Origin of the sequence: Mycoplana ramosa (assembly GCF_041930185.1) — a bacterium.
Taxonomy (GTDB): Bacteria; Pseudomonadota; Alphaproteobacteria; order Rhizobiales; family Rhizobiaceae; genus Mycoplana; species Mycoplana ramosa.
The window spans coordinates 57672-115196 of the sequence record NZ_JBHEEW010000011.1 but is presented as its reverse complement, the minus strand read 5'-3'; the positions used below and the strand labels follow the sequence as shown (position 1 = coordinate 115196).

At 64.6% G+C, this 57525-nt stretch carries 50 protein-coding genes (2 of these 50 running past the window's edge); 21 read left to right on the top strand and 29 right to left on the bottom strand.

The window, feature by feature from the left end:
• The 7 genes from gabD to JNC62_RS15215 all read right to left on the bottom strand — a co-directional run.
• A protein-coding gene (gabD, locus tag JNC62_RS15245; protein ID WP_374839866.1) for an NADP-dependent succinate-semialdehyde dehydrogenase crosses the window boundary here: on the bottom strand, positions 1 to 1173 show its 5' portion. The gene continues 282 nt to the left of window position 1, outside the view; the window shows 1173 of its 1455 coding nt (coding positions 1–1173); it begins with the start codon at positions 1171 to 1173; the stop codon falls past the left edge of the window.
• Positions 1174 to 1207: 34 nt separating this feature from the next.
• A complete protein-coding gene (locus JNC62_RS15240; RefSeq protein WP_374839865.1) occupies positions 1208 to 2614 on the bottom strand; it encodes a pyridoxal phosphate-dependent decarboxylase family protein in 1407 nt (468 codons plus the stop codon).
• Positions 2615 to 2882: 268 nt separating this feature from the next.
• Entirely contained in the window at positions 2883 to 5318 is a 2436-nt protein-coding gene (gene gyrB, locus JNC62_RS15235; RefSeq protein WP_374839864.1) for a DNA topoisomerase (ATP-hydrolyzing) subunit B, read from the bottom strand.
• Between the two features lie 138 nt (positions 5319 to 5456).
• Positions 5457 to 5831 (bottom strand): helix-turn-helix domain-containing protein, encoded by a 375-nt coding sequence (locus JNC62_RS15230; protein ID WP_374839863.1) that lies wholly within the window; start codon positions 5829 to 5831, stop codon positions 5457 to 5459.
• Entirely contained in the window at positions 5828 to 6397 is a 570-nt protein-coding gene (locus tag JNC62_RS15225) for a Smr/MutS family protein (protein WP_374839862.1), read from the bottom strand. Before JNC62_RS15225 ends, JNC62_RS15230 begins: the two co-directional genes overlap by 4 nt.
• Positions 6384 to 7499 (bottom strand): murein transglycosylase A, encoded by a 1116-nt coding sequence (gene mltA / locus JNC62_RS15220; protein ID WP_374839861.1) that lies wholly within the window; start codon positions 7497 to 7499, stop codon positions 6384 to 6386. The genes JNC62_RS15225 and mltA overlap by 14 nt, the downstream gene beginning before the upstream one ends.
• A gap of 8 nt (positions 7500 to 7507) precedes the next feature.
• Positions 7508 to 8206 carry a Tim44/TimA family putative adaptor protein gene (locus tag JNC62_RS15215; RefSeq protein WP_374839860.1) on the bottom strand — a complete coding sequence of 233 codons (699 nt, stop codon included), beginning with the start codon at positions 8204 to 8206 and terminating at the stop codon, positions 7508 to 7510.
• Positions 8207 to 8384: 178 nt separating this feature from the next.
• On the opposite strand from JNC62_RS15215, the gene JNC62_RS15210 reads away from it, so the two are divergent.
• Together JNC62_RS15210 and secB are read left to right on the top strand one after the other, a co-directional pair.
• Positions 8385 to 8843, top strand: coding sequence for an FxsA family protein (locus JNC62_RS15210; protein ID WP_374839859.1), 459 nt, complete (start codon positions 8385 to 8387; stop codon positions 8841 to 8843).
• A gap of 88 nt (positions 8844 to 8931) precedes the next feature.
• Complete coding sequence (secB, locus tag JNC62_RS15205; RefSeq protein WP_374839858.1) at positions 8932 to 9417, top strand: protein-export chaperone SecB; 486 nt, start codon at positions 8932 to 8934, stop codon at positions 9415 to 9417.
• A 145-nt stretch (positions 9418 to 9562) separates the two neighbouring features.
• Here secB and dnaQ read toward each other — a convergent pair whose 3' ends face one another.
• From dnaQ to JNC62_RS15180, 5 genes are read right to left on the bottom strand one after another with little or no spacing between them, the layout of a single operon-like run.
• On the bottom strand, positions 9563 to 10273 hold the full coding sequence (gene dnaQ / locus JNC62_RS15200; RefSeq protein ID WP_374839857.1) for a DNA polymerase III subunit epsilon: 711 nt from the start codon (positions 10271 to 10273) through the stop codon (positions 9563 to 9565).
• Positions 10266 to 10865: a dephospho-CoA kinase gene (gene coaE / locus JNC62_RS15195; RefSeq protein ID WP_374839856.1), complete on the bottom strand. Its 600-nt coding sequence runs from the start codon at positions 10863 to 10865 to the stop codon at positions 10266 to 10268. Before coaE ends, dnaQ begins: the two co-directional genes overlap by 8 nt.
• The gene (locus tag JNC62_RS15190) at positions 10862 to 11722 is read right to left on the bottom strand and encodes a shikimate dehydrogenase (RefSeq protein WP_374839855.1); all 861 of its coding nucleotides are present in this window, start codon (positions 11720 to 11722) and stop codon (positions 10862 to 10864) included. The genes coaE and JNC62_RS15190 overlap by 4 nt, the downstream gene beginning before the upstream one ends.
• Positions 11715 to 12314: a Maf-like protein gene (locus tag JNC62_RS15185; protein ID WP_374839916.1), complete on the bottom strand. Its 600-nt coding sequence runs from the start codon at positions 12312 to 12314 to the stop codon at positions 11715 to 11717. Before JNC62_RS15185 ends, JNC62_RS15190 begins: the two co-directional genes overlap by 8 nt.
• A 28-nt stretch (positions 12315 to 12342) precedes the next feature.
• Positions 12343 to 13164, bottom strand: coding sequence for a pyruvate, water dikinase regulatory protein (locus tag JNC62_RS15180; RefSeq protein ID WP_374839854.1), 822 nt, complete (start codon positions 13162 to 13164; stop codon positions 12343 to 12345).
• 403 nt (positions 13165 to 13567) lie between these two features.
• Between JNC62_RS15180 and hemE the strand changes: the two genes are divergently transcribed.
• The 8 genes from hemE to JNC62_RS15140 all read left to right on the top strand — a co-directional run bounded on the left by hemE (position 13568) and on the right by JNC62_RS15140 (position 22463).
• Positions 13568 to 14602, top strand: a complete 1035-nt coding sequence (gene hemE / locus JNC62_RS15175) for a uroporphyrinogen decarboxylase (protein ID WP_374839853.1) — start codon at positions 13568 to 13570, stop codon at positions 14600 to 14602.
• Positions 14599 to 15138: a protoporphyrinogen oxidase HemJ gene (gene hemJ, locus JNC62_RS15170; protein ID WP_374839852.1), complete on the top strand. Its 540-nt coding sequence runs from the start codon at positions 14599 to 14601 to the stop codon at positions 15136 to 15138. The genes hemE and hemJ overlap by 4 nt, the downstream gene beginning before the upstream one ends.
• A 198-nt stretch (positions 15139 to 15336) precedes the next feature.
• Positions 15337 to 16602 carry a transcription termination factor Rho gene (gene rho, locus JNC62_RS15165; protein WP_192249995.1) on the top strand — a complete coding sequence of 422 codons (1266 nt, stop codon included), beginning with the start codon at positions 15337 to 15339 and terminating at the stop codon, positions 16600 to 16602.
• A gap of 190 nt (positions 16603 to 16792) precedes the next feature.
• Positions 16793 to 18127, top strand: a complete 1335-nt coding sequence (gene mnmE, locus JNC62_RS15160) for a tRNA uridine-5-carboxymethylaminomethyl(34) synthesis GTPase MnmE (protein WP_374839915.1) — start codon at positions 16793 to 16795, stop codon at positions 18125 to 18127.
• Between the two features lie 95 nt (positions 18128 to 18222).
• Entirely contained in the window at positions 18223 to 20106 is a 1884-nt protein-coding gene (gene mnmG, locus JNC62_RS15155) for a tRNA uridine-5-carboxymethylaminomethyl(34) synthesis enzyme MnmG (protein WP_374839851.1), read from the top strand.
• Positions 20103 to 20738, top strand: a complete 636-nt coding sequence (gene rsmG / locus JNC62_RS15150; protein ID WP_374839850.1) for a 16S rRNA (guanine(527)-N(7))-methyltransferase RsmG — start codon at positions 20103 to 20105, stop codon at positions 20736 to 20738. Before mnmG ends, rsmG begins: the two co-directional genes overlap by 4 nt.
• Before the next feature lie 12 nt (positions 20739 to 20750).
• Positions 20751 to 21545 carry a ParA family protein gene (locus JNC62_RS15145; protein ID WP_374839849.1) on the top strand — a complete coding sequence of 265 codons (795 nt, stop codon included), beginning with the start codon at positions 20751 to 20753 and terminating at the stop codon, positions 21543 to 21545.
• A 21-nt stretch (positions 21546 to 21566) separates the two neighbouring features.
• Entirely contained in the window at positions 21567 to 22463 is an 897-nt protein-coding gene (locus JNC62_RS15140) for a ParB/RepB/Spo0J family partition protein (protein WP_374839848.1), read from the top strand.
• A gap of 9 nt (positions 22464 to 22472) precedes the next feature.
• Here the strand turns inward: JNC62_RS15140 and holA are convergent, their stop codons facing one another.
• Genes holA through leuS form a run of 3 tightly spaced genes read right to left on the bottom strand, consistent with a single transcriptional unit; the run spans position 22473 to position 26637 of the window.
• A complete protein-coding gene (holA, locus tag JNC62_RS15135) occupies positions 22473 to 23507 on the bottom strand; it encodes a DNA polymerase III subunit delta (RefSeq protein WP_374839847.1) in 1035 nt (344 codons plus the stop codon).
• A 6-nt stretch (positions 23508 to 23513) separates the two neighbouring features.
• Complete coding sequence (gene lptE, locus JNC62_RS15130) at positions 23514 to 24032, bottom strand: LPS assembly lipoprotein LptE (RefSeq protein ID WP_374839846.1); 519 nt, start codon at positions 24030 to 24032, stop codon at positions 23514 to 23516.
• Entirely contained in the window at positions 24019 to 26637 is a 2619-nt protein-coding gene (gene leuS / locus JNC62_RS15125; RefSeq protein WP_374839845.1) for a leucine--tRNA ligase, read from the bottom strand. The genes lptE and leuS overlap by 14 nt, the downstream gene beginning before the upstream one ends.
• A 193-nt stretch (positions 26638 to 26830) precedes the next feature.
• On the opposite strand from leuS, the gene JNC62_RS15120 reads away from it, so the two are divergent.
• Both JNC62_RS15120 and JNC62_RS15115 read left to right on the top strand, forming a co-directional pair.
• A complete protein-coding gene (locus tag JNC62_RS15120; RefSeq protein ID WP_374839844.1) occupies positions 26831 to 27487 on the top strand; it encodes a YggS family pyridoxal phosphate-dependent enzyme in 657 nt (218 codons plus the stop codon).
• A 190-nt stretch (positions 27488 to 27677) separates the two neighbouring features.
• Positions 27678 to 29585: a propionyl-CoA synthetase gene (locus tag JNC62_RS15115; RefSeq protein WP_374839843.1), complete on the top strand. Its 1908-nt coding sequence runs from the start codon at positions 27678 to 27680 to the stop codon at positions 29583 to 29585.
• A 102-nt stretch (positions 29586 to 29687) separates the two neighbouring features.
• Here the strand turns inward: JNC62_RS15115 and JNC62_RS15110 are convergent, their stop codons facing one another.
• Positions 29688 to 30389, bottom strand: a complete 702-nt coding sequence (locus JNC62_RS15110) for a DUF1013 domain-containing protein (protein WP_374839842.1) — start codon at positions 30387 to 30389, stop codon at positions 29688 to 29690.
• Between the two features lie 215 nt (positions 30390 to 30604).
• Between JNC62_RS15110 and acs the strand changes: the two genes are divergently transcribed.
• Positions 30605 to 32560 carry an acetate--CoA ligase gene (gene acs / locus JNC62_RS15105; protein WP_374839841.1) on the top strand — a complete coding sequence of 652 codons (1956 nt, stop codon included), beginning with the start codon at positions 30605 to 30607 and terminating at the stop codon, positions 32558 to 32560.
• A 126-nt stretch (positions 32561 to 32686) separates the two neighbouring features.
• On the opposite strand, the gene JNC62_RS15100 is transcribed toward acs, so the two are convergent.
• Positions 32687 to 33121, bottom strand: a complete 435-nt coding sequence (locus tag JNC62_RS15100; RefSeq protein ID WP_374839840.1) for a thermonuclease family protein — start codon at positions 33119 to 33121, stop codon at positions 32687 to 32689.
• 91 nt (positions 33122 to 33212) lie between these two features.
• Entirely contained in the window at positions 33213 to 33413 is a 201-nt protein-coding gene (locus tag JNC62_RS15095) for a DUF1674 domain-containing protein (RefSeq protein WP_374839839.1), read from the bottom strand.
• Between the two features lie 126 nt (positions 33414 to 33539).
• Here JNC62_RS15095 and htpX point away from each other — a divergent pair, with 126 nt between their 5' ends.
• The 4 genes from htpX to purH all read left to right on the top strand — a co-directional run bounded on the left by htpX (position 33540) and on the right by purH (position 39459).
• Positions 33540 to 34502, top strand: coding sequence for a zinc metalloprotease HtpX (gene htpX / locus JNC62_RS15090; RefSeq protein ID WP_374839838.1), 963 nt, complete (start codon positions 33540 to 33542; stop codon positions 34500 to 34502).
• Positions 34503 to 34564: 62 nt separating this feature from the next.
• Complete coding sequence (locus JNC62_RS15085) at positions 34565 to 35896, top strand: RsmB/NOP family class I SAM-dependent RNA methyltransferase (protein WP_374839837.1); 1332 nt, start codon at positions 34565 to 34567, stop codon at positions 35894 to 35896.
• A 160-nt stretch (positions 35897 to 36056) separates the two neighbouring features.
• Entirely contained in the window at positions 36057 to 37742 is a 1686-nt protein-coding gene (locus tag JNC62_RS15080; RefSeq protein ID WP_374839836.1) for a heparinase II/III family protein, read from the top strand.
• Between the two features lie 106 nt (positions 37743 to 37848).
• Entirely contained in the window at positions 37849 to 39459 is a 1611-nt protein-coding gene (gene purH, locus JNC62_RS15075) for a bifunctional phosphoribosylaminoimidazolecarboxamide formyltransferase/IMP cyclohydrolase (protein WP_374839835.1), read from the top strand.
• Positions 39460 to 39634: 175 nt separating this feature from the next.
• On the opposite strand, the gene abc-f is transcribed toward purH, so the two are convergent.
• The 7 genes from abc-f to JNC62_RS15040 form a co-directional block, all read right to left on the bottom strand.
• Positions 39635 to 41257: a ribosomal protection-like ABC-F family protein gene (gene abc-f / locus JNC62_RS15070; RefSeq protein WP_374839834.1), complete on the bottom strand. Its 1623-nt coding sequence runs from the start codon at positions 41255 to 41257 to the stop codon at positions 39635 to 39637.
• Positions 41258 to 41515: 258 nt separating this feature from the next.
• Positions 41516 to 42001, bottom strand: a complete 486-nt coding sequence (gene bfr / locus JNC62_RS15065) for a bacterioferritin (RefSeq protein WP_374839833.1) — start codon at positions 41999 to 42001, stop codon at positions 41516 to 41518.
• Positions 41967 to 42278 (bottom strand): (2Fe-2S)-binding protein, encoded by a 312-nt coding sequence (locus JNC62_RS15060; protein ID WP_374839914.1) that lies wholly within the window; start codon positions 42276 to 42278, stop codon positions 41967 to 41969. Before JNC62_RS15060 ends, bfr begins: the two co-directional genes overlap by 35 nt.
• 267 nt (positions 42279 to 42545) lie before the next feature.
• Positions 42546 to 45905 (bottom strand): error-prone DNA polymerase, encoded by a 3360-nt coding sequence (locus tag JNC62_RS15055; protein ID WP_374839832.1) that lies wholly within the window; start codon positions 45903 to 45905, stop codon positions 42546 to 42548.
• On the bottom strand, positions 45902 to 47422 hold the full coding sequence (locus tag JNC62_RS15050; RefSeq protein ID WP_374839913.1) for a Y-family DNA polymerase: 1521 nt from the start codon (positions 47420 to 47422) through the stop codon (positions 45902 to 45904). The genes JNC62_RS15055 and JNC62_RS15050 overlap by 4 nt, the downstream gene beginning before the upstream one ends.
• Positions 47373 to 48299 carry an ImuA family protein gene (locus JNC62_RS15045; RefSeq protein ID WP_374839831.1) on the bottom strand — a complete coding sequence of 309 codons (927 nt, stop codon included), beginning with the start codon at positions 48297 to 48299 and terminating at the stop codon, positions 47373 to 47375. Before JNC62_RS15045 ends, JNC62_RS15050 begins: the two co-directional genes overlap by 50 nt.
• A 193-nt stretch (positions 48300 to 48492) precedes the next feature.
• On the bottom strand, positions 48493 to 48960 hold the full coding sequence (locus JNC62_RS15040; protein ID WP_374839830.1) for an Lrp/AsnC family transcriptional regulator: 468 nt from the start codon (positions 48958 to 48960) through the stop codon (positions 48493 to 48495).
• Positions 48961 to 49087: 127 nt separating this feature from the next.
• Between JNC62_RS15040 and JNC62_RS15035 the strand changes: the two genes are divergently transcribed.
• From JNC62_RS15035 to JNC62_RS15020, 4 genes are all read left to right on the top strand, one after another.
• Positions 49088 to 51166: a transketolase C-terminal domain-containing protein gene (locus JNC62_RS15035; protein WP_374839829.1), complete on the top strand. Its 2079-nt coding sequence runs from the start codon at positions 49088 to 49090 to the stop codon at positions 51164 to 51166.
• Positions 51167 to 51168: 2 nt separating this feature from the next.
• Positions 51169 to 52392 (top strand): dihydrolipoamide acetyltransferase family protein, encoded by a 1224-nt coding sequence (locus tag JNC62_RS15030; protein WP_374839828.1) that lies wholly within the window; start codon positions 51169 to 51171, stop codon positions 52390 to 52392.
• A 156-nt stretch (positions 52393 to 52548) separates the two neighbouring features.
• On the top strand, positions 52549 to 54555 hold the full coding sequence (locus JNC62_RS15025; protein WP_374839827.1) for a copper amine oxidase: 2007 nt from the start codon (positions 52549 to 52551) through the stop codon (positions 54553 to 54555).
• Positions 54556 to 54780: 225 nt separating this feature from the next.
• Entirely contained in the window at positions 54781 to 55182 is a 402-nt protein-coding gene (locus JNC62_RS15020; protein ID WP_374839826.1) for a (R)-mandelonitrile lyase, read from the top strand.
• Between the two features lie 154 nt (positions 55183 to 55336).
• Here the strand turns inward: JNC62_RS15020 and JNC62_RS15015 are convergent, their stop codons facing one another.
• The 4 genes from JNC62_RS15015 to leuD all read right to left on the bottom strand — a co-directional run.
• Positions 55337 to 55771, bottom strand: a complete 435-nt coding sequence (locus JNC62_RS15015) for a metallopeptidase family protein (protein ID WP_374839825.1) — start codon at positions 55769 to 55771, stop codon at positions 55337 to 55339.
• 660 nt (positions 55772 to 56431) lie between these two features.
• On the bottom strand, positions 56432 to 56812 hold the full coding sequence (locus JNC62_RS15010) for a RidA family protein (protein WP_374839824.1): 381 nt from the start codon (positions 56810 to 56812) through the stop codon (positions 56432 to 56434).
• 1 nt (position 56813) lies between these two features.
• Positions 56814 to 57053: a DUF2798 domain-containing protein gene (locus tag JNC62_RS15005; protein WP_374839823.1), complete on the bottom strand. Its 240-nt coding sequence runs from the start codon at positions 57051 to 57053 to the stop codon at positions 56814 to 56816.
• 7 nt (positions 57054 to 57060) lie between these two features.
• Positions 57061 to 57525, bottom strand: partial view of a 3-isopropylmalate dehydratase small subunit gene (gene leuD / locus JNC62_RS15000; protein ID WP_374839822.1) — the 3' portion only. 141 nt of this gene lie beyond the right edge of the window; only the last 465 of its 606 coding nucleotides appear in the window; its start codon lies off the right edge, out of view; its stop codon occupies positions 57061 to 57063.

The window sequence follows — 57525 nt, the reverse complement described above, 5'->3', positions numbered from 1 at the left end:
CACCGGACCAAAGGTCTCCTCGCGGGCGACCGCCATGTCCGGCGTGACGTCGGCAATGACGGTCGCTTCGTAGAAGGTGCCGCCGAGCGCATGGCGCTTGCCGCCCTGGACGATCCGGCCGCCCTTGGAAACCGCATCGGAAACATGTTCCTCGACCTTGGAAAGCGCTGCCTCGTCGATCAGCGGCCCTAGGATCACACCCTCGTCGAAACCGTTGCCGGTCTTCAACTTGCCGACGGCCGCGGCCAGCTTCTCGGCAAACGCCTGGTAGATTCCGTCCTGCGCGTAGATGCGGTTGGCACAGACGCAGGTCTGGCCGTTGTTGCGGAACTTTGCGATCAGCGCCCCCTCCACGGCCGCATCGAGATCGGCGTCGTCGAAGACGATGAAGGGCGCATTGCCGCCAAGCTCGAGACCGAGCTTCTTGATGGTCGGGGCGCTCTGCCGGTAGAGTTCGGCGCCGATCTCGGTCGAGCCGGTGAAGGTGAGCTTGCGCACCGTCGGGTTGGCCGTCATCTCGGCGCCGATCGCCGCCGCCGAGCCGGTGATGACGCTGAACAGGCCGGCGGGCAGGCCGGCGCGCTCGGCGAGCAGCGCAATGGCGATCGCCGAGAACGGCGTCTGCGACGCCGGCTTCAACACCATGGCACAACCGGCGGCAAAGGCCGGGCCGGCCTTGCGCGTGATCATCGCGTTCGGGAAGTTCCATGGCGTGATCGCCGCGACGACACCGATCGGCTGCTTCATCACCAGGATGCGCTTGTCCTTCTGGTGCCCCGGCATGATGTCGCCATAGACCCGTCGCGCCTCCTCGGCGAACCACTCGACGAAGCTGGCGCCATAGGCGATCTCGCCCTTGGCTTCGGCCAGCGGCTTGCCCTGCTCCATCGTCAGGATCCGGCCGAGGTCGTCCTGGTTCGCCATCATCAGTTCGAACCACTTGCGCAGGATCGCCGCGCGCTCCTTGGCGGTGCGGGCCGCCCATTCCTTCTGGGCCTTTTCGGCCGCCGCGATCGCCTCCCTGGTCTCGGCGGCACCGAGCTTCGGCACGTAGCCGACGAGCTCGCCGGTTGCCGGGTTCTTCACGGCGATCGCCGATTTCGGGTCGGCGTCGATCCAACGGGTCCCGACCAGCGCCGCCTGGCGCAGAAGGGTGGGGTCTGTCAGGCTCATGAAGGGTCTCCTCGCTTGAATTGCTTTTGCGCGGTTATAGGCGCTTTCGCGCCGTTTCGACAATCACGTCGAAAGCGGTTTCCGCGTCCGCCTCGGTCATCTCGAACTGTCCCGCCTGGAACCGGATGACCAGGCGCTCGCCGACGCGCGTCTGTGTCAGGTAGATGCGGCCGTCATCGTTGATCGCGTTCAGCAGCGCCTGATTGTGCTGATTCGCGTCGCCATCCGTCCGGTGGCAAAAGGAGAAGAGCGACAGCACCGGCTCGGTGACGATCTCGAAATCCGGCTCCGCCGCAAGGCGCTGCGCCAGCCGCTGTGACCAGGCGACGTGATTTCGGATCATCGTCTTCAGTCCGGACAGGCCGTGATAGCGGATCAGGAACCAGAGTTTCAGCGCGCGAAAACGCCGGCCGAGCGGCACCGACCACTCCGAGTAGTTGATGATGCCGTCCTTGCCGTGCGTCTTCAGATATTCCGGCTGGATCGCCAGCGTCCGGACGAGGTCGTCCGGATTGCGCAGGAAATGGGCCGAGCAGTCGAACTGGGCGCCGAGCCATTTGTGCGGATTGAACACGACCGAATCGGCGCCTTCGACACCCTTCCAGAGCGCGCGGAATTCCTCGCAGATCATCGCCGCGCCCGCCCAGGCGGCATCGACATGGACATAGAGCCCGTAGCGTCTCGCAACAGCGACGACGGCGGCGATGTCATCGCACGCGCCCGTGCTGGTGCCACCCGTGCAGGCGACGATCCCGGCCGGTCGGTAGCCGGATTCGAGATCGACCTTGATCGCCGCCTCGAGCGCGGCGACATCCATTCCGCGCAGCGGACCCACCACCGGAATCCGGACGAGGTTGTCCTCGCCGATGCCGGAAACCCAGATCGCGCGGTCGATGGAGGTGTGAACCTGGTCGGAGGCATACACGCGCACGCGCGCCCCGCCCGGCAAGCCATTCTTGTTGCCTTTCCACTGCAACGCCCGTTCGCGCATCACAAGTACGGCGGCAAGCGTCGCCGAGGAGGCCGAATCCTGGATGACGCCGGCAAAGCTTTCGGGCAAACCGATCGCCTGCCGCAGCCAGTCGAGCACCTTCGTCTCCAGTTCGGTTGCCGCAGGCGAGGTCTGCCAGAGCATGCATTGTGCCGCCATGGCGCTGACGAGATACTCGGCGACCACGGAAACGGGGGCGGCATTGGCCGGAAAATAGGCAAAGAAGCGCGGATGCTGCCAATGGGTCATGCCCGGAACGATCTTTTCCTCGAAGTCGGCGAAGATCCGTTCCATCGGTTCGCCGACCTCAGGCGGCCTGGTCGGAATGCTGGCTCCGACTTCGCCGGGCGCCAAGGCCGGTCGCACCGGCCGCTGCCGGATGGTCTGCCTGTAGTCCGCGCCCCATTCGGCCGCCTTGGCCGACCACTGCCTGAATTCACCTGAGTCCATGTCGTTGCCGCTCCTCGCTCAATCCATCGACATAAATGCTTTTTCGATGGACCGATCAAGTCGGGCGTCGTGCAGGCGCGCTGCCCTCGCCATCGATCCGGAAGACATGGCGCCTTGCTCTTCCAGTCGACAGGGACCACCACGCGGCCCGCGGCCGGCCGGCATGCGCTCGATGCCGATGCGTCAGCGCCATACAACAACAAAACGCCCCGACGAGGCGGGGCGTTTTGATCCGTTCAGTGCAAATCCATGCCGCCAAAGCCGCCGGTCAGATGTCCAGGTTGGCGACGTTAAGGGCATTCTCCTGGATGAATTCGCGGCGCGGCTCCACCTCGTCGCCCATCAGGCGCGAGAACAGCCCGTCGGCATCGGTGGCATCGGAAACACGGACTTGCAGCAGGGACCGAACGTTCGGATCAAGGGTCGTTTCCCAGAGCTGTTCGGCATTCATCTCGCCAAGGCCCTTGTAGCGCTGCAGGGCCAGACCCTTGCGACCGGCCGCGAAGATCGCGTCAAGAAGCATGCGTGGTCCGCTGATCTCGACTTCCGAATCCTTGCGCTTCAGCTTTGGGGGAATGGCGTAGATGTCCTTCAGCCGCAGCGACAGCTGGTCCAGGTGGCGCGCATCGGACGAGCCGATCAGGGCCATGTCGAGATGGGCAAATTCCCTCACCCCACGCACGGTGCGCTCGAACGCCAGCCCGCCATCGGCGGCGACGGATGCGCTCCAGCCCCGCTCGGTTTCCTCGGCAATCAGGTCCAGCCGGCGTGCCACCTGTTCGGCCATCTCGGCATAGTCTTCGCGGTTGTGGCTCAGTTCCAGGTTGAGCGCGCCGCAAATGGCCGCCTGCTCGACGATGGCGCGACTGTAGCGCGAATGCAGGCCGTCGAGCAGCGCGCGCAGCCGCAGCGCATCCTGGATCACCTCGCGCATATCCTGTCCGGCGCGGACCTCGCCCGAGCCGAGCTCGAGCGCCGCGTCTTCCAGGCCCGCCGAGATCAGGAAGTCGTCCAGCGCCTTCTCATCCTTGAGGTACTGGGACGACTTCCCGCGCGACACCTTGTAGAGCGGCGGCTGGGCGATGTAGAGGTGGCCGCGCTCGATCAGTTCCGGCATCTGGCGGAAGAAGAAGGTCAGCAGCAGCGTGCGAATATGCGCGCCGTCGACATCCGCGTCCGTCATGATGATGATCTTGTGATAGCGCAGCTTTTCCGGGTTGAACTCGTCCTTGCCGATCGAGGTGCCGAGCGCGGTGATCAGGGTGCCGATTTCCTGGCTCGACAGCATCTTGTCAAACCGGGCGCGTTCGACGTTGAGGATCTTGCCGCGCAACGGCAGGATGGCCTGGTTTTCCCGGGAGCGGCCCTGCTTCGCCGACCCGCCGGCCGAATCGCCCTCCACGAGGAAGAGTTCGGATTTTGCCGGGTCACGCTCGGAACAGTCGGCAAGCTTGCCGGGCAGCGAGGAGATGTCGAGCGCCCCCTTGCGGCGCGTCAGCTCGCGCGCCTTGCGGGCGGCCTCGCGGGCGGCGGCGGCCTCGACCACCTTGCCGACCAGCACCTTGGCCTCGGAGGGATGCTCCTCGAGCCAATTGCTCAATGCTTCGTTGACCAGGCTCTCCACCACCGGCCGGACCTCGGACGAAACGAGCTTGTCCTTCGTCTGCGAGGAGAACTTCGGATCGGGGACCTTGACGGAGAGAACGGCGGTCAGCCCTTCTCGGCAGTCGTCTCCGGTCAGGGAGACCTTCTCCCTCTTCAGGATGCCCGAGCTCTCGCCATAGGCGACGACCTGGCGCGTCAGCGCGCCGCGGAAACCGGCAAGGTGCGTGCCGCCGTCACGCTGGGGAATGTTGTTGGTGAAGCAGAGCACGTTCTCGTGGTAGCTGTCGTTCCACCACATCGCCACCTCGACCGTGATGCCGTCGCGCTCACCGCGGATGGCGATAGGCTTCGGCACGAGCGACTTCTTGGCGCGGTCCAGAAAATGGACGAAGGCCTCGAGGCCACCGTCATACATCAATTCGTCCTGCTTGACGTCGGAGTGGCGCCGGTCGGTCAAAAGAATGCGCACGCCGGAGTTCAGGAAGGCCAGTTCGCGCAGCCGGTGCTCGAGCGTCTGATAGTTGAACTCGATGTTGGAGAACGTCTGCGGGCTCGGCAGGAAGGTCACTTCGGTGCCCGTTTCCTCACCGCAGTCGCCGGTCACCCTCAGCGGCCCGTCGGCGACACCGTGGGTGAAGCTCATCTCATGGATATGACCGTTGCGGCGGATCTTCAGCCTCAGAGAAACCGAGAGCGCGTTCACGACCGAAACGCCGACGCCGTGCAGGCCGCCGGAAACCTTGTAGGAGTTCTGGTCGAACTTTCCGCCCGCGTGCAACTGGGTCATGATGACCTCGGCGGCGGAGACCCCTTCCTCCCTGTGGATGTCGGTCGGAATCCCGCGTCCATTGTCGGTAACGGTCACCGATCCGTCGGCGTTCAGTGTCACGGTGACGATATCGGCGTGCCCGGCCAGCGCCTCGTCGATCGCGTTGTCCACCACCTCATAGACCATGTGGTGCAGCCCCGAACCGTCGTCCGTGTCGCCGATATACATGCCCGGCCGCTTGCGCACGGCATCGAGGCCCTTGAGCACCTTGATGGAATCGGCGCCATATTCGGCCTGGCCGCTGTTTTCGGTCTCATGCGTATCGGTCATGCGGGGTGTCTTTCCAGGGTTCCATGAGGAGCATGGACGCGGCGAATCACCGCGCATCCAGCCCATCGAATATAGGGATTTTGGCCCAGCTTTCCAAATCTTGTGGCCGCCAATAGCGGCAGAAATCAGGGGATCACGTCATTTTGCCCGGCTATTGCAGGCCTTTTCGAGAATGCCGGCGAGGCGCCGGATGGTTTCGGGCGGCAGATCGCGAATTTCCGCCGCCAGACGATTGGCGAGGGCCGTGTATTCCGGCGGCAATCCGGCCGTATCGACCGTAATTTTCGGGTCGGAGATGCGCGCCAGCCGGAACAGTTCCTCGGCCTCGTCCCAGATGACGTTGAAGTAGCCGGCGACGCGCTGGAGAAAGTCGAAGCTCGGCATACCGCGCCGACCGTGCTCCAGCGCCGAAAGATAAGCCGGCGAAACGTTCAGGGCCGCCGCCATCTCCTTTTGCGACACTCCCTTCTTTGCCCGCAGGTGTCGGACCGCGACGCCGAACGGGGTCGTCATGACCGGTCCGCCTTGTGGCGGGCAAGCCGCACATAGAGGGCGCCGTCACCGCCGTGATTGCGCGCCGCCGGCTCATAGGAGGAGATCAGCGGACGGAACTCCGGCAACGAGAACCAGAGCGGGACCGCGCGCTTCAGCGCCCCGTCGCTGCCGATGGATGCCCCTTTGCCGGTGATCACCAGCACGTGCCGCATGCCCCGCGCGTGCGCCTTGAGCAGGAAGCTCAGGAGCAGGCCGTGCGCTTCGCTCTGGATCATGCCGTGCAGGTCGAGCCGCGCCTCGAGCGCCAGATGGCCCTTGGCGATCTTGCGCTTGACGGGACGCTCCAGCGGGTGAAGGCGGCGCTCGCTCGGGGCGCCTGTCGTTATCCGGATTCCGCTATCCTTTGTCACGCTTCGCTGCGCTTCGGGCGTTTCGGCAGCCACCGGAGTCACCTCGTCCTTCGGCGCGAGAAACGCCTCCAGGGCCTCCAACTCCTGCAGCCGGCCCGGCAGGGCCCTGGCACTTCGCGCCACCTTGCCCCAAAGAATGCGGTCCTCGCCGCTGAGGGGCTTATCCTTCGTCATGCTGATATCTCTGGGCAGCCGTTCTCGGGACGAAGACATAAAAATCGGCAGGGTTGCGGACATGACCCGCAAGGGCCCCGGCGGCATCGCCGGAACCGGTAAAGATGTCGCCGCGACTCGGCCCGACGATAGCCGAACCCGTGTCGAGTGCCAGCATGGTCCGGGCAAAGGGTCCGCCGCCATCGAGATGGGTCAGGCCCTCGCTGCGGATGAAGAACGGCGTGCCGAACGTATGGATCTGGCGGTCGACGGCGAGCGATCGCCCGGCGACGATGGGTACCTTGGCGGCTGCAACCGGACCCAGCGCCGGATCCTCGACGGGCGCCTCCCGGAAGAAAATGTAGGACCGATTGTGCCAGAGCACCGCGTCGACCTGTTCGGGATGGCGGGCGAGCCAATCGCGGATCGAGGCCATCGACACCGTGGCCGCATCGATCTCGCCGCGCTCGATCAGCAGCTTGCCGATCGGCGAGAAGCGATGGCCTGTCTTGGCGGCATAGGTAATGCGCCGGACGGTCCCATCGCGGTAGTGAAGGCGCGCCGCGCCCTGGATGTGGATGAAGAAGACATCTACCTTCGAGCGGCAATAGGCGATTTCCAGACCGCGGCCGTGAAGCAGCCCCTGGTCGATCGCCGCCCGGTCGGGATATTCCTCGATGCAGCCGTCGCGAAGGCGGCCGAAGGCGAAGTAGGGATCGAAACCGGCCGGCCGATTGGCCTCGTCGATGTCGACCATATCGTCCGGCCGGCGATAGAACGGAAAGCGGAACTCCGCGTCCGGCTCGGCCCGGACCTCGACCTCCGGCTCGTAATAGGCGGTAACGAGCCCTCGCTCCCCGTCGGTGCGGTCGATCAGGAACGGCTGGAACCAGGCCTCGAAGAAGGCTCGCCCCTGTGCCGGATTCTCCGGCGAGTGCTTGCCTGCGGCGGTCAACGCCGGCAGCAGGTCGGCGGCGGTGACGCCAAGCGAGCCGGTACGATAGGGCTTTGCCGTCATGAGATGGTGGCGACAGCGCTCCAGCATATCGAAGAGCGCTGTCGGATCGTCCTCCGTCCATCCGGGCAGATCCGGGAAAGCGACCGGTTTCAGACGGAATTCCATCTTGCCGATCAGCCTTCCGATTCGGTGGCGATCAGCTTCCAGTTCGGATCGCGCGAGCGGACATCGCGGGCGAAAGTCCAGATATCGTTCACCTCGGCAACCGCTTCCGCATCACCCTCGATCAGATTGCCATCCTTGTCGTAGGTCGCCGAAACCAACTGGCTGACGATCCGGACCGTGATGTTGACCTCCTGGTCCTTGACCTCGGCAGCGACGATGTCGGCCTTTTCGATGCCGACGAAATTCGATTTCACCACCTCGCCCTTGCTCTCGCGCTCCGAGATGGCGGCATCGAAGCCCTCGTAGACCTCGCGCGAGAGTAGGTTCTTCAGGGTCTTGCGATCGCCGTCGGCGAAGGCGACAACGATCATTTCGTAGGCCAGCTTGGCGCCATTGACGAATTCATTCGGACTAAAGGACGGGTCGCCGTCGACGACGCGGCGCAGCGCTTGGTTGAGCGGCCCGGCGGGGGTGAAGGCATCGACCTGCGTGTAAGGCCCGTCTTCGCCCTCCGTTCCGTCCCGGCGCGGCAGGGTGACGACCTTGCCGCGGTCCGGAGCAGCCGATTCGGCCGGCTCGCGCCGCGAATAGGGATCGAAGGGTGGTTTCTCGTTGCCCGTGCGCCGACCAAGAACATTGCGCAGCTGCAGGAAAATCACAACCGCCGCCACGAGGAAGAAAACCGTTACAAAGTCGAATGAGCCCATATGATCCGAAACCACCGTTCACCTTTTTTGAATTCTTCCATATAGTCCGCAAACGCCCAATCTTCAAATGTCGACGACACCGTTCACTCGATTGTGCCACGGCGCAGGGTTGACCATCGGTCGTCGAAACGGGAAAACCGCCAAACCCAAGGCACGCGGCAACGATCGGGCACCGCTCATGGCACGACCACTCATCGCTCTTTTCCTCCTGTCTCTTCCGCTCCTGGAGATCGCCGGGTTCATCGTGGTCGGGCGGCGCATCGGTCTTGGGCCGACCTTGCTGTTGGTCGTTGCGTCCGCGATGATCGGCCTGGCACTGCTGCGGCGCCAGGGTTTTCAGGCTTTGGCGAAGCTGCGCCAGAGACGTCTTCCGCAAGATCTGCCGGCCGAACGGTTTTTCGATACCGCCATCGTCCTTCTTGCCGGACTGCTTCTGATCGTGCCCGGCTTCGTCACGGACGTGATCGCGCTGTTGTTGCTGGTGCCGTTCATCCGGCAGCACCTGGCGAGCCGCCTTGCAAGCCGTATCGTCGTGGTCGACCTCGGCGCCGCGGCCGATCCGCACGCCACCAGACAGTCCCCGCCACGCACGATCGACCTCGATCACGGCGATTTCACGCGGAAGGACCGTCATTGAGCCAAGCCGGTGCCGAGCCTCGCAGGGTTGTAAGCCCTGGGGCGAAGTGCTAGATCGCTGCCCACCATTTTCGTCCGAGGAAAGATCCATGGCAACCGACAACGCATCCGCCAACAGCGCGGCGAGCCCATCCATCAACATCCTGGCCCAGTATGTGAAGGACCTTTCCTTTGAAAACCCGGGGGCACCGCGCTCTCTGCAGGCGCGCGACAAGGCGCCGTCGATCAACATCAATGTCAACGTCAACGCCAACCCATTGTCGGAGACCGAATTCGATGTGATCCTGACGCTGAACGCCGAAGCGAAGGACGACACGAAAGTCCTGTTCAACGCCGAGCTGGCCTATGGTGGTGTGTTCCGGATTGCCGGCTTCCCGCAGGAGCACATGTTGCCGGTCCTCTTCATCGAATGCCCGCGCCTGCTGTTCCCGTTTGCCCGCCAGATCATTGCGGACGCGACCCGAAACGGCGGCTTCCCGCCGCTGATGATCGACCCGATCGACTTTGCCCAGATGTTCCAGCAGCGCATGGCCGAGGAACAGTTGAAGGCGAAGGTTGCGAGCACGACCAACTAATCGTCTCATCGACAGTAAAGATGAAACGCCCGGCTCCGGCCGGGCGTTTTGCGTTTCGTCGCGATCCTTCGGATTTGTTTCCCCCGATCTGGGTCAACAGTATGGCGGTTTCGCAAAACCGCGGCTCACTTTTGCGCTAAACGCTTTAGCCCTGCTGGTCGTATTTGAGCCAGATCGCCTTGGCGCCCATTTTTTCGACCATTGCGGCATGGGCCGCGATTTCGTCGGCACTGATGCGGGGCGGCAGCGGCCGCGGGCGCTGCGCAATCGGCAACATGATCTCTTCGCCATCGGCTGCGTCAAACGCCTCGCGCCGCTCGGCAACCCCCAGCCCTAGGGCCGCCTGGCGTCCGCCGATCATCTCGATATAGACTTCCGCCAGCAATTCGGAATCGAGCAGCGCCCCGTGCTTGGTGCGGTGCGAGTTGTCGATGCCGTAGCGCCGGCAGAGCGCGTCGAGCGAGTTCGGACCCATCGGATGCTTGCGGCGCGCAAGTGCCAGCGTGTCGGTCACCCGTTCCGCCGGAACCGGCGGTATGCCGAGCCGCTCGTACTCGGCATTGATGAAGCCCATGTCGAAGGTGGCGTTGTGCGCCACCCAGCGGGCTTCGCCGAAGAAAGCCTGCAGATCCTCGACGATGTCGGCAAACAGCGGCTTGTCCTTCAGAAACTCGTCGGAAATGCCGTGCACCGCGAGCGCGTCGGGATGCACCTTGCGGTCGCCTGGGTTGATGTAGACGTGAAAGGTGCGCCCGGTCGGAAAATGGTTCTCCAGTTCGATGCCGCCGATTTCGATGACACGATCGAGACGGTTGTCCAGGCCGGTCGTTTCCGTGTCGAAGATGATCTCACGCATCGGCACCATTTCCTCTTCTCAAGCGCTCGACAAGCTGTTCCACCTGTTCGCGCGCGGCTTCAAGCCCGTTGTCGGTGTTGACCACAAAATCCGCCCGGGCCCGCTTCTCGGCATCGGGGATCTGCCGCGCCAGCAGCATGGCGAACTTCTCCTCCGTCATGCCCGGCCGCGCCAGCACCCGCCGACGCTGCGTCTCGGGATCACAGCTGACCACGACGGTCTTGTCGACGCGGCGGTCTCCGCCGGTCTCGAACAGAAGCGGGATATCAAGAACGACGAGCGGGGCGCCCGCGGCACGCTGCGTCTCCAGGAAGATGGTCTCCTTCCGGCGCACGAGCGGATGGATGGTGGCCTCCAGGCGCTGGAAGTCCTCCGGCCGAGTTGCCAAATGCGCCGCGAGCGCCTTGCGGTCGACCGCGCCGTTTTCGACGACGCCGGGAAACGCCTCGCCGACGGGGCCGACCGCTTCATTGCGATAGAGCGCATGCACGGTGGCGTCTGCGTCATGCACCGGAACACCGAGGGAGCGGAACATCTCGGCGGTCGTCGACTTGCCGGTGCCGATCGATCCGGTGAGGCCGAGAACGATCATGCGTGGCGCTCCATGTCGTCGATGATGCGCTGGCGAAGGGGGGCATCGACGACGGGGCGCCGGCCGAACCATTTTTCGAAACCGGGAACGGCCTGGTGCAGCAGCATCCCCAGGCCGTCGACCGTCGCCAGGCCCTGCCGTTCGGCCTGAAGCAGGAACGGCGTCTTGAGCGGCACGTAGACGATGTCGGTGACAATCGCCCCAGGAGCGAGACCACCGAAATCCAGTTCCGGGGCCGCGGCGCCATCCATTCCAAGCGAAGTCGTGTTGACGAACAATCCGGCCCCGCCAATGACCTCCGCCAGAGCCTCGACAGGATGGGCATGGATCTTCGGACCGAAGCGGTCCGCGAGTTCGACAGCGCGGGCGAGCGTGCGGTTGACGACGTGGATCTCCGCAATCCCCCGATCGCGCAGCGCCTGCAACACCGCCCGGCTGGCGCCGCCGGCTCCAAACACCACGGCGCGTCCCGCGCGGTCCCAACCGGGAGTCCGCTCGTCGAGATTGGCAACAAACCCGTGTCCGTCGGTATTGGTCGCGTGGACCAGCCCGTCCTCCAGCCAGAGCGTGTTGGCTGCACCCAGTTCCTCGCTCAGCGCGTCCGGCCGGTCAGCCAGTCGGAACGCAGCCTCCTTGTGCGGGATCGTCACATTGCCGCCGACAAACCGGCGGTCCGCGCCTTTCAGGTCCGCGATGAAATCAGCGAAGGCCTCCGGCGCCACGTCCTGGCGGGTGTAGCTGCCTGGAATGCCGAGCGTCTCGAGCCAATAGCCGTGGATCAGCGGCGATCTGGAATGCTTGATCGGATGCCCGACGACGAAGGCGTGGTTAACAAATGTTTCACGTGAATCACGCATCGATCGCACCCATTTCCCTCAACTGGGCGAGCAGCGGCAGCAGCGGCAAGCCAATGATCGTAAAGTAGTCGCCCTCGATCTTTTCAAACAGTTGGATCCCCTCGCCTTCCAGTTGGTAGGCGCCGACGCTGGAAAGCGCCTTGTCACCGACCCGGGCAAGGTAACGTTCGATGAAGGCATCGGACAGGGAGCGCATCGTCAGCCATGCTGTCGAGACATGCCGCCACTCCGTCTTGCCGCCAACCGACAGGACGATTGCGCTGTTGAGCGCGTGCGTGCGGCCGGACATCGCGCGCAGGTGTTCCTTGGCTTCCCTGAGGTCGCCCGGCTTGTGAAACACCCGGTCGTCCAGAGACAAGGTCTGATCCGATCCGATCACGAGGTGTCCGGGATGCCGCCGCGCCACGTCGCTCGCTTTCGCCTCGGCCAGATGCAGCGCCACCTCCGAAGGTGACGGCGATCGGGACGCAAGCCCGGCCTCGATCACCCGCTCGTCGATGTCGGCGGCGATCGCGTCGAAGGAGAGACCGGCATTTTCCATCAGCATGCGGCGAAAGGGGCTTTGGGAGGCGAGGATCAGGGTCGGGGTCATGGCGCTCACGGGACAATACTCCCTTGGCTTAGCGAAGCTTGGGCCGCAGGGCAACAATGGCGGCGGCGGTCTCCTCGATCGACCGGCGCGTGACGTCGATCACCGGCCAGTTGTGGCGAGCGCACAGCGAGCGTGCATATTTCAGTTCCTCCGCGATCTGGGCCCTGTCGGTGTAGTCCTCGCCATTGAAGTCCTTGGCCGCGCCGAGGACACGGTGCTGACGAATCTGCGCAATCCGGTCGCTGGTCGCAATCAGGCCGACAACCAACGGCCGTTGCACCTGGGACAGTTGTTCCGGCAGGGGAACTCCGAGCACGATCGGAATATTGGCCGTCTTGATGCCGCGGTTGGCGAGATAGATGCTCGTCGGCGTCTTGGAGGTCCGGCTGATGCCGATGAGGATCACGTCGGCCTCCTCCAGGTCGGCGGGCAACTGGCCGTCGTCGTGGTCCATCGTGAAGTTGAGCGCTTCGATCCGGGCGAAATATTCGGCGTCCATCACGTGCTGGGCGCCGACGCGCCGGCGCGACGTTGCTCCGAGATAGGATTGGAAAACGTCGAGAATCGGCTCGAGCACGGAGACGCAGGGCAAGCCCATCTCCCGGCAGCGTTGGTCAATGACGGCCGAGAGTTCCCGATCGACGATCGTGTAGAGCACGATTCCGGGCGCTCCATCGATCGCATCGAGAACGGGAGCAAGCTGTTTGCGATTGCGGACCAGCGGATAGACGTGTTCCAGCGCCTGCGATGCCTGGAACTGCGCCGCAGCAGCGCGCCCGGCGGCGATCAGCGTCTCGCCGGTCGAGTCGGAGATCAGATGCAGGTGAAAGTAGTTTTTCGGGTTCTCCACATGATCCTCCGGACGCTGTTGATAAGGCGGGATAAAAACGGCGGAACCGGGCGGCGCGGCCGAGCCTCTGGGAAAACCGTCACCTTTTCCACAATTCGCGATTTGGTGGACGCTACTTCCGGCGGCTTGTGGACAACCGAAACCGGGCGACATTGTGTCACGCGAATTCCATGTCTGTCCACAGCCGGATCGAATGCGTTGCTCTTGTAACGCATTGAATGTGATGACGTTTTTTTAGTATCCACAAGTCCATCGCCTTCGGTCGGCATTTTTCCAAGCGCTTTTGCCCCGCTCGGCTGTCTGTGGCTTTGTGTGGAGGGAATTTAATCCTTGATACTCACCGACTCTAAGAAATAGAAACCTCTTCAATAAGAATTTCTTTGTTAGAAGGAGAACGGCAAAGTTGGCGAGCGGAACGCGAAAGATCGTCGAAGTCCTGAACGGAAAGACCGTTACCCCACCCCCGGTCTGGCTGATGCGGCAGGCGGGCCGCTACCTGCCGGAATATCGCGAGACACGCGCGAAGGCTGGTTCCTTTCTCGATCTGTGCTACTCGCCCGATTACGCGGTTGAGGTGACGCTGCAGCCGATCCGGCGCTACGGCTTCGACGCGGCGATCCTCTTTTCCGACATTCTGGTGATACCGGATGCGCTGCAGCGGCAGGTTCGCTTCGACGAAGGCCACGGGCCACGGATGCAGCCGCTTGCCAGCGAGGACATTCCCGCACTGGCGGCAATGCCGGTCCTCGACCACCTCCAGCCGGTGATCGAGACGGTCCGGCGCCTGCGGATAGAACTGCCGACGGAGACGGCATTGCTGGGGTTCTGCGGTGCGCCCTGGACCGTTGCCACCTACATGATTGCCGGCCACGGGACGCCCGACCAGGCGCCGACACGGTTGTTCGCCTACCGGGAACCGAAGGGCTTTGCGGCGTTGTTGGATATCCTTGCGGAAAAATCGGCGGAGTACCTCATCGCCCAGATCGATGCCGGCGCCGATGCGGTTCAGATCTTCGATTCCTGGGCCGGTGTTCTCGGCGAGAACGAGTTTGCCGCCTATGCGGTGAAACCTGTCCGGCGCATCATCGATCTCGTGAAGGCACGCCGCCCTCAGGCAAAGATCATCGCTTTCGCCAAGGGAGCGGGATTGTTCCTGAAGGATTACCGCGAAGGCACGCGTGCCGATGCCATCGGGCTTGACTGGACCGTTCCCCTGTCTTTCGCTGCCGATCTTCAGAAGGAAGGCCCCATCCAGGGCAATCTCGATCCGCAGCGGGTCGTCGCCGGCGGGGACGCGTTGCGGGACGGCATCGATGCCATCTTGCAAGCACTCGGTAACGGTCCGTTGATCTTCAACCTCGGCCACGGAATCACGCCGCAGGCGGATCCGGCGAACGTCGCCGCGCTCGTCGACCGGGTCAGGGGCATTTCGCGATGAGCAAGCGGCAGACAGGTCGATCGGTCGGTCGCCGCGCCGCGCGGCGTGCCGCGCTCGTCCTGGTGTTTTTCACCGCCGCTGCCGCCGCCTTGGTCGCCTATCCGCCGGCGGATTTGGCCCTCTGGGTGAAGGCGCTGCACGTCGTTGCGGTGATCTCCTGGATGGCCGGCCTGCTCTACCTGCCGCGCCTGTTCATCTACCACACCGATGCCGCCAGGGGTTCGGCTCTGTCCGAGACCTTCAAGACGATGGAAGGGCGGCTGTATCGCGTCATCATGAACCCGGCGATGATGCTGAGCTGGGTTCTCGGCCTCTATCTCGCTTGGTCCGTCTACGGTTTCCAGGGCGGCTGGCTGCATGCCAAGCTTGCCTTTGTGCTGCTGTTGACCGGGGTGCATGTCTTCTACGGCCGATCGGTCGCTGCCTTTGCCCGTGACGACAATCGTTTCAGCGCGCGGCAATGGCGGTTTCTTAACGAGATGCCGGCGCTGCTGATGGTGGTGATCGTCATCCTCGTCGTGGTGAAGCCGTTCTGAGGCTTCTGGCGGCCGGGTGTCGATTCCTGACCGGAAATCGCTTGAGCCCCTTGCGGGGTTCCACGTGAATCGCTATTTTCCGCCCATCTCATCTTTCGTGGCATGTGTATCCCGCTTCGTGAGCTGCATTCCCCCCGGCAGTTCTGTCTTGACCCGCACGCCAGCTTTTCACCTCGAAATCACGCATGGTCCCCCTTCATGGCTGAAATGAAGCTTCAAGAACTGAAAAACAAAACGCCGACCGATCTTTTGGCCTTTGCCGAGTCGCTCGAGGTCGAAAACGCCAGCACCATGCGCAAGCAGGAGCTCATGTTCGCGATCCTGAAAATGCTCGCGACCCAGGACACGGAGATCATCGGCGAAGGCGTCGTCGAAGTGCTTCAGGACGGTTTCGGCTTCCTGCGTTCGGCGAACGCGAACTACCTGCCTGGTCCCGACGACATCTATATTTCGCCGTCGCAGATCCGGCGCTTCTCGCTGAAGACGGGCGATACCGTCGAGGGCCCGATCCGCGGGCCGAAGGAAGGCGAGCGCTACTTCGCGCTGCTGAAGGTCAACACGATTAATTTCGACGATCCGGAAAAGATCCGCCACAAGGTTCATTTCGACAACCTGACGCCGCTCTACCCGAACGAGCGCTTCAAGATGGAGCTCGATGTCCCGACCTCGAAGGATCTGTCGCCCCGGGTCATCGACCTTGTGGCGCCGCTCGGCAAGGGCCAGCGCGGACTGATCGTTGCGCCGCCGCGCACGGGTAAGACGGTGCTGCTGCAGAACATCGCCCACTCGATCACCGCCAACCATCCGGAATGCTACCTGATCGTTCTCTTGATCGACGAGCGGCCGGAAGAGGTCACCGACATGCAGCGCTCGGTCAAGGGCGAAGTCGTGTCTTCGACATTCGATGAGCCGGCCACGCGCCACGTGCAGGTCGCCGAGATGGTGATCGAGAAGGCCAAGCGGCTGGTGGAGCACGGCCGCGACGTCGTTATCCTGCTCGATTCGATTACCCGGCTTGGACGCGCCTACAACACCGTCGTGCCGTCCTCCGGCAAGGTTCTGACCGGCGGCGTCGATGCCAATGCGCTGCAGCGTCCGAAGCGGTTCTTCGGCGCCGCCCGCAACATCGAGGAAGGCGGATCGCTGACGATCATCGCGACCGCGCTGATCGATACCGGCAGCCGTATGGATGAAGTCATCTTCGAGGAATTCAAGGGGACCGGCAACTCGGAAATCGTTCTCGATCGCAAGGTCGCCGACAAGCGCATCTTCCCGGCGATGGACATCCTCAAGTCCGGCACGCGCAAGGAGGACCTGCTCGTTCCGCGCCAGGACCTGCAGAAGATCTTCGTGCTTCGCCGTATTCTCGCGCCGATGGGCACGACGGATGCGATCGAGTTCCTGATCGACAAGCTGAAGCAAACGAAGAACAACGGCGACTTCTTCGATTCGATGAATACCTGAGCCGGATTCTTATCCGGATTCAATCTGGCGGCGGGGTGTGCGATGCGGCGCCCCGCCGCTGTTCGTTGCGCTGACCATTGGCGGGCAATGCTGGACGCCGCCGTTTCCATGGTGTATCGAACGTCGGAATTCGGCGAGATGGCGGATGGTGCCGCCGCGCCCAGCCAAACCCTCCGCAGTTGTGATGACTATGGGTGTCAACGATACCATCTTTGCGCTTTCGAGCGGCGGGCTTCCGTCCGGCGTTGCGGTGATCCGCATCAGCGGACCGGGCTGTGCGGATGCGCTTGTAGCAATGGTCGGCAAGATCCCGCCGCCGCGCCACGCCTCACTGTGTTCGATTCGTAACCGAAACGGCGACGTCCTCGACCAGGGACTGGTGCTGTTCTTTCCCAATCCGGCTTCATTCACCGGCGAGGATTCGGCCGAGCTGCACCTCCATGGCGGTCGCGCCACCGTGCGGGCGACGCTCGATGCGCTCGCGGCTTTCCCGGGCCTGCGGCCGGCCGAGGCCGGCGAGTTCAGCCGGCGGGCCTTTCACAACGGCAAACTGGACCTGGTCAAGATCGAGGGCCTTGCCGACATTGTTGCCGCGCAGACCGAGATGCAGCGCCGTCTGGCGCTCGAACACGCTGCCGGCGGCGTGTCCAGGCTCTATGACGATTGGACGCGGCGGTTGACGCATGCCCGGGCAATGATCGAGGCCGAACTGGATTTCGCCGATGAGGACGATGTGCCCGGCGCGATCGCACAGACGATCCGCGAGGATCTGCGCGCGATCTGCGCCGAACTCCGCCGGCATCTGCAGGGCGCCCGGGCCGGCGAAATTATTCGCGATGGCCTGACGGTCGTCATCACGGGTCCGCCAAATGTCGGAAAATCCAGTCTTATCAATTATCTGGCTGGACGCGATATCGCCATTGTCACCGACATCCCCGGCACCACGCGTGATGTCATCGCAGTGGACCTCGACCTGGACGGCTTTGCCGTGCGGGTGCTGGACACGGCCGGGATCCGCGAGACCGCCGAGGTGGTCGAACAGGAAGGCATCCGCCGCGCCCGATCTGCTCTTGCAAGTGCCGACCTGATCTTGCGGCTGGTGGACCGGAGTGAAGATTTTGCTGCCGTCTCCGCCGCCGATTGCGCCGATCGCGGCGCGCCTATTATCTACATTGCGCCGAAATCGGACCTGGACGACGGATCCGGGGCAAGCCTCGGCGAGCTCATGCCGATCTCCACCCGGACCGGCGACGGCATGGATGCGCTGCTCGATCGCATCCGCCAGCATCTGCCGCGATTGACGGACGCTGCCGCCTTTGCGATCCCGTCACGCGAACGGCACAACGCCGCGTTACGGACCGCGCTTCATGCGATCGAGGACGCGCTGGCCTTTGATTCGGAGAGCCTGGAGCTGCAGGCGGAGAGCCTGCGTCTGGCTGCGAACGCCGTCGGCCGCATCACCGGGCGCGTCGACGTCGAGAACCTGCTCGACGTGATCTTTTCGGAATTCTGCATCGGAAAGTGATTCACGTGAAACAGTGATGCAACGCCAGCGAGTCTGATGGGGTGTTTCACGTGAAACGATTCCATGGTTGAACGAACGCCAGATGGGAAAAGGCTATGAAATACGATGTTGTCGTTATTGGCGGAGGCCATGCCGGATGCGAAGCCGCCTCCGCGTCGGCCCGCGCCGGGGCGCACACCGCGCTGTTGACCCATTCGCGGCAGACCATCGGCGTCATGTCATGCAACCCCGCCATTGGCGGTCTTGGCAAGGGCCATCTCGTACGCGAGGTGGACGCGCTGGACGGGTTGATGGGGCGCGTCGCTGATCGGGCGGGGATCCAGTTTCGCCTGTTGAACCGCCGCAAGGGTCCGGCGGTGCGGGGGCCGCGGACCCAGGCCGACCGCCGGCTCTACCGCGCCGCGATGCAGGAGGAGATGGCGTCCACTGCGAACCTCGACGTCGTCGAGGGCGATGCCTTCGATATCGAGTTCGATCGCGACGGGATCACCGCCGTTCACACCGCGGACGGACGGCGAGTCGCCTGCCGGGCCGTCGTGCTGACCACCGGAACGTTCCTGCGGGGGATGATCCATATCGGCCACGAGACGGTCCCCGCCGGCCGCGTCGGCGAGAAGCCATCCGTTGGGCTGTCGGACACCCTCGCCCGCCTTGGCCTCAACCTGGGACGCCTGAAGACCGGCACACCGGCTCGCCTGTCCGGCAAGACGATCGCCTGGGATCGGGTCGGCCGGCAGTCGGCCGACGCGGACCCAGTCCCGTTCTCTTTCCTGACCGACCGGATTGAAAATCCCCAGATCGATTGCGGTGTCACGCGCACGACCGGCGAGACCCACCGCATCATCGAGGAGAACATCGGCCAATCCGCCATGTACTCCGGGCAGATCCAGGGTGTCGGTCCGCGCTATTGTCCCTCGATCGAGGACAAGATCGTCCGATTCGGCGAGCGCGACGGCCACCAGATCTTCCTGGAGCCGGAGGGGCTCGACGACGACACCGTCTATCCGAACGGGATCTCGACCTCCCTCCCCGCCAGCGTCCAGGCGGCGTTCATTCGCACGATACCGGGCCTTGAGCGCGTCGAGATTCTCCAGCCAGGATACGCGATCGAGTACGATCATGTCGATCCGCGCGAGCTGACGCACGGACTGGAGTTGAAGAAGCGGCCCGGCCTGTTTCTGGCGGGGCAGATCAACGGGACGACGGGCTATGAAGAGGCTGCCGCGCAGGGCCTGGTGGCGGGTCTGAATGCCGCCCGGCGCGTTGGCGGGCTCGCGCCCCAGCATTTCAGCCGCACGGAGAGCTATATCGGCGTGATGATCGATGACCTGACCTCGCGCGGCGTGACCGAGCCGTACCGCATGTTCACCTCACGGGCCGAATACCGATTGTCGCTGCGGGCCGACAATGCCGACCTGCGCCTGACACCGATGGGGATCGAACTGGGGATTGTCGGTGCATCGCGCCGCGAACGGTTTCGCGCGTGGCAATCGGACCTCAGCCGGTTCCGTGCCCTGGCGCAGTCCCTGACGATCACGCCCAGCCAGGCGGCACTACATGGTCTGCGGCTGAATCAGGACGGCCAGAGACGCAGCGCCTACGAGTTGCTGTCCTACCCGGATCAGTCGGTCGGCTCGTTGGAGGCGGTTTGGCCCTCATTGTCGGAGATACCGCCGCGCCTGCGCGAGACCTTGGAGATCGAGGCCGGTTATGCGGTCTATATGGATCGGCAAGCGGCCGACATCGCTGATGTGCGACGCGAAGAGCAGCGCGCCATTCCACCGGACTTCAGTTTCAAAGATCTGCCAGGGCTGTCGAACGAGTTGCGTGGCAAGCTTGCGCAGCATCGGCCGGCCAATGTCGCGCAGGCGTCGCGGATCGACGGCATGACGCCGGCGGCAATCTCGCTGCTGCTGACGGCGCTGCGACGGCGGGAAGAACTGGCAATGGCAAATGACGCACGGAGCGCGGGGGCATGACAGTGATGGATCTGCCGCTTGCGGGGTTGTCTGTTTCACGTGAAACGAAAGAACGGCTGATTCGGTTCGCTTCGCTGTTTCAGAAATGGGCGCGCACGATCAATCTGGTCGCACCGTCGACGATGGCGGAGTTCGGCGAGCGGCACGTGCGTGACAGCGCCCAGATCTATCAGCTGAACCCCGGCCCGCAGACCTGGGTCGATCTTGGCAGTGGCGGCGGTTTTCCCGGGATCATCACCGCGATTCTCCTGCACGAAGCGGGTGGCGGCTGGGTGCATCTGGTGGAAAGCAACAACAAAAAGGCGGCGTTCCTGCGGACGGCCATTGCCGAGACCGGCGCCCTGGCCAGCGTCTATCCGATGCGGATCGAGGCGGCCCCGGAAACTATTCCGCGGTGCGACGCGATCTCGGCGCGGGCGCTGGCCGATCTGTCGCTCTTGCTCGACTTCAGTGAGCCGTGGATGAGCCGCAATCCGGACTGTCGCGCCTACTTCCACAAAGGCCGGGATTATCAGGCGGAAGTGGATAAAGCAGTTGGTCGCTGGAGTTTTGATCTGGTACAACATCCAAGTGTCGTTGAGCACGATTCTGTCGTGCTGGAGATAACGAAGCTTTCGCGGCGCATTCAGTGACGGCGGAGTCAAATGGCAAGCCTACCCAACCGGATCATCACCATTGCGAACCAAAAAGGCGGGGTCGGCAAGACGACCACCGCGATCAACCTGGCGACGGCGCTCGCGGCCATCGGCGAACGGGTGCTGATCGTCGATCTCGATCCGCAAGGCAATGCCAGCACCGGGCTCGGTATCGACCGGCGCGACCGGAAGCTGTCATCCTACGATCTGCTGATCGGCACGCACGGCATCGCTGAGATCGTGCAGCAGACAGCGGTACCCAACCTGTCCATCCTCCCTTCGACGATGGACCTGCTGGGCATCGAGATGGAGATTGCCGGTGAGAGCGATCGGGTGTTTCGCTTGCGGCGCGCGTTGTTTTCCGACGACGCGTCTGCGTATTCCTATATCCTCGTCGACTGTCCGCCCTCGTTCAATCTGCTGACGATGAATGCGATGACCGCCGCCCATTCGGTGCTCGTGCCGCTGCAGTGCGAGTTCTTCGCGTTGGAGGGGTTGAGCCAGCTGCTCGAGACAGTCGACCAGATCCGACGCTCGGTGAACCCGTCCTTGGACATCCAGGGCATCGTCCTGACGATGTACGATTCGCGCAACAACCTCGCCCTGCAGGTCGTCAACGACGTCCGCACCCATCTGGGAGAAAAGGTCTACCACACGCTCATTCCGCGGAATGTTCGTGTATCGGAGGCGCCGTCCTATGGTAAGCCGGCTATTCTTTACGATCTGAAATGCGCCGGAAGCCAGGCCTATCTGCAACTGGCCTCCGAAGTCATCCAGCGCGAACGGCAGCGCAAAGCGGCGTAGTTCTTATAGAGAGTGGCGATCATGAGTGACGACAATGCGAAGCGGCGGCTCGGCCGCGGTCTGGCCGCGCTGATCGGCGAAATGGACCAGCCAGTGGCAATCGGTGCGGCCGAGCCGCCACCGATCAATCCAGACCGGATGGTGCCGATTGAGTTCGTCGGACGAAACCCGCGCAACCCGCGCCGTTATTTCGACGAGGCGGAGTTGCAGGACCTCGCCGCCTCGATCCGCCAGCACGGCATTGTCCAGCCGGTTGTCGTGCGAACGATCGCGCCCGAACGGTTCGAGATCATCGCCGGTGAACGGCGGTGGCGCGCCGCTCAGCTCGCCGGCTTCGTCGAAATTCCGGTCATCGTCCGGGATGTCGATGATCGCACGGCGTTGGAAATTGCCATTGTCGAGAACGTGCAGCGCTCCGATCTCAACCCTCTGGAAGAGGCGCTGGGGTATGATCAGCTGATCGCCGAGCATGGCTACACACAGAACGATCTGGGCGAGATCATCGGCAAGAGCCGCAGTCACGTGGCCAACAGCCTGCGGCTGCTAAAGCTGCCGGAACCGGTGCGTGACATGCTCGCCTCCGGCGCGCTCTCGGCCGGTCATGCCCGCGCACTGGTGCCGACATCGGATCCCGTCAGCCTTGCCAAGACGATCGTCGCGAAAGGCATGTCCGTCCGCGACGCCGAGCGGCTGGCACAGAACGATATCAAGGCGCAGGCCGACCCGGAGCACCAGGGCCGCAAGCCGGCGCACAGGGAAGAAAAAGACGCCGATACACTTGCGCTCGAACGCACACTTTCCGACAGCCTCGGACTTGAGGTGACGGTCAGCCACAAGGCCGGGGGCGGCTATCTGCGCATCGGCTACAAGACGCTGGAGCAGTTGGAAGAAATCTGCCGGCTGCTGGAGCGCCGGTAGCTCGTTCCCTCATCCGCGGGCTGACTGGAGCGCGGTAGACAACAGCGTCTGCAGCGCAATGGTGCCCTCCAGCGAAGATCTTTGCCGGCTTTGCAGGATAGTGGCCTGAAGCCGCGACATCTCGCGCCGGATCGCATCGCTCCGCCACCGCTTGAGTGCCTGCTCAATCACCGGCTTGCGGCGGAAATGGAGGTGACGGCCGATGGTCGCGACCGCCTGCGACGCGTCGATGCGCCTATCGTCCATTTCCGCCCGCATCAGTTCGAGCAGTTGAAATTGTTTCAGGCAGGCTTGCAGCACAAGAAACACCGGCGTCTTGGACGTCATGATCTTCTGCATGGCATTGAGATAGGCCTGCTGATCCCCCTTCAGGATCGCGTCGACGGCGTCATCAACGGAAATCGCGCTGGCGTCGCCAATGGCGGCAAGGACGTCCTCTTCCTCGATGAGACCCTGGCCCTGGCAGTAAAGCGCCAGCTTGCGGATCTCGTTGCGCGACGCCATGCGGTCGCCGCCGATGCATTCCATCAAGCGCTGCCGGGCGGCCGGCGCGATCCGCAATCCGGCGGCTTCCAGTTCGCTGTCGATCAGTCCGTTCAGGGCGCGGCCATCGTCGGAATAGCAGGGTATCGCAACGGCGCCCCGGGACCCCTCGACGGTTTTGCGCAGCGCGGCGCCTTTTTTCAGGTCGCCGGCCTCAATGATCAGGGTGCTGGCGACCGGCGGCTCCCTGGTGAGCAGGTCCACGGCTTCCAGCAGCGGGCGCTCATTGGCGGCGTCCTTCACCCAGACCAGGCGATCGCCACCGAACAGGCCGATCGCGTTCATCTCGTCCAGCAATCGCCCTGGTTGGCCGGCAAGATCGGCCGCAGCCATCCGAACCGTTGAGAACGCGTCGTCGAGGACCACGCCGGTTGCACGCGCCAACTGGAGCGCGCGCTCCGATACCAATCCCCGATCGGGGCCATACACGAGAAAGATTCCGCCCGATCGCGGTGCACGCTTTAGAAAACCGTCAAACTCATGCGACTTGATCTCTGTCATAGCCGGCTAACGTTTTGCGAGCCCCGATGCGATATCGGCGCGCAACAGCTCGGCAAGCTCGCGGGCGGCCCTGTTCTCGGCATCGCGGATCGCCCGCAGCTTGGCGAATTCCTGGACCGGAAAGTCGACCAGCGCCACGACCTGGCGCCTGCCGGAGCGAATCGTCTCGCCGGAATCGGACCGCGTCAGGTTGTAGTCGGCCGTCATGACGATGCGGCCGGCGCGGGCTACGTCGTCCGACGAGGACACAAGCACGTCGACTGCGCGCGACGCGACGTTCAGTTCGAGGTGATAGGGGGCTGTGCTCGGCTCGCCGGCACCGCCGCTGAGGAGAAAGATCAGTTCGTTGCGAACGCGCTGCTCGACGCGATCATCCGCCTCCGAGACGGAGACGGCTTCTCCGGCGCCGGCCGTTGGGGTCGAATACAGCGGCCGGACCTGGCAGCCGGCGGTGACGGTAAGGGCCAAGAGGCCAAGCGTTGCAATTGCGAACTTTCTCAAGCCCCTATCGTCAGACAACAACATTCACGATCCTCTGTGGGATGACGATGATCTTCTTCGGCTTCTGGCCGCCCAGGACGGATTGAACCTGCTCCAGTGCCAGAACGGCCGTCTCGATTGCCATCTGATCTGCGTCGCGGGCGATTGTCAAATCCGCCCGCTTCTTGCCGTTGATCTGGACCGGGAGGGTGATTTCGTTCTCGGCCACCAGCGCGTCATTGTAAGCCGGCCACGCGGCCCGCGCGACGAGATCCTCCCCGCCGATCACCGCCCAGCATTCCTCCGCCAGATGCGGCATCATCGGGGCAATCATGGCGATCATGATCTCCGTGGCGTCGCGAACCGCGGCGGTCATGGCGTCGGTCGACTTGCCCTCGGCCACCGTCGCCAGCGGCCCTGCCAGCACATTCATGAACTCATAGATCCGCGCGACGGCTTTGTTAAACGCGAGCTTGTCGTAGTCGGCCTGCACCGCCTTCAACGTCCGGTGGGCGGCGCGCGACACAGCCAAAGCGTCGCCATCGGTGCCGGGCCGCGACGGAGACGCTTTCAGCGCGGGGGAGGCTGCGGAGATCAGACGCCAGACGCGCTGCACGAAACGATGGGCGCCTTCGACACCGGATTCAGACCAGATCACGTCGCGATCCGGTGGCGAATCGGACAGTACGAAGAAACGCGCCGTGTCCGCGCCGTAGGAGGCGATGATGTCGTCCGGGTCGACGACGTTCTTCTTCGACTTCGACATCTTCTCGATCGAGCCGATGGTAATCTCTTCGCCGGATTCGATGTGGATCGCCCGGCGCCTTCCCTCGATCTCCTCGATGCGGATCTCGGCCGGTGTCACCCAGTCGCGGCCGCGCTTGTAGGTCTCGTGCACGACCATGCCCTGGGTGAACAGCCCCTTGAAGGGTTCCTTCAGGTCGAGATGGCCGGCCACCTGCATCGCGCGGGTGAAGAAGCGGGAATAGAGGAGGTGCAGGATCGCATGCTCGATGCCGCCGATGTACTGATCGACCGGCAGCCAGGCGTCGGCCGCCGCGGGGTCGGTCGGCCGTCTTTCCCAGGGGGCGGTGAAGCGGGCGAAATACCAGGACGAATCCACGAACGTGTCCATGGTGTCGGTCTCGCGCCGGGCGTCCTTGCCGCATTGCGGGCAGTTGACGTGCCGCCAGGTCGGATGGCGGTCGAGCGGGTTGCCCGGACTGTCGAAAGAGACATCGTCCGGCAACTTCACCGGCAGGTCCTTGGCCGGCACGGGCACGACGCCGCAGGCCTCGCAGTGAATGATCGGAATCGGGCAGCCCCAATAGCGCTGGCGGGAGATCCCCCAGTCGCGCAGGCGGAAATTGACCTTGCGCTCGCCCTGCGGCGCGTTGCCGAGCGTCGTCTCCGCAAGTCGCTTCGCGACCTCCTCGAAGGCGGCCTCGGTCGAAAGCCCATCCAGGAAGCGGGAATTGATCATCACGCCGTCGCCGACATAGGCCTCGTCTGCGATGGCAAACGTCGCCGCGTCGGCGCCCTCCGGCATGACGACCGGCACCACCGGAAGGTCATACTTGCGGGCGAAATCGAGGTCGCGCTGGTCGCCCGACGGGCATCCGAAAATGGCGCCGGTGCCATAGTCCATCAGCACGAAGTTGGCGACATAGACCGGCAGTTCCCAGTTCGGGTCGAACGGATGGCGGACCCGGATACCGGTGTCCAGTCCCTTCTTCTCGGCCGTCTCGAGGGTCGCAAGCGACGTTCCTGCCCGGCGGCACTCCTCACAAAAGGCTGCGATATCGGCGTTGTGGCTTGCGGCGTCCTTTGCGAGCGGATGGTCGGTCGAGATGGCCAGAAACGATGCGCCGAACAGCGTGTCGGGGCGCGTCGTGTAGACCGTCACCTCGCTGGCACCGGTCAGGCCGGCCTGGTGTGCGATCTCCCAGCGAATCATCATCCCGTCCGATCGCCCGATCCAGTTCTTCTGCATCAGCCGGACCTTTTCCGGCCACTGGTCAAGCGCCTCAAGCGACTGCAGCAGGTCTTCCGAGAAATCGGTGATGCGGAAGAACCATTGCGTCAGCTCGCGCTGCTCCACCAGGGCGCCGGAACGCCAGCCGCGGCCGTCGATCACCTGCTCGTTGGCCAGCACGGTGTTGTCGACCGGATCCCAATTGACTTTCGATTGCTTGCGATAGACCAGACCCTTGTCGAGGAAGTCGAGGAACAGCCGCTGCTGGTGCTGGTAATACTCGACGTCGCAGGTGGCGAACTCGCGCGACCAGTCCAGCGACAGGCCCATGGCCTTCAACTGCGCCTTCATCGAGGCAATGTTCTGGTAGGTCCAGGTGGCGGGATGGACGCCGCGCTCCATCGCCGCGTTTTCCGCGGGCATGCCGAAGGCGTCCCAGCCCATCGGGTGCAGCACGTTGAAGCCGCGGGCGCGCTTGTAGCGGGCGACGACGTCGCCCATGGCGTAGTTGCGCACATGGCCCATGTGAATGCGCCCGGACGGATACGGGAACATCTCGAGGACATAGTACTTTTCCCGCGGATCGTCGTTCTTGGTCAGAAAGACGTTCTCTTCGTTCCATTTTGCCTGCCAGCGGGGCTCGGCATCGCGAGGGTTGTAACGTTCGGTTGCCATGTCGTCGATTTGTCCGAAAAGCTGTGGGCCAAGCCCATGAGAATATGTGGCGAGACCTTCACCATGAAACCGCGATAGCGTCAAGTTTGGACCGTCCCTCGGGTCCCGAACGCGCCTCAAGCTAGGCCCGCCCTTGGCAAGCGGGACCGATTTCGCTAGGTCCGGACACACGATCAGATATCGGAGGCTGGGCATGGAACTGGAAGAGCGTCTCAACGAGGTTCGCGGTCGAATCCGCAAGGCATGCCTGGCTGCCGGCCGTGCGCCGGACGCGGTCACCCTTGTTGCCGTGTCGAAGACGTTCGATGCCGAGGCGATCCGTCCGGCGATTTTTGCGGGCCAACGGGTGTTCGGCGAAAACCGCGTTCAGGAAGCGCAAGCCAAGTGGCCCGGGCTGCGCGCCGAGACGCCCGATCTGGAACTCCGCCTGATCGGCCCGCTGCAATCGAACAAGGCAGCGGAAGCGGTGGCCCTGTTCGATGTGATCGAGACCGTCGATCGGGAGAAGATCGCCAAGGCAATTGCGGCGGAGATTCAGCGCCAGGGCCGGTGCCCGCGCCTGTTCGTCCAGGTCAACACCGGCCTCGAGGCCCAGAAGGCCGGAATAGCGCCGGCGGATGCCGCCTCGTTCGTCACCCTCTGCCGGTCGCTGGGTCTCGATGTTGAGGGTCTGATGTGTATCCCGCCCGTCGAGGAAAATCCCGGCCCGCATTTCGCGTTGCTTGCCAAGCTCGCAAAACAATCAGGCGTCGAACGGTTGTCGATGGGAATGTCGGGAGACTTTGAAACGGCCGTGGCCTTCGGTGCGACGAGCGTCCGCGTCGGGTCGGCCATTTTCGGCTCGCGCTAACACGAATTGGAGCAGCGCTCTGGCGATCTGGCTGTTTTGCGCCCGGTCGTGATGATTGGCCATGCGACCGCCAAGTCCGGGTGCGTCTAGCCCAATGGTCTGGCTTCCCTGGGTGGAGGGAGTTTTCTATTCTTTTCCTTCGGAGGGGCCGTCGCGACGGCCAGGCAAATTCCGGAGGAGCAGCAGCATCATGGCGAACAGATACGCAGCCACCTACGCGCAATGGCAGGCGGATCCGTCCGCCTTCTGGGCGGAAGCCGCCGGCGCGATTGACTGGTTCAGGGCGCCGGCCATCGCCTTCGACGGCGAGCGGGGCGTTTATGGACACTGGTTTCCCGATGGCGAGGCCAACACCTGCTACAACTGCGTCGACCGCCATGTCGCCGCAGGCCGGGCTGACCAGCCCGCATTGATCTACGACAGCCCGGTGACCGGCCGTAAGCGCCATTTCACCTATGCCGAAATGCTGGCAGAGGTGCAGGCGATCGCGGCGGTGCTGACCGATCTCGGTGTCGCGCGCGGCGATCGCGTCATCATTTACATGCCGATGGTTCCGGAGGCGGTCTTCAGCATGCTCGCCTGCGCGCGCATCGGCGCGGTCCACTCGATTGTTTTCGGCGGGTTTGCGGCGAACGAGCTGGCCACCCGCATCGATGATTGTAGGGCGAAGATCGTCATCACGGCAAGCTGCGGCATCGAGCCCGGCCGCGTGGTTGCCTACAAGCCATTGCTTGACGCCGCAATCGAGATCGCTGCCCACAAGCCGGAGCGTTGTCTCATGCTGCAGCGTCCCGAACTCGAGGCCCCGCTCGTTTCGGGGCGCGACGTGGATTTCACCGCAGCCGTCGCTCGGGCCAAGCAAGGCGGGCTCACCGTGTCCTGCGTTTCGCTGCGCGCGACCGACCCGCTCTATGTCCTCTATACGTCCGGAACCACCGGCCAGCCAAAGGGGGTGCTGCGCGACAATGGCGGCCACATGGTGGCGCTGGCCTGGAGCATGAAGCACTTCTACGGCGTTCAGCCCGGGGAGGTGTTCTGGGCTGCGTCGGACATCGGCTGGGTGGTCGGCCATTCCTACATCGTCTATGGGCCGCTGTTGAACGGGAACACCACGGTCCTTTACGAAGGCAAGCCGGTCGGCACGCCGGATGCCGGCGCCTACTGGCGGGTGATCGAGGAGCATCGGGTCAGCGTCCTCTTTACCGCGCCGACGGCGTTTCGCGCCATCCGCAAGGAAGACCCGTCCGGGTCACTGATCCCGAAATACGACGTGAGTTCGTTGCGCGCGCTGTTCCTTGCCGGCGAGCGGGCCGATCCGGACACGCTCCAATGGGCGGAAAAGGTCCTGCAAGTGCCGGTCATCGATCACTGGTGGCAGACGGAGACCGGCTGGCCGATGGCCGGCAATCCGCTCGGTCTGGGGCTTCTGCCGGTGAAGCACGGTTCGCCCACGGTCCCCCTGCCCGGCTATGCCATCGATGTGCTTGATGATGCCGGCCATCCGGTCGCGCCGGGCACGCTCGGCAATATCGTCGTCAAGCTACCCCTGCCCCCGGGCTGTCTGCCCACGTTCTGGAACGCCGACGACCGCTTTCGCGCCACCTGCCTGGCCGAATTTCCCGGCTACTACAAGACCGCCGACGCAGGCTACATCGATGAAGACGGCTACATCTTCATCATGGCGCGCACCGACGACATCATCAATGTCGCGGGGCATCGCCTTTCCACCGGCGCGATGGAAGAGGTCTGCGCCAGCCACCCGGACGTTGCCGAATGCGCCGTCATCGGCATCGCCGATGCGGTGAAGGGGCAGATCCCGGCCGGTTTCCTCGTTCTCAACAGCGGTGTTTCACGTGAATCATCCCTCATCGAGCGCGAGGTGGTGGCGCTTGTGCGCGAGCGCATCGGGCCGGTTGCGGCCCTGAAGACCGTCGTCTGCGTCAAGCGCCTGCCAAAGACGCGCTCGGGCAAGATCCTGCGGGGTACGATGCAGAAGATTGCCGACCGGCAGGAGTGGCGAATGCCGGCAACGATCGACGATCCGGCCATTCTCGATGAAATACGCGAGGCGCTGGCGACACGTGGTATCGGCGCCTGAAGCATGTCGCCCGCAAAGCGCAAGGTATGCGCTGCGCCCAATGAACCATAAAAAAAGCCCGGTCCTTGCGGCCGGGCTGCTGTTCTGTGCTTCGACGAGCGGTCAGAGATCGTCGTCTTCGTCCTCGGGGCGCGACGACTTCAGCGACTTCAGCTTGGCGAAGACGGCGTCGGCGTCGATTTCCTTCTCCTCCTCGCGCTCATGGCCGCCATAGGGCAGCTTCTCGGTTTCCTGGGCGGATTCGAGCGTTGCGCCAAGCTCTGCGGCGGTCGGCAGCGGCCGGCCCTTGGAGGCGCGCTCGACCTCGAGATCGAGATCGATCTGCGAGCACAGTCCGAGGGTAACCGGATCCATCGGTGTCAGGTTGGCGGAATTCCAGTGGGTGCGTTCGCGGATCTGTTCGATCGTCGACTTGGTCGTGCCGACGAGCCGCGAGATCTGGGCGTCCTTCAGTTCGGGATGGTTGCGCACCAGCCAGAGGATGGCGTTGGGTCGGTCCTGGCGCTTGGAGACCGGGGTGTAACGCGGTCCCTTGCGCTTCGATTCCGGCACGCGCACTTTCGGCTCGGACAGCTTGAGCTTGTGATTCGGATTGGCTTCGGCACGAGCGATCTCGTCGCGGGACAGCTGGCCGGTGGCGATCGGGTCGAGACCTTTGATGCCCTGGGCCGATTCGCCGTCGGCGATCGCCTTGACCTCAAGCGGGTGCAGCTTGCAAAACTGGGCGATCTGGTCGAACGACAGCGCCGTGTTGTCAACCAGCCAGACGGCGGTCGCCTTTGGCATGAGCAGTTGTTGAGCCATGGATACAGTCCTTTGTCCGTCCGCGCCGGTGTCGCGGGCCGTGGGGTCTAACCACTGATTTCCGGGAATTCGGCATCTCTATACCGCCACTATCGCAGAAATGCAATTCTACAAGTAACAAATGACCTTTGTCTAATTGCCGTAAGGGTTTGAGTTGATATGAATGGTGCTGACCGATTGGGCCGGAGGCCCGAGCACCGCATGAGGAGGAGTTTATGTCTGCTAAGACCTATCCGGTCCTGAAATCCGCGAAAGGCCGGGCGCTGATCGACAGCGACACCTATCAGAAATGGTATCGCGAGAGCGTCGAGAATCCGGAGCGCTTCTGGGACAAGCACGGAATGCGGATCGACTGGTTCAAGCCCTATACGAAGGTCAAGAACACATCCTTCACCGGCAAGGTTCCGATCAAGTGGTTCGAGGACGGCGTCACCAACGTTTCTTACAACTGTATCGACCGCCATTTGAAGGCGCATGGCGACCAGGTGGCGATCATCTGGGAAGGCGACAACCCCTACATCGACAAGAAGATCACCTATAACGAACTGCACGAGCATGTGTGCCGGCTGGCGAACGTGATGAAGAAGCACGGCGTCAAGAAGGGCGACCGCGTGACGATCTACATGCCGATGATCCCCGAGGCGGCCTATGCGATGCTTGCCTGCGCGCGCATCGGCGCGATCCATTCGGTGGTGTTCGGCGGCTTTTCCCCGGATGCGCTCGCCGGGCGTATCGTCGACTGCGAATCGACCTTCGTCATCACCTGCGATGAGGGCGTGCGCGGTGGCAAGCCGATCCCGCTGAAGGAGAACACCGACACGGCCATCGACATCGCCGCCAAGCAGTATGTCATCGTCAATAAGGTTCTGGTCGTCCGCCGGACCGGCGGCAAGACCGGCTGGGCCCCGGGGCGCGATCTGTGGTATCATGAGGAGGTCGCGAGCGTCCCGCGGGAGTGCCCGCCGGCGAAGATGAAGGCGGAAGACCCGCTGTTCATCCTCTATACCTCCGGCTCAACGGGCAAGCCCAAGGGCGTGCTCCACACCACGGCCGGCTATCTCGTCTATGCGTCAATGACGCACAAGTATGTCTTCGACTATCACGACGGCGATATCTACTGGTGCACCGCGGACGTCGGCTGGGTGACGGGGCATTCCTACATCGTCTACGGTCCGCTGGCGAACCGGGCGACGACGCTCATGTTCGAAGGCGTGCCGAACTTCCCGGATGCCGGCCGTTTCTGGGAAGTGGTCGACAAGCACAAGGTCAACATCTTCTATAGCGCGCCGACGGCGATCCGCGCGCTGATGGGTGCCGGTGATGCCTTCGTCAAGCGCTCTTCCCGTTCATCCCTGCGCCTGCTCGGTTCGGTTGGCGAGCCGATCAACCCCGAAGCCTGGGAATGGTACTACAACACGGTCGGCGACGCCCGCTGCCCGATCGTGGACACCTGGTGGCAGACGGAAACAGGCGGCATCCTGATCAGTCCCCTGCCGGGGGCGACCGACCTGAAGCCGGGTTCGGCGACGCGGCCGTTCTTTGGCATCAAGCCGCAGCTCGTAGACAATAAGGGCAATGTGCTGGAGGGGGCGTGTGACGGCAACCTCTGCATTGCCGACAGCTGGCCAGGGCAGATGCGGACGGTTTACGGCGACCACCAGCGGTTCATCCAGACCTACTTCTCCACCTACAAGGGCAAGTATTTCACCGGTGACGGCTGCCGGCGCGATGAGGACGGCTACTATTGGATCACGGGCCGCGTCGATGACGTGCTCAACGTGTCCGGCCACCGCCTGGGCACGGCGGAAGTCGAATCGGCGCTTGTTTCGCACCACCTTGTGTCCGAGGCGGCCGTTGTCGGCTATCCGCACGGCCTGAAGGGTCAGGGCATCTACTGCTATGTCTCGCTGATGGCGGGCGAGGAAGGGACGGATGCGCTGCGTCAGGACCTGATCAAGCACGTCCGAAAGGAGATCGGGCCAATCGCCACGCCGGACAAGATCCAGTTTGCCCCGGGCCTGCCCAAAACCCGCTCCGGCAAGATCATGCGCCGGATTCTCCGCAAGATTGCCGAGGACGATTTCGGCGCGCTTGGCGATACTTCAACGCTCGCCGATCCGGCCGTTGTCGAGGATCTCATCGCCAACCGCCAGAACCGGGCGGCTGGCTGACCGGCGAAAGCGGGCAGAGACCGTTCCCTGGCCGTCGCTTGCGGGGAACGGGCCACCCGGCGGCGCGCTTCCCTGCCCGCCGGTAGGAACAGGCCTCTCGTTTCGGCAAGATCATGGGCCTGCGGGTCAGTTCCCGCCGGCACACGGGCGCTTCCGGCCACCGTCATAGGGTGAGACAAGGCCTGCTGCGATGAGGTCGTGAGCCGGATTCCGGCCATCGGCGAGATGGACGTCGGCAACCACCCTGCCGAAATATTTGTCGCCTGACACCTCGGTCAGGAACAGCGGATCACCCCCCAGGACGAGCCTAGACAGAAGGTCTCGCGCGGTCCGAGCCGCCGATCGCGCCTCGGCGCAGCGCGACCTCATCTCCGGCGCGTCGATACCCCGCAGGCGCACGAAGACGTCGACGCGCTGTTGCGGCCAGGGGCGGGCCGAGACCAGGATGGTGTCACCGTCGACCACCCGGATGACCTCCGCGGCAACCGGGCCCGCGATCACGTTGGTCGTGGTGTGGTCGGCGGCACGGACGGTGGCATGGACCAGAAACAGGCTGGTCACGGACAGTATCAACGCGGATGGTGGCGTAGGGATCGACATGAATAGGAAGATATTCCGCAATTGCGCCGCACGCAATAGGAAATCACACCTATCAAAAGTCGATCGCGCGGCCGTTAATCTCCCAGTCGCCGAACCGCGCCGGGTCCAGCCCGCCGCGCCCGCCGACTTCGCGTGGCAGCGGCACCGGCTTCTGGGCGGCGCGGCGCGCCTCGGCCTCCTTCAGCGCGCGGACGGCCGCGGGGGGAAGTACGCGGCGGCCGTCGCCGCCGGAATTGTCGTTGTCGCTCTGCATCGCACCTGTTCACCGTGAGATATTGAAGATCGGCTTCGCCTCCCCCATCATATAGGCGCAATACCCATGGCGGCAAAGCTTTGATTCACGTGAAACATCGCCACCGCGCTAGCATTGGAGGCAACCATGAATCTCGTCCGCACGGCAATGCTGCTGGCCTTCATGACGGCCCTGTTCATGGCAGTCGGCTTTCTGATCGGTGGAAGAAGCGGCATGCTGATCGCGCTTGTCATTGCTGCCGCCATGAACCTCTTCTCCTATTGGAACTCAGACAAGATGGTGCTGTCGATGTACGGCGCCAGGGAAGTCGATGAGCGCAGCGCGCCGGAATACTACGGCATCGTTCGCGATCTCGCCGCCCGCGCGGGGCTGCCGATGCCACGCGTATACGTGATCAACAGCGATCAGCCGAACGCCTTCGCGACGGGCCGCAACCCGCAGAACGCGGCGGTTGCCGCCTCGACGGGGCTCTTGCAGGCACTTTCCTATGAGGAGGTTGCCGGTGTCATGGCGCACGAACTGGCCCACGTCCAGAACCGCGATACCTTGACCATGACGATCACGGCGACGATCGCCGGCGCGATCTCGATGCTCGCCAATTTCGCCATGTTCTTCGGCGGAAACCGGGAAAACAACAACAATCCGCTCGGGTTCATCGGCATGCTGGTGGCAATGATCGTCGCCCCGTTCGCGGCGATGCTGGTGCAAATGGCGATCAGCCGGACCCGGGAATATTCGGCGGACCAGCGCGGCGCCGAAATTTGCGGCAATCCGCTGTGGCTCGCGACGGCGCTGCGGAAGATCGCGATGGCGGCCGGGCGGATCCCGAACGAGGAGGCCGAGCACAATCCAGCGACGGCGCATATGTTCATCATCAATCCGCTGTCCGGTGCCCGGATGGACAACCTGTTTTCGACCCATCCCGATACCGGCAATCGGATCGCGGCGCTGGAGCAAATGGCGGCCCAGATGCGCCAGACCTCGACGGGACCGGCCGAGGCTGCTAAGGCGGCACGCAAATCGCGCTCCGTTCCGACGACGGGCTGGGGACGCGGTGGTTCGGAGCCACCCAAAGGTCCCTGGTCTTGACGTCTGATCGAAACGAATCGCCCCCGAAACAAAAGCCCGCACCGGCCCGAATTCGTGCCCGGATGACCGAACCACCGGAGAAGCCGGGACTCAAGCCGCGTCAGGTCGCCACGAAGTTGCTCGCAGCGGTGGTTGATCGCCAGACGTCACTGGATGGAATGCTTGACGCGGACAACGGCAATCCCGGCTATCGGGCGCTGACCGAGGCCGACCGGGCGCTGGTGCGCGCGATCCTCAACACCGCCCTGCGCCATCTGCCCCGGATCGAGCTGATCATCAAGTCGCTGGTCGAAACGCCGCTGCCCGAGGGGGCGCGTGCGCTCTATCACGTATTGACGGTTGCGGCGGCACAAATTCTCTACCTTGACGTTCCGGATCACTCCGCCGTGGACCTGGCAGTCGAGCAGGCGCGATCCGACCCGCGCAGCCGCCGCTTCGCCAACCTCGTCAATGCCGTGCTGCGGCGCCTGGCGCGCGAAAAGGGGCGGCATCTGACCGCAACGCAGGCAGTGCCGGTGGTTCCGGCCTGGTTTTTCGACCGGCTGGTGCAGGTCTACGGCGACGATCATGCCCGCAAGATCGCCGAATCGCTGCTTGCGCCAGCGGCGATCGACCTCACCGTCAAGACCGAGCCGAAGGCCTGGGCGACGCGGCTCGGCGGCAGGGTCCTGCCAACCGGCACGGTGCGCCTTGCCGCGTTTGCCGGCCGGGTTCCCGACCTCGACGGCTTTGCCGAGGGTGAATGGTGGGTGCAGGACGCCGCCGCCGCGATTCCGGCCCGGCTGTTTCCGTCGCTCGCCGGACAAAGGGTGGTCGACCTGTGCGCCGCGCCTGGCGGCAAGACCGCGCAGCTGGCGCTCGCCGGCGCGGAGGTCACAGCCCTTGACCAGAATGCAAATCGGCTGAAGCGCCTCAGGGCCAATCTCGATCGTCTCGGCCTGTCGGCCACGACCATCGAGACGAACCTTCTCGATTTCCGTCCCCACAGCCTCTTCGATGCCGTTCTCCTCGACGCGCCCTGCTCGTCGACCGGGACGATCCGGCGCCATCCGGATGTGCTCTGGACGAAGGGGCCGCAGGACATCGCAAAGCTCGCGCAACTGCAGGAGAAGCTGCTTCGGCATGCGCTGACGCTGGTGAGGCCCGGCGGTCATCTCGTCTTCTCCAATTGCTCGCTCGACCCGCGGGAGGGCGAGGAGGTGACCGTCCGCGTCTTGTCCGACAATCCGGGCTGGTCGCGGGTCGCCATCGATCCCGCTGAATGGCCGGGCCTGGAGGAGGCCATCTCGCCGCTCGGCGAGTTTCGCGCCACGCCGGCGATGCTGGCTGGCGATGCCGTGACTGCCGGCGGACTGGATGGCTTCTATGCCGTCCTGCTGCGGCGGCAGCAATGAGGCAATGCGCGTCGTGCGAGCGCAGGACGCGGCGTAGCGGGCGGTCAACCGCAATTTCCCGATCCGGCAATCCGCCGATCAACAACGCCGCAGCACTCGGCGAATTGACGCAACGGCATCCTGTGCCTACCAATGGGCGGCGGGAAAGAGTTTATTAACCATGCGGCTTTCAGACCAGCAGCGGCTTGCCTATCTGTATGGGCGTGAGACGTGGCGGCGCTTTTCGCGGCGATTGGCCGTCGGACGCGTATCGGCGCTGCGCTTTGCCGGCCGCACGCCGGACAAGCTGCTGGTGGCGCCGACGGATCTGCGGCCGGCCGATTCCTTCACGGCCGAGGAAATCATCGCCGGCCGGTTTCCCCTGGCGGGGCGAATGCTCGAATGTGACGGCGAATCGCCCTTCGCGCTGGAACTTCCCTCCGAGGAGTTTGCCTGCCGGCTGCATTCCTTCGGCTGGCTCCGGCACATGCGCATCGCCGACAAGGAAACGGCCCCGTCCGTCGTGCGCGTGGTCGTCGGCGACTGGATCGAGACCCACGGTCGTGTCATCGCCGGCATCGCCTGGCGACCCGAAGTCATCGCCGAGCGCATCATCGCCTGGCTTTCCCATTCTCCCGTCGTCCTGCGCGATGCCGATTATTCCTTCTACCGACGGTTACTGAAGAGCCTCGCCTTCCAGGTTCGCTACCTGCGGCACATCGCCGATACGACGCGCGAAGGCGAGACGCGGCTGCGCGCGCGCATCGCACTGGCGATGGCCTCGATCGCCATGCCGAATTCCGGCTCGACGATCCGTCGCGCCGCCCGACACCTGGATCGCGAACTGGATCGGCAGATTCTCGCCGATGGCGGCCATGTTTCCCGCAATCCCCGCGTCGGCCTGGACCTGCTGTTCGACCTGCTGCCGCTTCGGCAGACCTACGTCAATCTCGGCCACGACGTCCCGCAACGGCTTATTCCCTGCATTGACCGCATCTATCCGGCGCTGCGCTTCTTCCGCCATCAGGGCGGGGAGCTCGCCCTGTTCAACGGCGCCACCTACACGATGGCAAACGAACTGCTGTCGGTGCTGCGCTACGACGAGACCGCCGGCGTTCCCTTTCGCGGCCTGCCGCAAACCGGTTACGAACGGATCGCCGCAGGTGACACCACCATCATCGTCGATACGGGCAAGCCGCTCTCCGTCCCGCTTTCGACGTCGGCGACGGCCGGTTGCCTGTCCCTGGAGATGTCGTCGGGCCGGCACCGGTACCTTGTCAATTCGGGTCTGCCGCGCTTCGCCGGCGACGCGATCCGGCAATTGTCGCGGGCAACCGCTGCCCATACCGTGGCGACATTGAACGATACCTCGTCGGCGCGCATTTCCGCCTCCCGCTATCTCGGCCCGGTCGTCTTCGGGGGCGCATCGAACATCCGGGTCTCGCGCTACGACGGAAACGACGGCTCCGAGGGCCTGAAGGCCAGCCATGACGGCTATCTCGACAATTTCGGCCTGCTTTACGAACGCGACATCTATCTGAACGCCGCGGGCACCGAAATTCGCGGGCGGGAACGCTTCATGAAGCCCCACGGGGAGGTGCCCGCGGGCGGCAAGGACATCGCGGTCGTGCGTTTTCACATCCATCCGGCGATCCGCATCGTTCCTGTGAGCGAACACGAGGTCAGGCTTGTCGCCCATGATGGCGAGAGCTGGGTCTTCTCCTGCCTCGATGTCGCTGTCGTCGAGGAGGAGGATGTTTTCTTTGCCGATCCTACCGGCGTCCGCGCCGCCCGTCAGTTGACGCTGACCATGCCGCTGGCGGGCGTTCCGGAGGCCCAGTGGCTGATGCGGCGCGAACGGCGCTGAAGCCCCGAAATTGTCGGTTTCCTCGCCTGCCCGGCTATGTTAACGGGGCGCATGCACTCCGCCGGCGACATGCTTGGCCGCCGGCCCCTACTCCCGGAGATACCCCATGGCCGTCGCCTCCAAGAAAATTCCCGCCCCCGATCGCGTTCAGGTCAGGACCGCGCTTCTGTCCGTTTCCGACAAGACGGGCATCGTCGACCTCGCACGCGCACTTGCCGGCCAGGGCGTCCGTCTCCTGTCCACCGGCGGCACGCACAAGGCGTTGAGCGATGCCGGCCTGGCGGTCACCGATGTCTCGCAGGTCACGGGCTTTCCGGAGATCATGGACGGCCGCGTCAAGACACTTCACCCGAATGTACATGGCGGCCTGCTGGCGATCCGTGACGATGCGGATCATGTCGAGGCGATGAAGGCGCATGGGATCGAGGCGATCGACCTCGCCGTCATAAACCTCTATCCGTTCGAGGAGGTTCGCGCCAAGGGCGGGGACTACCCGACAACGGTGGAAAACATCGACATCGGCGGTCCGGCGATGATTCGCGCCTCGGCCAAGAACCACGCCTATGTGACGATCGTCACCGATCCCGCCGACTATCCGGCCCTGATTGAGGAGCTTGCGACGGGGGCGACCTCCTACGCCTTCCGCCAGCGCCAGGCGGCAAAGGCGTTCGCGCGTACCGCGGCCTATGACACGGCCATTTCCAACTGGTTCGCCGAAGCGCTCGATATCGCAACGCCGTCCTACCGGACGGTGGGCGGCGTGCTGAAGGAGGAGATGCGCTACGGCGAAAATCCGCACCAGAAGGCGGCATTCTATGTCACCGGCGACAACCGTCCCGGCGTTGCAACCGCCACGCTCCTGCAGGGCAAGCAGCTTTCCTACAACAACATCAACGACACGGACGCGGCGTTCGAGCTCGTCGCCGAGTTCCTGCCGGAGAACGGCCCGGCCTGCGCTATCATCAAGCACGCCAATCCCTGCGGCGTCGCGACGGCGCCGAGCTTGAAAGAAGCCTACGTGCGGGCGCTGGCGTGCGATCCCGTCTCGGCCTTCGGCGGCATCATCGCGCTGAACCAGACCCTTGATGGCGAGACGGCCGAGGAGATCGTCAAGCTCTTCACCGAGGTCGTCATCGCGCCGGATGCCGATGACGCCGCGCGCGCGGTGATGGCCGGCAAGCCGAATGTGCGCCTCCTCGTCACGGGCGGCCTGCCGGACCCCCGGACCCCCGGTCTCACGGCCAAAACCGTGTCGGGCGGCCTTCTGGTGCAGACCCGCGACAACGGCATGGTGGAGGACCTGGAGCTGAAGGTCGTGACCAAGCGGGCGCCGACGGCGCAAGAGCTCGAGGACCTGAAATTTGCCTTCAAGGTCGCCAAGCACGTCAAATCGAACGCGATCGTCTATGCCAAGGACGGACAGACCGCGGGCATCGGCGCCGGCCAGATGAGCCGCGTCGATTCGGCGCGCATAGCCGCGCTCAAGGCGGAGGAAGCGGCAAAGGCGATGGGCCTGCCCGAGCCGCTGACCCGCGGCTCGGCCGTCGCCTCCGAGGCTTTCCTGCCGTTTGCAGACGGGCTGTTGTCGGCGATTGCGGCCGGCGCCACCGCCGTGATCCAGCCGGGCGGCTCGATGCGCGACGCCGAGGTGATCGCCGCAGCCGACGACGCCGGTGTGGCGATGGTCTTCACCGGCATGCGTCACTTCCGCCACTAGGATTTGGCCCCCGCAAGAGGCGCCGGTTTCGGGATTCGAAGAATAAAATGAAGCGCGCGACGCGCTTCGTGGCGCGGGCAAACCCGGGCTCCGGTTTCGAATGACGCCGGAGCCACCTGCATCTAAAGGTTTCCCCCGGCGATAGCGGCCTGAGCCGCATCCCTTGAGCGTCGCGTTATCCGCGCAGACCCGGCGCTTCCTGCCCGGTGCGCGCCACATATTCGGTGTAGCCGCCGCCATATTGCTGGATCCCGTCCGGCGTCAGTTCCAGCACCCGGTTCGACAGGGCCGCGAGGAAATGACGGTCGTGCGAAACGAACAGCATGGTGCCCTCATAGGCCGAGAGCGCCTTGATCAGCATTTCCTTCGTATCGAGGTCGAGGTGGTTCGTCGGCTCGTCGAGGACGAGGAGATTCGGCGGATCGAACAGCATCGCCGCCATCACCAGTCGGGCCTTCTCGCCGCCGGAGAGTACCCGGCATCGCTTTTCGACGTCATCGCCGGAAAAGCCGAAACACCCGGCGAGCGCCCGGAGCGGTGCCTGCCCTGCCTTGGGAAAGCGCTCTTCCAGCCATTGCAGTATCGTGCTGTCACCGTCGAGCAGGTCCATCGAGTGCTGGGCGAAATAGCCAAGCTTGACGCTGGCGCCGATCGACACGCTGCCGGCGTCCGGTGCGGTTGTGCCGGTGACCAGCTTGAGCAGCGTCGATTTTCCGGCGCCATTGATCCCCATGATGCACCAGCGTTCGCGACGGCGGACCATGAAGTCCAGGCCGGCATAGATCGTGCGGCTGCCATAGGCCTTGTGCACATTCTTGACGCTGATGACGTCCTCGCCGGAACGCGGCGCCGGCGGGAAATCGAAGGCGACCGTCTGGCGGCGGCGCGGTGGCTCGACGCGGTCGATCTTTTCCAGCTTCTTTACCCGGCTCTGCACCTGCGAGGCGTGGGACGCCCGGGCCTTGAAGCGTTCGATGAACTTGATCTCCTTGGCCAGCATCGCCTGCTGGCGCTCGAACTGCGCCTGCTGCTGCTTTTCGTTCAGCGCCCGTTGCGCCGCGTAGAAACCGTAGTCGCCTGAATAGGTCGTCAGTGCGCCGGCATCGATCTCGATGATCTTGGTGACGATCCGGTCCATGAACTCCCGGTCGTGCGACGTCATCAGCAGCGCGCCGTCATAGCCCTTCAGAAAGGATTCCAGCCAGATCAGGCTTTCGAGATCGAGATGGTTGCTCGGTTCGTCGAGCAGCATGACGTCGGGCCGCATCAACAGGATCCGGCCGAGCGCCACGCGCATCTTCCAGCCGCCGGACAGCTTGGCGACGTCGCCGTCCATCATCTCCTGGGCGAAGCCGAGCCCCGCCAGCACTTCGCGCGCCCGCCCCTCCAGCGCATAGCCGTCGAGTTCCTCGTAGCGCGCCTGCACCTCGCCATATCGTTCGATGATCGCATCCATGTCCTCCATTCGCTCCGGATCCGACATGGCCGCCTCGAGCTCGCGCAGTTCCGCGGCCACGGCGCTGACCGGGCCGGCACCCTCCATCACCTCGGCGACGGCCGAACGGCCGGCCATTTCGCCGACATCCTGGTCGAAATAACCGATGGTGATGCCCTTATCGACCGAGACCTGCCCCTCGTCGGGCTGCTCCTCGCCGGTGATCATGCGGAAAAGCGTCGTCTTGCCCGCGCCGTTTGGTCCGACGAGCCCGATCTTCTCGCCACGGTTCAAGGCGGCCGAGGCTTCGATGTAGAGGATGCGGTGGCTGTTGGACTTGCTGATGTTGTCGATGCGTATCATGAGGAGGAATGCCCGGTGGGTTGCGGGCCTTCCTATGCCATGCGCCCGTTCCACTGTCACGCACGGCACTTGTTTGCAGTGGCGGGAGCAAGTGCGTGCGCTGCCGGATTGCACCGCGTGTGGCGACAAAGCGGTCGCGGTTCTGTGGGTTTATCCTTGTGCGTTCGCCCGGCACGGTGATGCGGCACGGCTAAAGAGCGGCCGCGGATCGCGGCGCAGGTCTCCGACGGGTCCTACGCCTGAAAACGGTGGTTGGGACTATTCCGCTTCGTTGGCCGGCGCGGCGTTGAGCTGGCCGTATCTTTCGATGCCAAGCTGCTTCAGCAGGCCAAGCTGCGTCTCGAGGAAATCGATGTGGCCTTCCTCGTCGCTGAGAAGTTCCTCGAAGAGCTTCATGCTGACGTAGTCGCCGGCGCCGTGGCAGATGTCGCGTGCATTCTTGTAGGCGGTGCGGGCGGCGTACTCGCCGGCGAGGTCGGCTTCCAGGACTTCCTGAACGTTCTGGCCGATGCGCAGCGGGGCAAGGGTCTGCAGATTGGGATGGCCCTCGAGGAAGATGATGCGGGCCACCAGCTTGTCGGCGTGGTGCATTTCCTCGATCGATTCCTCCCGCTCCTTCTTGGCGAGAAGCGTATATCCCCAGTCCTCGAGGAGACGGTAGTGGAGCCAGTACTGGTTGACGGCGCCGAGTTCGAGAAAAAGCGCTTCGTTAAGCTGCTCGATGACTTTTATGTCGCCTTTCAAGGTCCGCTCTCCTGTTGTCTTCGTGGAGCTGTCTGAGGCGGATCATGAAATCAAATATCTCTGCGTCCGTCGAGGGGCGCCCGGCATGGTACTGCTCGGTCGTGCGCACGATGATGTCGGCGACATTGGGGAAGCAGCCGCAGCAGCGGCCACGCTTTTCCATCGCGTGATAGACCTTTGCCGGCACGATCAATTGCCAGCAGTCCTGGTCGAGGAGTTCGTTGATGACGTCGACGATCTCTTTTTCGCTAATGAAGTTGCAGCTGCAAACCAGCATCTGTCCTGCCTGCCATGCGCAATGCCCTGAGTTTCGGCGATTAAGCAAAAGGGGATAATTGCTGTCAAGATATAACGGGTCGCGTTGCTGACGCATTTGTTTACAGTCATTCTAAACATGAACAAATTTGTCGCGTTTTCAAAATGTTGGAGGCCGCGTCAGGATGGCGTGCCGTGGCAATAGAGGGTTCACCTGGTGATCACTTTTTGTTGCGCCAGATCGGCCGGTTGGTGGGGCAGCGCATGAAGATGCAGGTATGGGTTGCCGTCAGTGGAAGTTGCGGCCCTTCGGCATCACGTCTGCAGCCTGCTGCAGCACCGACTTTGCCTCCCGCGTCTGGGTCAGGTCTTTTCCTTCCAGGCGCAACTGTCGCAGCACCCGTTTCGCCCGCCCATCCCCGTCCACCGGATGAAGAACCTCGTCGGCCCGGCTCATGGCCCCGAAACTGTGCAACTCGCCTTTCAGCAGGCCGAGCATTCCGGTCATGTCCTCCAGGTGGTCGGCAACCACGTGGATGACGCCGCTTTCCCGCTGCAGCCGGCCGCGTACCTTGACGAGCCGCGCCCCCATCACGACGCCGCGATATCTCTCCACCATCCTGCGCCAGACGATGATGTTGGCGATTCCCGTTTCGTCCTCGATCGTCATGAAGACGACCCCCTTGGCCGACCCCGGCTGCTGCCGCACCAGCACCAGCCCGGCCACGGTGACGGTGCTGCCCTTTGCCACCGTCTCAAGCGCGTTGTTCGGCGAGATCCCCTTATGGGAGAAATCGGCGCGCATGAAGGAAACCGGATGAGCCTTGAGCGAAAGCGTCAGGTAGCGGTAGTCGTTGATGACCTGTTCGCCGTCGGGCATTTTCGGCAGCCGGACCGGCGGTTCGGGCCGCAACTCGTCCGTTTCCGCCCGGTCGAAAAGCGGCAGCGCGGCCGCCGCGTCTCCGTCGTCGAGAGCCTTGACCGCCCAGAGCGCCTGTCGTCGATCGAGGCCCATCGACCTGAAGGCATCGGCGTCGGCAAGACGCTCCAGAACGCTGCGCGACAGGCCGGAGCGAAGCCAGAGGTCGCGCACCGAGCGATAACCGGTGCCGCGACGGGCGGCAAGACTTGCCATGTCCGTCTCCCTCAGGCCCTTGACCAGCCGGAACCCCAGCCGCACCGCCTTTTTCGAGCGGATCACCCCGGCCATCTGGCGGTGGCGCGGGGCGATCGCGGCGGGGTCGAACGGGCCCGTGCCCTCCAGCAGGCAATCCCAGGCGGAATGGTTCACGTCGACCGGCAGGATCGAGACCCCGTGTTCGCGCGCATCGCGCACGAGTTGCGCCGGCGCATAAAAACCCATCGGCTGCGAGTTCAGGATCGCCGCACAGAACACGTCCGGATAATAGGCCTTCAGCCAGGCGGACGCATAGACCAGCAGCGCGAAGGAGGCGGCGTGGCTCTCCGGAAAGCCGTACTCACCGAAGCCCTCGATCTGGCGGAAGCAGCGCTCCGCGAACGCCCGCGCGTAGCCCTTGCCGACCATGCCCTCGATCATCTTGTCGCGAAAGCTGCCGATCGTGCCGGTGCGCTTGAAGGTCGCCATGGCGCGGCGCAGCCGGTCGGCCTCGGCGGGGGAAAAGCCGGCGGCGGTGATGGCGATCTGCATCGCCTGCTCCTGGAACAGTGGCACGCCGAGCGTGCGCTCCAGCACATGCTCCAGTTCCTTGCTCGGATAACGGATCGTCCCGCCCGCCCTGACGGCCTCCCGCCGCTTCAGGTAGGGATGGACCATATCGCCCTGGATCGGACCGGGGCGGACGATCGCCACCTCGATGACGAGATCGTAGAATTCCCGGGGTCTGAGACGCGGCAGCATGCTCATCTGCGCCCGGCTTTCGATCTGGAAGACGCCGAGCGTGTCGGCCCGGCAGATCATGTCGTAGACCTCGCTTCTCTGGTCCGGATAAATCGCCGCCAGTGTTGTGCGCTTGCCGTAATGGGTTTCCAGCAGCGAAAACGCCTTGGCGATGCAGGTCAGCATCCCGAGCGCCAGCACATCGACCTTCAAGAGCTTCAGCGTGTCGAGGTCGTCCTTGTCCCATTCCACCATGTAGCGGCCGGGCATGGCCGTCGGCATGATCGGCACGACCTCGTCGAGCCGGTCGCGGGTGATGAGGAAGCCGCCGACATGCTGCGAAAGATGGCGGGGAAAATCCATCAGTTGCCCGGCATAGGCAAGCACCTGCATCGTCGTCGGGTCACCCATGTTAAGGCCGGCCGCCTTGACCTGTGTCTCGGAGAAGGATGAGCGTCCCCAGCCCCAGATCGAGCCCGACAGGGCCGACTGGACATCCTCCGACAGACCGAAAGCCTTGGCGACCTCGCGGCCGGCCGAGCGGCCGCGGTAGCTGATGACGGCTGCCGCCAGTCCCGCATGTTCCTTGCCGTAGGTCTTGTAGATGTACTGGATGACCTCCTCGCGCCGCTCGTGCTCGAAATCGACGTCGATGTCCGGCGGCTCGTCGCGGTCCTCGGAGATGAAGCGGTCGAACAGCAGCGTGAACCGGTTCGGGTCAACCTCGGTGATGCCGAGGCAATAGCAGACCGAGGAATTGGCGGCCGAACCCCGGCCCTGGCAAAGGATACCTTTGCTCCGGGCAAAGGTCACCAGCTTGTGCACGGTCAGGAAGTAGGGCTCGTACCTCTTCCTGCTGATCAGCGCCAGTTCATAGGCCAGCCGTTCCTCGACCTTGGCCGGGATACCTTCGGGATAGCGCCTGGCCCCGCCCTCGCGCACCAAGCGCAGCAGCGTCTCGGCCGGGGTCATGCCGGCATCGGATTCGTCCGGATACTGGTGGCTCAGCTCCTCCAGGTCGAAGCGAAGCCCGCGGAAGAAATGCGCCGTATTGACGATCGCTTCGGGATGGTCGCGTAAAATCCGCGCCATCTCGGCGGGGTCCTTCAGGTGTCGCTCCGCATTGGCCTGCCGGTGGAAGCCCAGTTCTGCGATCGGCGTCCTCAGGCGGATGGCCGCGACGACATCGGCGAGCGGCCGGCGCTCCGCGACATCGTAAAGCACATCGTTGGTGGCAATCGGCCGGATGCGGTTCTCGCGGGCGAGCTGCGCCAGCGCGGCAAGGTCATGCCGGTCGAAGCCGTCGCGGCGCGGGACCAGCGCCAGATAGAGCCGGTCGCCGGCGCTCTCGCGCAGGCGCGCAAGCAGGGGCCGCAGGCGCTCCGGCTGGGGCCGGCCGGCAGCCGGCATGACGATGAGCTGGAGGTCCGCCTGCCATTCCAGAAGGTCGGGCAGGTAAAGGAGGCACTCGCCCTTGGTCGCGCGCAGGTTGCCCAAGCTCAACAGACGGCAGAGGCGGGCCCAGCCCCGCCGGTTTTGCGGATAGGCGAGGACGTCGGGCGTCTCGTCGGCAAAGACGAGGCGGGCACCGGGACAGAAGGGCAGACCTTCGACCCGTGCCTTGGAGTGCGCCCGCACCACCCCGGCAACCGTGTTGCGGTCGGCGATGCCGAGGCCGGAAAGGCCGATCCGGCTGGCCGCCTCCACCATGGCCTCGGCAGGGGCGGCACCCTCGAGGAAGGAAAAACTGGTCCGGGCACCGAGTTCGAAGAAGGCAGGCGGGCCGCTCATGCAAAGACCCCGTGGATGAACCAGCGCGGGAGCTGCGGCTGCGCACCATACGCTCCTTCGCGAAAAAGCCAGTAGCGGCGGCCGGCCTCGTCCTCGACGCGGAAATAGTCGCGGGCCGGCTGGTCCTCGCCGTCGATCCACCATTCGCCGGCAATCCTCTCCGGCCCTTCCGTGCTGGTGATCCGATGAAAGCTGCGGCGCCAGCGGAAGGTCTTCGGCGCATCCTCCGGCACGCCCGCCACGGTCTCGACCGGCTCGGGCGGTGCGAACAGGCGCAGCGGGCGATCGCCGAGGGGGGCCGTCGCGGGTGCCGGCTTTGCGCTCCGGCCGACGGCCCGCTCGCTCTCCCAGTGATCGGCGACGGGCGTCAGGCGTGCGGCGCGCTCCGGCACATGGCTTTCCGGCAGGGTGAGGGCGAGCAGGCTCTCCGGACCGAAGCGGGCCACGATCCGGTCGGCAAAGCCCGAAAGCGACCGGCTCTCGCCGGTGCCGGCGGCAAAATCCTGCTGCATCGCCGCGAAGGTCTCGCTTGCGAGAACGCAGAGCCGGATGATCTCGAAACCGTAGCCGGCATCAAGGTCGTCATGCACGGCCGACAGCCGCTCGCGGAAGAGCACGGCGATCCGCTCCGGGTCTCTGAGGGGCGCCGAGGTGGCGGCCTGGAGGCGGAAGACGCGGCCGTCCACCCGGAACAGCAGCAGCGCGAACAGGCGCCCGCCCTCGCCGCGCCGCTCGAGTCCCTCCTTCAAGCTGCCGGCAAGGTGGGTGGCAAGCGCAAGGATGTCTTCCTCGGACTGGACGGGATCGAACAGCCGCCGCTCCGCCGACAGCATCGGCACGGCCAAGCGCGGCGAGATCGGCTCGTCCTCCAGGCCCAGCGCCTGGTCGAGCCGGAGGAGCGGCAGGGGGCCGAAGCGGCGGGCGAGCGGCGCGCGTGGCAGCGGCAGGAGATCGCCGATCGACTTCAGCCCGACCCGGCCGAGCGGCCCGAGCACGTCCTCGGGCAGGCGCAGGGCTTCGACCGGCAGGCGAGCGAGCACAGCCTGCGCCGCATCGGCATCGATCACGCCGCCATCGCCGAAATGGGCGGCCGCCCAGCAAAGGCCGGGGGTGGACGCGATCGCCCCGCGCGCCTCGATGCCGAGCGAAAACAGGCGCGACAGCACGTCATCGAGCAGCGCCCGCTCGCCGCCATGGAGATGGGTGCAGCCGGTGATGTCGAGATAGAGGCCGTCCGCGCCCTCCAGCGCCACGAGCGGCGTGTAGCGGTCGCACCAGTCGGCCAGTGCCTCGAGCAGGGCCCGGTCCGCGGCCGGATCGGCAGGCAGGATGTCCAGCGCCGGACAGATCGCCCGCGCTTCTGTGACGCCCTGCCCCTTGCGCAGGCCGATCCGTTCGGCTTCGCGGTCGAGGAAGGCGAGCCGCATGGCATTGTCGCTGCGGCCGGCGAAGGCGACCGGCGGATGCTCAGGACGCGCCCTTGAAAGCCACGACCGACCCCAGCGCTGCCGCGCCACGCGATCGGCGGCCAGGTAGGGAAACCACAGACAGAGGATCCGCTGGTCGCCGCTCTTCGGAAGAAACGGCAGGGCGGGGCTCGAGGCGGTGAAAGCGGCGGTCATGGGAATTCCACTCCAGGAGGATGCCGACCGGGTCGGCGGTCTTGCTCTTCTCCGGCGTGACCAGGAAGACGGGATTGGCGATGCTGCCTTCAAGCGTCGTTCCGTCCGGCAATGGGCGTTCGCCGGCCGGGGCCGGATCGATGCGCAGCCGGCAGAGCGCGCTGCTCGCCTCCTCCTCGCCGGCCTGGCGCAGAAGCAGGAGCAGGATGCCGTTCTCCCGCGCCCGCAGTTGCAGCCGGCGGCTTTCGGTCAGGCCGAAGCCGGCGGGATTGCCGCGGATCTCCAGGATGACGGTCGAAAAGGCCGGGACGCCGAGTGCCGTCTCCGCCATCCAGAGCGCGTCCGCGATCGTGCGCGGCCTGGCAAGAAGCACGCGGGTCGGATCGAGGCCGTGCCTTCTCAGGCCCGGAGCGTAGGGGGTGCCGGCCTCGGAGAATGCCATCGCCTGGCCGATCCAGAGCGTTGCGCCCTCGCCCTTCTCGCCCCGGTCCTGCCGAAGCGCGGCCAGGGCCAGGGAGAAGCCGGTCGCAGCCCCCATATCGCGGGTCTGCGCATTGCGGATCTCGACAAGACCGCAGGCCGGGAGATTGCCATCGAAAACGGCGTCGAGGCCGTCTGTTTCGCCGGATTCGGATACGGGCTGCGCCCCCTGCTCATCCCATTGCCAGTGGCGTTTGCGCCGGGCGAGGCCAGGGTGATCGGCGTTCTCGATGCGGGCGATCGTCTCACGCAGGGCAAAAAGCCGCCTCTGCGCCAGGGCAGGCGTTGCCATGACGTTCGTTCCTCTGTTTGTTCCTGTTATGTTCTTATGGATTCCAGAACGCCGGGCAAGAGTCAACGGCAATTTGAACTGGAGCGATCACAAAGCCGCGCCTGCTCCCGGACGCGGGAGTGTCCGACGATAGTCGACGGAAGAGCGCAGGATCTGCAAAGATCCGGCGCCGCCAGCCTCGGCAAGACGGACCCTAAACCGGCAGTGCCGTCGTGTACTTCACGCTCTTGAGGGCAAAATGCGAGGATGAATTCGCGACCGCCTCATGGGTGAGAATGCCGTGCATCAGAAGCCGCTCGTAGTCGCGTACGTCCGCCGCCACCACGCGCAGCAGATAGTCCCATTCGCCCGACATCGAGTAGCATTCGAGCACCTCGTCATGGCTCTCGACGAACCGCTCGAAATCCCGCCGGGCAATGGGGTCGTGGCTCTTCATCCGCACCTGGCAGAAGACGTTCAGCCCCCGGCCGATCGCCTCCGGCTCCACCAGGCGCACGGTTTTTCCAAGCACGCCGGCGGCCTCCAGCGCCTTGATCCGCCGCCAGCACGACGCGCTCGAGGCGCCAACCTTCTCGGCCAGGGCGGCGTGGCTGATGTCGGCCTGGTGCTGCAGCACGCGGATGATCTGCCGGTCGACGGCATCAAGCTCGATATGGTTCATCCGATTTCTTCCCCATGTGAAACGTCTGTTTCAAAGATATACCGATCAGGTCGAATTCTGAAAGGAACGCGCGGCCAAGGCCTATTAGTATTTCGTATGGGATTGCAGTGCGGAGGAGGAAGGCGAGATGGCACAGGCAGCGCTGAGACGGGTCGTTCGCAACGCGCCGGACGAGACGATCGACTGGAAGCGCATCGCCTATCTGATGCAGCTTTCCCGCACCCTGGACGAAATGGAAGAGACGCGGCTGATGCCGGAAAAAAAGCTGCTCTACCAGTTCTCCGCCCGCGGCCACGACCTGGCGCAGATCCTGCTCGGCTGCCGGCTGACGGAGCGGCATGACGGTGCATGCGGCTACTATCGCTCCCGCCCTCTCCTCCTGGCGCTCGGCGTCGATCCGGCGGACGCGCTCGGTTCGGCCATGGGCCGGGCTGGCGGTTATTCGGATGGCCGCGACATCGGCGTCGTGTTCAACTACCCGAACCGTCACGGCGCCTCGGCACTGCCCATGTGCGGCGGCGTCGGCTCGCAATACACGCCGACGGCCGGCTGGGCGCAGGCGATCGAATATTACTGCACGGTGCTGAAAAAGCCGGACTATAACCGTGCCATCGGTGTCGCGCTCGGCGGCGACGGCTCGGTCGCCTCGAACGGCTTCTGGTCGGCGCTGACGATGGCCACCACGCAAACCCTGCCGATGCTGTTCTACATCGAGGACAACGGCTACGGCATCTCCGTTCCCTCCACCCTGCAGACCCCGGGCGGCAACATCGCCGCCAACCTTGCCGGTTGGCAGAACCTCGAGATTTTCGATGGCGACGGCTGCGACCCGGCCGAGGCCGCGCGGCTGACGACGGAGGCGGTGGACTTCGTCCGAGAAAACCGCGCGCCGGCGCTTTTGCGGCTGACCGTGCCGCGCCTCGAAGGTCACAGCTTCCAGGACACACAGGCCTACAAGAGCGAGAATGTGGTGCGGGCCGAGTGGGCCCGCGATCCACTGCCGCGGTTGAAGGACTATCTCGTTCCCGCCGTGATGAGCGTTGAGGAGTGGCAAGGCTCTGCGGCGGAAGCAGCCGCCGCAGCCGAGGCCGCCCGCGCGGCCGCGGAGGCCCGGCCGGCCGCCGACCCGCAAACCGTCACACGCCACATCTTCTTCGAGGGCGAGATGCAGCAAATGGGCGGCCAGCACGGTTTTGGCTACGTTGCCCCGAAGGCGCGCGATCAACCGGCCGGCGACGGCCAGCGCATCAACATGGTGACGGCGATCCGCCGCACGCTCGACCATGAGCTTTCGATCAATGAGCGCGTCGTCCTGTTCGGCGAGGACGTCGGTCCGAAGGGCGGGGTGCACGCGGTCACGCTCGGCCTGCAGGAGAAATTCGGCAAGGAGCGGGTGTTCGATACCTCGCTGTCGGAGGAGGGCATCGTCGGCCGTGCCGTCGGCATGGCGCTGGCCGGGCTGGTGCCGGTGCCGGAGATCCAGTTCCGCAAGTATGCTGAGCCGGCTACCGAACAGATCAACGATTGCGGCACGATCCGCTGGCGGACCAACAACCGTTTCGCCGCCCCGATCGTGCTGCGCATGCCCGGCGGCTTCTTCAAATGCGGCGATCCCTGGCACAGCCAGACGAACGAGGTCGCCTTCGTCCACCAGCCTGGCTGGCAGGTCGCCGTGCCCTCCAATGCCGAGGACGCGGTCGGGCTGTTGCGCACGGCGCTGCGCGGCAACGACCCGGTGATCTTCTTCGAGCATCGCGCGATGCTCGACCATGCCTGGGCGCGCCGGCCCTATCCGGGCGACGATTTCGCCCTGCCGTTCGGCAAGGCTCGCCTCACCCGAACGGGCGACGCCATCACCATCGTCACCTGGGGCGCGATGGTGCCGCGCTGCGAAGAGGCGGCAGACGGCGTCTCCGCCGACGTGATCGACCTTCGCACGCTGATGCCCTGGGACCGCGAGGCGGTGCTCGCCTCGGTGCGGCGCACGCGGCGCTGCCTGATCGTGCACGAGGACCTCGGCACGGCCGGCTTCGGCGCGGAAATTGCCGCCGTCGTCGCCGATGAAGCCTTCATGGACCTCGACGCGCCGGTGTCGCGGCGGACGATGCCCGACATCCCGAGCCCGCACAATCCGGTGCTGCTCGACTGGGCCGTGCCCTCCGTCGACCGCATCCGCGCAAAGATCCAGACCCTGGTGGAGTTCTGAGCATGACCGCGCTGATGGACGTTCTGGCACCGCTCGAGCAGGAAGGAACCAAGGCGGTCGTGCGCGCCTGGCTCAAGCAGCCGGGCGAGGCGGTGGCCGTCGACGACCCCCTGGTGGAACTGGAAACGGACAAGGTCACGCAGGAGGTCCCGTCCCCCGTTGCCGGCATCCTGGCGGAGATCGTGCTGCAGAACGGTGCCGACGCCGGGCCCGGTTCGGTGCTCGGCCGCATCCGCGCCGAAGACGCGCGCCGGCACGCGCCGGCCGCTGTTGTTTCACATGAAACGGCGGCGGCGGCACCCGACGTCACGCGCTACTCGCCGGCGGTTCGGCACGCGGCCCTGCAATACGGCATCGATCCGGCCGCGGTGACGGGTACCGGCAAGAACGGGCGCGTGACGCGCATCGACATCGAGACGGCCGTTGCCGCACGGGCAGACGCCTCCCGCCCGCCGGAACCGAGCCCGCCTGCCCGCCCCGAGCCGCGGCCGGCAGAGCCGCGCTCCGGGCGGGACGGACCGGTGGAACGCGGCAGCAGGACGGTCCCGCACTCGCCGATGCGGCTTGCGATCGCCAGCAACATGCTCCACTCGGTCACGGTCGCCCCGCATGTCACCGCGGTGTTCGAGGCGGATTTCTCCGCCATCAGGAAGCACCGCGAGGCGAACAAGGCCGCGCTCGCCGCGCGCGGCAGCCACCTTTCCTATACCGCCTACATCGTCGCCGCCGCCGCTGCCGCCATGCGTGCGGTGCCGGAGATCAACAGCCGCTGGCATGATGACCACCTGGAGATTTTCGACGACGTCAATATCGGCGTCGGCACGGCGCTGGGCGACAAGGGCCTGGTGGTGCCGGTTGTCCGCCGGGCGCAGGACCTGTCGCTGGCCGGAATCGCGACCGCGCTGCAGGATCTGACCGCCAGTGCCCGCGCCGGCACGCTGAGGCCCGAGGACATGCGCGGCGGCACCTTTACCATCTCCAACCACGGCGTCTCCGGCTCGCTGTTTGCTTCGCCGATCATCATCAACCAGCCGCAGACGGCGATCCTGGGGGTCGGCAAACTGGAAAAGCGCGTGGTTGTGCGCGAGGTCGGCGGCGTCGATGCGATCCAGATTCGCCCGATGGCCTACGTCTCCCTGACGATCGACCACCGCGCCGTCGACGGTCACCAGACCAACCTGTGGCTGACCCGCTTTGTCGAATTGCTGGAAAACTGGCCCGAATGACCATTGGGATCGGCTCGTCCGAGCCGACAGGCCCGCGTCGATTTGTGCAACTTGGCCGAAAATGCCAAACTGCAAAAAAGTCCCCCCGCTAGACTTGCCGCGCGACCGGGCTGGTGTCCCCGGCCGCTCATCAACAAGTCCAGAGGGAAAATCACCATGCCAGATCTCATCAAGCGCACGGCCGGCCGGTTCCTGGCCGCCGCCGCTGTCATCACGGTTGCGGGCAGCGGCGCTGCCCTGTCCCACCCGCTCGACGGCCTCTCCACCGCCGAAATCGCCGCCGTCGTCCAGATCCTCAAGGATGACGGCAAGACCGATGCCGATAGCCGCTTTCCGCTGATCGAGCTGCAGGAGCCGGCCAAGGAGGCTGTGCTGAAATGGAAGGACGGCGACCCGGAAGACCGCCGCGCCATCGTCAACGTCAAGACCGCCAAGGGCGTGTTCAAGGGCGAGGTCGACATCACGACGAAGAAGGTGCTGTCGTGGGAGCCGGTCACGGGCCAGCCGATGCTGTTGCTGGAGGAATTTCTCGGCGCCATGAACCTGGCGCTGCAGAACCCCGACTTCGTCGCCGCCCTCGCCAAACGCAATCTGAAGCCGGACGATGTCTTCTGTCTGCCATTGACCGCCGGCGCGTTCGGAACGCCCGACGAGGCCGGCAGGCGCCTGATGAAGGTGCCCTGCTACGTCAATCCGACCCAGAGCAACTTCTATGCAAAGCCGATCGAGGGCCTGTTCGCCACCGTCGATCTGACCAGTCAGACGGTGGTCAAGGTGGTCGACACCGGCGTCGTGCCGGTGCCGGAAGACGGCTGGGGCTACGTCCAGGACGACATCGCCGCGCGCAAGGATATGGCACTCGCCGACCCGATCAGGGCGGCGACGCTGTCGCAGCCCGATGGCGCCAATTTCTCGCTCGATGGCAGCCTGATCAACTGGGACATGTGGAGCTTCCGCTGGCGGGTCGACAAGCGGCCGGGCGTCGTGCTTTCGCAAATCACCGCCAATGACGGCAAGGGTCCGCGCTCGGTGCTCTATCAGGCCAGTCTCTCCGAAGTCTTCGTTCCCTACATGGATCCAAGCGAGGGCTGGTACTGGCGCACCTACATGGACAGCGGCGAATACGGCTTCGGCATCTTCCTGAGCCCGCTGACCGCCGGAGTCGACTGCCCGGCCTACGCAAAATTCCTGCCGGCCGTCGTCCACGCCGACGACGGTTCGCCGGTCGAGATCCCGAACGCGATTTGCGTGTTCGAGCGCAACATCGGCGATCCGGCCTGGCGCCACTACGAGATCTTCGCCCAGACGCCGGACAAGCCGCTGCCGGCGGAGGGTCGCCCGGCGACCGAACTCGTCGTCCGCTCGGCCTCGGAGGTCGGCAACTACGATTACCTGATCGACTACGTCTTCCTGCAGAACGGCATGATGCGCGTGATGGTCGGTGCGACCGGTCTCGATGCCGTCAAGGGCGTCGCCTCCACGTCGATGAAGGACGCCACGGCGGCGGAAGATACGAAGTACGGCACGCTGATCGCGCCGAACCTCGTGGCGCCGAACCACGACCACTTCTTCAACTTCCGCTTCGACTTCGACATCGACGGACAGAACAACATGTTCGCCCGCACCGGTCTCGTGCCCGCGACCGCGCCGGAAGGCACGCCGCGCCGCACCTTCTGGGAGACGAAGGACGAGATGCCGATGACGGAGCTTCAGGGCCGCTACAAGGTCAACCCGGCCACGCCCGCCATGTACCACGTCATGAACATGGGCAAGGAAACCAAGCTCGGCCACCACCCCGGCTACATGATCCTGCCGGAAAACAGCGTCGCCTACTCGCCGCTCGATGTGATCAACGACCCGCCGGCCCGCCGCAACGCCTATATCGAGTACACCTTCTGGAACACGGCCTACGATCCGAAGGAGCGCTACGCCGGCGGTGAATACGCCTTCCAGGGCGATGGCAAGGACAGCCTGCCGGAGTGGGTGAAGAAGGACCGCAACATCCACGACACCGACATCGTCACCTGGTACACGATGGGCTTCCACCACGTGCCGCACATGGAGGACTGGCCGGTGATGTCGACGATGTGGAAGGGCATCACGCTGATGCCGTACAACTTCTTCGATCACAATCCGGCGATTACCATCCGCAATCCGTCTTAAGGCCTGTCAGGCAAATCTGACGACTTGCGACAAGGCAGGGACTCAAGGCGCGGGGGGCGGATCCCAAGGATCGCGACGCGCTTTAGGGCATGACAGTCGGGGGTCGGCGCATCGCGCCGGCCCCGCCGCAAGGTCCTGCGGCATCGCGCACCCGTCTTTCCGTCCGAGCGTTTCCGTAGCAGGATGATGCGTTGCCGTAACGCGGTGACAGAAGGAGAAACCGTCATGATGATCGAGCCATGCGGCAGCCGCCCCTCCGTCACCCCCTCCCCGGACTATTTCACCGGCCGTGTCCGCCAGGATCCGATCATCGAGGCCCCGGCGCCGGCCCGTCTGCGCGCGGTCAGCGTCACCTTCGAGCCCGGCGCCAGGACGGCCTGGCACACCCATCCGCTCGGCCAGACGTTGATCGTCACCGCGGGCCGCGGGCTGGCGCAGAGCTGGGGCCATCCGCTGCGCGTCATCCGCGCCGGCGACGTCGTCTGGTTCGAGCCCGGCGAAAAGCACTGGCACGGCGCCGCGCCGGAAGCGGCCATGACCCATATCGCCCTGCAGGAGGCCCTGGACGGCAAGACGGCCGATTGGCTGGAACACGTGTCGGACGCGCAATACGCCGGATCGAAATGACCGACCGGCTAAAGATGTCGCGCAAAAATGTGCAGCGGCTTGGCGAAACGACATGCGAAGACAAGGACTTAAAGCGCGGGAAGCGAATCCGAAGGATCGCGACGCGCGGCGAACCGCAAGCCCGGGCTGCCCGAAAGAAGGATGGCGCGGCCGCTCAACCCGCCGCCAGGTCGGCGCTGGCCTCGATGCGTTCCATGTCGTCGTCGGAAAGGCCGAAGTGGTGGCCGATCTCGTGGATCAGCACATGGGTGACGATATCGCCCAGCGTCTCCTCGTTTTCGGCCCAGTAGTCGAGGATCGGGCGCCGGTAGAGCGTGATTCGGTTGGGCATCTCGCCGGTCTCGACGGTAAATCGCTCCGAAATGCCGCGCCCCTCGAACAGCCCGAGCAGGTCGAACGGCGTTTCCAGCGCCATGTCCTCGAACACGTCGTCGGTCGGAAAATCGGCAATCTCGATGATCAGGTTTCCGGTCAGCGCACGGAATTCCTCCGGCAGGTTGCCATAGGCCTCCACCGCCAGCGATTCAAAGGTGCTGATCGTGGGGGCATGGCGGTTCTGCCAATCTTCAGTCTGGTCAATGCGGGCCATTGGCGCTCCTTTATGCGTCATATAGCACTTCGCGCAGGCTTTTCGAGTGACGAATTCGTTAGCGCGGCTGCAAGCGCCGCCGAAGCGGGCACCACGCCCCGGATCGGGGACGATTTGAGCCCAGACAGCGGCTTGCACGCCTGCCCGCCCGAAAAATGCGAATTGCTTATCAAGTTGTTTTTACGGGCTATATTCAATCGTGGCCGGAAGCCCTGCTCTCGGGCAGGATCGATTCCTGGAGGCGGGAGCGTCCACGGGCCGCGTTCCGATGCGACAATGCCCCTCGTCCCGCCGAAGGATACACCGCGAGGCGTCGCGGCGAGGCGGGACCGGCGCCTGGTGCAGGGAAACGACGCATGTCCCTGCATCGGGGGTTTGCAAGACAGGTCCCCTCTGGTGACGGCGGGTATTCCCCGAGTTGCGCACCGGACGTGCCCCTGGGGTGGCACACATGGCCCCGTTGTTGGAAAATGGGAGCAGCAGAGGACCGAGTTTGCGGGCAGAAACCGCCGAACGGGGCACTGAGAGGTGCTACACATTTAAACTTTGATGAGGCAGCTTTCAGTGCCCCGTCCGAGTAAGGCTTGGAGCAAAGCCACGGCGGAACCCGCGCGTGGGGAAGACGCTTGCCTTCGCTCCTTGATGCCGCCGGACACCCCTTCAGCGCTGCCGCAGCGCCGTGACCTCGATTTCGATCAGCATCTCGGGCCGGATCAGGTCGCAGACGATCATTGTCGCCGCCGGGCGAATCTCGCCGAAGGCTTCGCCCAGGATCGGAAAGACGATGTCGGCAAAGGCAGCATCGGTGACATAATAGTGGCAGCGCACGGCATCGGCGAGCGAGAAGCCCGCCTCCTCCAGCGCGCCGCGAATGGTCGATAGGCAGTTGCGCGTCTGCGCCTCCACCGTCTCCGGCATCGTCATCGTGGCGTAGTCATAGCCGGTCGTGCCGGAGACGAAGCACCAGTCGCCCTGCACGACCGCCCGCGAATAACCGGCGGTGCGCTCGAAGGGCGACCCGGAGGAAATCAGCCTGCGCATCTCAACCCTCCTGGATGACGACTTTGGCGAGGATGCGCCGCACCAGCGGCGCGACGAGCAGGACCGCCGGAAAGGCGACGCCCCACGACGGCAACCAGGCACCCATCCAGCGCATCGGGAAGTTTGCCGTGACGCCGGCGGAAAGGGCGGTCGAAAGACCGGAAACGATGCAGGACATCAATCCGGAGAGCAGCAGCCCGAAGGCCGCGCCTTCGAGCCGCTTCGGCAGGAATGGCATCATCGCGCCGTCAGGCCCAGGGACGGGCGGCAGCGGTGGCCTTCTCGAAGCTGTCGATCGCGGCTGATTTCTCCAGCGTCAGGCCGATGTCGTCGAGGCCGTTGAGCAGGCAATGGCGGCGGAAGGCGTCGATCTCGAAGGCGATGCGGCCGCCGTCGGGACCGGTGATTTCCTGTGCCTCCAGGTCGACGGTCAGCACGGCGTTGGAGCCGCGGCTGGCGTCGTCCATCAGCTTCTCGAGGTTCTCGGGGCTGACGACGATCGGCAGGATGCCGTTCTTGAAACAGTTGTTGTAGAAGATGTCGGCAAACGAGGTCGAGATGACGCAGCGGATGCCGAAGTCGAGCAGGGCCCACGGGGCGTGTTCGCGCGAGGAGCCGCAGCCGAAGTTGTCGCCGGCAACCAGGATGGACGCGTTCTGGTAGGCGGGCTTGTTCAGCACGAAATCCGGGTTCGGCGAGCCGTCCTCATTGTA

Excerpts from the sequence above, each read along its gene's own strand:
- JNC62_RS15240 (WP_374839865.1), bottom strand. The coding sequence starts at position 2,614 with ATGGACTCAGGTGAATTCAGGCAGTGGTCGGCCAAGGCGGCCGAATGG.
- gyrB (WP_374839864.1), bottom strand. The coding sequence starts at position 5,318 with ATGACCGATACGCATGAGACCGAAAACAGCGGCCAGGCCGAATATGGC.
- JNC62_RS15230 (WP_374839863.1), bottom strand. The coding sequence starts at position 5,831 with ATGACGACCCCGTTCGGCGTCGCGGTCCGACACCTGCGGGCAAAGAAG.
- JNC62_RS15225 (WP_374839862.1), bottom strand. The coding sequence starts at position 6,397 with ATGACGAAGGATAAGCCCCTCAGCGGCGAGGACCGCATTCTTTGGGGC.
- mltA (WP_374839861.1), bottom strand. The coding sequence starts at position 7,499 with ATGGAATTCCGTCTGAAACCGGTCGCTTTCCCGGATCTGCCCGGATGG.
- JNC62_RS15215 (WP_374839860.1), bottom strand. The coding sequence starts at position 8,206 with ATGGGCTCATTCGACTTTGTAACGGTTTTCTTCCTCGTGGCGGCGGTT.
- JNC62_RS15210 (WP_374839859.1), top strand. The coding sequence starts at position 8,385 with ATGGCACGACCACTCATCGCTCTTTTCCTCCTGTCTCTTCCGCTCCTG.
- secB (WP_374839858.1), top strand. The coding sequence starts at position 8,932 with ATGGCAACCGACAACGCATCCGCCAACAGCGCGGCGAGCCCATCCATC.
- dnaQ (WP_374839857.1), bottom strand. The coding sequence starts at position 10,273 with ATGCGTGAGATCATCTTCGACACGGAAACGACCGGCCTGGACAACCGT.
- coaE (WP_374839856.1), bottom strand. The coding sequence starts at position 10,865 with ATGATCGTTCTCGGCCTCACCGGATCGATCGGCACCGGCAAGTCGACG.
- JNC62_RS15190 (WP_374839855.1), bottom strand. The coding sequence starts at position 11,722 with ATGCGTGATTCACGTGAAACATTTGTTAACCACGCCTTCGTCGTCGGG.
- JNC62_RS15185 (WP_374839916.1), bottom strand. The coding sequence starts at position 12,314 with ATGACCCCGACCCTGATCCTCGCCTCCCAAAGCCCCTTTCGCCGCATG.
- hemJ (WP_374839852.1), top strand. The coding sequence starts at position 14,599 with ATGAGCAAGCGGCAGACAGGTCGATCGGTCGGTCGCCGCGCCGCGCGG.
- rho (WP_192249995.1), top strand. The coding sequence starts at position 15,337 with ATGGCTGAAATGAAGCTTCAAGAACTGAAAAACAAAACGCCGACCGAT.
- mnmE (WP_374839915.1), top strand. The coding sequence starts at position 16,793 with ATGGGTGTCAACGATACCATCTTTGCGCTTTCGAGCGGCGGGCTTCCG.
- mnmG (WP_374839851.1), top strand. The coding sequence starts at position 18,223 with ATGAAATACGATGTTGTCGTTATTGGCGGAGGCCATGCCGGATGCGAA.
- rsmG (WP_374839850.1), top strand. The coding sequence starts at position 20,103 with ATGACAGTGATGGATCTGCCGCTTGCGGGGTTGTCTGTTTCACGTGAA.
- JNC62_RS15145 (WP_374839849.1), top strand. The coding sequence starts at position 20,751 with ATGGCAAGCCTACCCAACCGGATCATCACCATTGCGAACCAAAAAGGC.
- JNC62_RS15140 (WP_374839848.1), top strand. The coding sequence starts at position 21,567 with ATGAGTGACGACAATGCGAAGCGGCGGCTCGGCCGCGGTCTGGCCGCG.
- holA (WP_374839847.1), bottom strand. The coding sequence starts at position 23,507 with ATGACAGAGATCAAGTCGCATGAGTTTGACGGTTTTCTAAAGCGTGCA.
- lptE (WP_374839846.1), bottom strand. The coding sequence starts at position 24,032 with ATGTTGTTGTCTGACGATAGGGGCTTGAGAAAGTTCGCAATTGCAACG.
- leuS (WP_374839845.1), bottom strand. The coding sequence starts at position 26,637 with ATGGCAACCGAACGTTACAACCCTCGCGATGCCGAGCCCCGCTGGCAG.
- JNC62_RS15120 (WP_374839844.1), top strand. The coding sequence starts at position 26,831 with ATGGAACTGGAAGAGCGTCTCAACGAGGTTCGCGGTCGAATCCGCAAG.
- JNC62_RS15115 (WP_374839843.1), top strand. The coding sequence starts at position 27,678 with ATGGCGAACAGATACGCAGCCACCTACGCGCAATGGCAGGCGGATCCG.
- JNC62_RS15110 (WP_374839842.1), bottom strand. The coding sequence starts at position 30,389 with ATGGCTCAACAACTGCTCATGCCAAAGGCGACCGCCGTCTGGCTGGTT.
- acs (WP_374839841.1), top strand. The coding sequence starts at position 30,605 with ATGTCTGCTAAGACCTATCCGGTCCTGAAATCCGCGAAAGGCCGGGCG.
- JNC62_RS15095 (WP_374839839.1), bottom strand. The coding sequence starts at position 33,413 with ATGCAGAGCGACAACGACAATTCCGGCGGCGACGGCCGCCGCGTACTT.
- htpX (WP_374839838.1), top strand. The coding sequence starts at position 33,540 with ATGAATCTCGTCCGCACGGCAATGCTGCTGGCCTTCATGACGGCCCTG.
- JNC62_RS15085 (WP_374839837.1), top strand. The coding sequence starts at position 34,565 with ATGACCGAACCACCGGAGAAGCCGGGACTCAAGCCGCGTCAGGTCGCC.
- JNC62_RS15080 (WP_374839836.1), top strand. The coding sequence starts at position 36,057 with ATGCGGCTTTCAGACCAGCAGCGGCTTGCCTATCTGTATGGGCGTGAG.
- purH (WP_374839835.1), top strand. The coding sequence starts at position 37,849 with ATGGCCGTCGCCTCCAAGAAAATTCCCGCCCCCGATCGCGTTCAGGTC.
- abc-f (WP_374839834.1), bottom strand. The coding sequence starts at position 41,257 with ATGATACGCATCGACAACATCAGCAAGTCCAACAGCCACCGCATCCTC.
- JNC62_RS15060 (WP_374839914.1), bottom strand. The coding sequence starts at position 42,278 with ATGCTGGTTTGCAGCTGCAACTTCATTAGCGAAAAAGAGATCGTCGAC.
- JNC62_RS15055 (WP_374839832.1), bottom strand. The coding sequence starts at position 45,905 with ATGAGCGGCCCGCCTGCCTTCTTCGAACTCGGTGCCCGGACCAGTTTT.
- JNC62_RS15045 (WP_374839831.1), bottom strand. The coding sequence starts at position 48,299 with ATGGCAACGCCTGCCCTGGCGCAGAGGCGGCTTTTTGCCCTGCGTGAG.
- JNC62_RS15040 (WP_374839830.1), bottom strand. The coding sequence starts at position 48,960 with ATGAACCATATCGAGCTTGATGCCGTCGACCGGCAGATCATCCGCGTG.
- JNC62_RS15035 (WP_374839829.1), top strand. The coding sequence starts at position 49,088 with ATGGCACAGGCAGCGCTGAGACGGGTCGTTCGCAACGCGCCGGACGAG.
- JNC62_RS15030 (WP_374839828.1), top strand. The coding sequence starts at position 51,169 with ATGACCGCGCTGATGGACGTTCTGGCACCGCTCGAGCAGGAAGGAACC.
- JNC62_RS15025 (WP_374839827.1), top strand. The coding sequence starts at position 52,549 with ATGCCAGATCTCATCAAGCGCACGGCCGGCCGGTTCCTGGCCGCCGCC.
- JNC62_RS15020 (WP_374839826.1), top strand. The coding sequence starts at position 54,781 with ATGATGATCGAGCCATGCGGCAGCCGCCCCTCCGTCACCCCCTCCCCG.
- JNC62_RS15015 (WP_374839825.1), bottom strand. The coding sequence starts at position 55,771 with ATGGCCCGCATTGACCAGACTGAAGATTGGCAGAACCGCCATGCCCCC.
- JNC62_RS15010 (WP_374839824.1), bottom strand. The coding sequence starts at position 56,812 with ATGCGCAGGCTGATTTCCTCCGGGTCGCCCTTCGAGCGCACCGCCGGT.
- JNC62_RS15005 (WP_374839823.1), bottom strand. The coding sequence starts at position 57,053 with ATGATGCCATTCCTGCCGAAGCGGCTCGAAGGCGCGGCCTTCGGGCTG.